This is a genomic window from Methylobacterium sp. GXS13 (assembly GCF_001455965.1).
Taxonomy (GTDB): Bacteria; Pseudomonadota; Alphaproteobacteria; order Rhizobiales; family Beijerinckiaceae; genus Methylobacterium.
This window is the reverse complement of record NZ_LKKO01000048.1, coordinates 1-44,708: the sequence shown is the minus strand read 5'-3', so window position 1 is coordinate 44,708 and position 44,708 is coordinate 1. Positions and strand designations below refer to the sequence as shown.

Here is a 44,708-nt window from a genome sequence, read left to right as displayed (position 1 = left end):
CGCCTCTGCCCCGCGCTCCTCCCGCGCCGCGCGGCACTCGCCGCGCCGCGCGTGGAGCGCCGCGCTGGCGGGGCCAATCGGCGCGCCGCCAGCGCCCGGCCCCGCCTCCGACAATTGCAGGGAGGCCTCGATCGTCTCCGGCACCGCGTCGTCGACGCCGAGTTCGTACAGGGCCGAGGCGTGGCGGGCGTCGCGGGCGCGGGCGACGATCGTCAGGTCCGGCCGCTCGGCCCGGGCCGCCGCCACCGCCTGCTCGACCGCCCGCGGATTGTCGAGGGTGACCACCAGGGCGCGGGCCGTGGCGATGTCGCAGCGGCGCAGGATCTCGGTGTTGCCGGAATCCCCGAAATAGACCGGTGCCCCGGCCCGGCGCTGCTCGGCCACCCGGGCCGCGTCGGAGTCGAGGGCGAGGTAGGGGATCCCGTGCCGGTCCAGCATCTCGCCGACCTGGCGTCCCACGCGGCCGAAGCCGGCGATGATCACCCGGTTCTCGATCTTGTCCGGCAGCGGCTCCGACTTCATGGCGGCGAGGCCGGCGCTCGTCGCGCGACGGCTCAGCCGGCGGCCCAAGGCCGCGAGCGCCGGAATCATGATCATCGTGACCGTGGTCACGATCAGCGCGGCCGCGCCGACATCCTCCGGCACCAGCCCGGTGGCGACCGCGCCCCCGATCAGCACGAACGCGAATTCCCCGCCCGGCCCGAGCAGCAGGGCCGCCTCCAGGGCTACGGGCCGGGAGATCTTGAGGGCGGGCGCCGCCATCATCACCACGGCGGCCTTGATCAGGACGAGGGCCAGCGACAGGCCGATGATCGCCCCGGGCGCCGCCATGAGCTGGGCCGGGTCGAGGTTCATGCCGACCGAGACGAAGAACACCCCGAGCAGCAGGCCCTTGAACGGGTCGATCGTCGCCTCGATCGCCCGGCGGTACTCGGTCTCGGCCAGCAGCAGCCCGGCCACGAAGGCGCCTAGCGTCATCGACAATCCGCTCGCCGCCGCCGTCAGCGCGGTCCCGACGATGACCAGCAGGCAGGCCGCCATGAACAGCTCGGTGGAGCGCGTCCGCGCCACGAGCTGAAACAGCGGGCGCAGGGCGAGGCGTCCGGCGACCACGATCAGAACCAGCGCGATGGCGGCCTGGCCCAGCGCCATGGCCAGCGCCCAGCCCTTGTCGCCCTCGTCGCTGCGGCCCAGCACCGCGATGGCGAACAGGACCGGGGCGACCGCGAGATCCTGGAACAGCAGGACGGCGAAGCTCGCGCGGCCGGAGGGCGCGTTCAGCCGCTTCTGTTCGGCCAGGACCGGCAGCACCACCGCGGTCGACGACAGGGCAAGGCCGATGCCGACGATCGCCGCGCCGGCGAGCGGCACCTGCAGCCCGTAGAGGATCGCCCCGAGGATCAGCGCCGAGCAGCCGACCTGCAGCGAGCCGAGGCCGAAGACGAGCCGACGCAGGGTCCGCAGTCGCTCCCACGACAGCTCGACCCCGATCATGAACATCAGGAAGATCACCCCGAACTCGGCCAGATGCGAGATCTCGGTGCGGTTGCCGATGGTGAAGAGGTGGACGTAGGGATGGGTATCGGCGAGCCGCCCGAGGCCGAAGGGTCCGAGGAGGGCGCCCGCGCCGATGAAGCCCAGCACCGGGGAAATCCGCAGGCGGTGGAACAACGGCACCACAATACCCGCGGTGACGAGGAACAGGATCGCTTCCTTGTATGAACCGGCGTGGACCTCTGGCATCGGCGGCGGATCGAACCTCGTGTTTCCGACCGGGGCGGAATCCGATCACGGTCGCGCGATCATGGGTCGGCGTCCGGCCCTGGGCAACCGGTTTCGGCTGATGCAAGGGTGGCGAGGTGCGCTCTGACACAAGCCGGATACACGAGGCGGGTGAGACATTTCAGCCACCCGGGCGGCGCTTGCCGGTGATCCACCGGGGAATGGGTGCGGGGCGGCCCAAATTCGGCACAATGCCCGCATACACGCTGGCGTTAACCGGGGGTTACGTTCGGCCAGGGCCGCGCTTGCATTTGAGCATCGTCCCGAAAGGTGGTTTCCAGCTTTCGGAAAAAAGATGATGCGGAAGGGCAGGGACGCGCGCGCCCGCGACAGGACCCGATGGATGTGACGAGGCCGATGATCTCCATCAAGTCGATATTCTCCGGTCCCGCGGCGCCACCGAGTCGCGACCTCGCCCGCGAGCGCCGCCAATGGAAGCTCGAATCGGATCGGTGGCAGCACCAGCGTCACGTCGACCGCGGCTACCGCATCAAGTGGGGCTACGTCGCGATCGCCTACCTGGTCGAGTTCATGGTGATCGGCGCCTCGCTCTGGGGCGCCTGGCTGTTCGCCGGCGTCTACAGCGATGGCGACTGGCACGCCTTCTATTTCATGCTGTTGGCGCCTCTGGTCTACGCCGCCGTCGAGCTGTGCCGGGTGCCGCTCGGCATCCTCGCCCGCACCCAGCGCTCGCATTTCGTCCGCGGCCTGGCGGTGCTCGGCATCATCTTCGCGGCCGGGGTGACCACCAAGTCGGTGTCGCAGCTCGGCGAGATGATGTTCCATCCCCGCCTGATGGAAGCGGCCAAGACCAAGACCGCCCTGAAGGATGCCCAGGCCGACCGCGCCACGATCGGCGACCGCATCAAGGCCGCGGACGAGCGCGTGGCGCAGTACACGGCCGAGCTCGACCAGATCGAGAAGCGGTCCACCGACAACGCCCAGCAGCTCGCCGCCCTGCCGGCCCAGCGCTGTGAGCGGGTGTTCGGCACGAACAGCAAGGGCCGCAAGTATCAGAACCTGAAATGCGTGGCCGATCCGCGCGTGGCCGCCCTGTCCGCGGGCGTCACGAAGGCGTCGGCCGACCGTGCAGTGCTGGTGAAGAGTCTCGAGGAGGCCCGCAAGGCGCGCGCCGCGCTCGATCCCGGCGCCGCCGACCGGCGCGTGGCCGATGCCGAGCAGGGCTACCGGAACGCGGTCAACCGCTCGCAGCTGCACTCCTTCACCGCGATGGTCTACGGCGTCGACCCGATCGACGTGACCGAGCAACAGGTCCACGCCTTCCTGCGGATCTTCGTGTTCCTGCCGGCCCTGTGCGCCGCCTTCGCGTCGACCATCCTGGCGCTCTGTGCGGTCTCGACCCGCCGGACCTTCATGGATGAGGACGATCTCGGCGCCGCAGTGAACCCGGAGGCCGCGCCTTTCATGCTGGACGCGATCGCCGACGCGCTGCGCTCGAACCCCGAGCCGATCCTGCCCCGGGCGGCCAACGCCACGGGCGCGGTGATCCCGATGAACCGGCCGGCCCAGGGCCAGCAGAGCCTGCCCGGCCAGAGCCATCCGGGCCAGCAGACCCTACCTGCCGCGGGAGCCGGCGCATGAACTACGTCGCCGGTGGAACCCCTGAGAACGTCGCCCTCGCCCAGCAGGTGAATTCGCGCCTGCGGGCGGATTCGAGCTACGTCGCGGCCCGAGCCTTCCTGTTCCGGGCGCTGGGCTTCGGCGCCTTCGCGTGCCTGGCCGGCATCGGCGTTGGGGCGGCGGCCTATGGCTGGGCGACCCTCAACCAGTTCGACACGGCCGCCGAGAAGATCGCCGCCGCCATGCAGGCCGCGCTCTCCGACGTGACCCTGAAGACCAAGGGCGAGGTCACGCTGACCGACAACACCCTCAAGCTCGAGGGCCTGCCCAAGCTTGGCGGCGGCACGCCGACACCGACCAAGGCGCAGCTCGGCAGCGACGCAGCGCCAGCTTCGAAAGCGGCGGTGAACACCACCTTCACGGTGTTCAAGCAGGTGCCCTATCTCGACGGCCAGATCGTCACCGGCTGGAACTTCAAGGACAACGCCGACCAGCCCTACCAGCAGTATTGCTACTTTTCGCGCCGCTCCAACGAGTCGAAGGGGCAGGTCGAGATCAAGATCGACCTCGCCATGGACACCAAGACCCTGCCGCAGCCGCAGAAATCCGACGTGAACCTGGAGATCCTGGCCCGGAACTGCGTCTGGCACGAGAAGGGTTAGCCGGTCTCGCTTGCGGGGCGGCTCCGGCACGCGCTACCGGTGGCATTCAGGCCAGCTTCTCCGAGAGCGCGATGCGATTTTCTGGAACCGAGTCCTACGTCGCGACCCCCGACCTGACCGCCGCGGTCAACGCCGCCGTGGTCCTGGAGCGCCCGCTCTTTGTCAAGGGCGAGCCCGGCACCGGCAAGACCGTGCTGGCCGAGGAGATCGCCAAGGGGTTGGGCGCGCCGCTCATCGTCTGGAACATCAAGTCGACCACCAAGGCCCAACAGGGCCTCTACGAATACGATGCGGTCTCGCGGCTGCGCGACTCGCAACTCGGCGACCCGCGGGTCTCGGATATCGGCAACTACATCCGGCGGGGCAAGCTCTGGGAGGCGTTCACCGCCCCCGAGCGCCCGGTGCTGCTGATCGACGAGATCGACAAGGCCGATATCGAGTTCCCCAACGACCTCCTCACCGAGCTCGATCGGATGGAGTTCCACGTCTACGAGACCGGCGAGACCGTGAGGGCCGCGCGCCGGCCGATCATGATCATCACCTCGAACAACGAGAAGGAGTTGCCGGACGCGTTCCTGCGCCGCTGCTTCTTCCACTACATCAAGTTCCCGGACGCCGAGACGCTGATGCGCATCGTCGACGTCCATTATCCGGGCATCAAGCACCGCCTGGTCGAGGAGGCCCTGAGGGTCTTTCTCGAGACCCGCGAGGTGCCGGGCCTCAAGAAGAAGCCCTCGACCTCCGAGCTGCTGGACTGGCTCAAGCTCCTCGTCTCCGAGGATATTTCCCCCGAGACCCTGCGCGAGCGCGACGGCCGCAAGCTGATCCCGCCGCTGCACGGCGCGCTCCTGAAGAACGAGCAGGATGTCAGCCTGTTCGAGAAGCTCGCCTTCATGATGCGCCGGGAGCAGCGGGGCGGCTGAGACCCGGCCCGCCGCGGTTCCCGCGCGCCGCGCTTTGGGCTAACCGAAGCCGCGGCGAAGGTCGGGCGCCCGTCGATCATTCCCGCCGAGAAGGGCACGCTCCATGCGCAGGCTGATCCTGTTGCGGCACGCCAAGTCGGACCGTCCGGCGGGCGTCGGCGACCACGAACGGCCGCTCAACGACCGCGGCCGCCGGGCCGCCCCGGCCGTGGGCGCCCACCTCGCCGAGGCCGGCCTCCGGCCCGAACTGGCCCTCGTCTCCACGGCCACCCGGACCCGCGAGACCTGGGAGGCGATCTCCGCCGCCCTCGGCGCCCCCGAGGCGCAGTATCACCGCGAGATCTACGAAGCGCCGTCGACGCGGGTCCTCGACGTGATCCGGGGCGCGCCGGACGCCGTGGAAACCGTGATCGTGATCGGCCACAATCCGGGGCTGGGCGACTTGGCGGCGGCCCTGGCCGGGGAGGGGCCGCGCAAGGAGCGGGCGCGCCTCGCCACGGAGTTTCCGACCGCCGCCTACGCGGTGATCGATTTCGACGCCGCGACCTGGTCGGCGGTCAGCCCAGGGCAGGGACGGCTGGAGCGGTACGTGCGCCCGCGGGATATCGATCCCGAGCTGGGTGGCTGAACCCTCGAACGACGCGCCGCAACAGTCTCGGTTTCAAAAGGCCGTCGGCCTTTTGCGGGTGAAGGGCGGAGCCCTTCTTTCTGGCTTCGCCCGATACATCGGGGCCCTGCCCCGATACCCCGCCAAAGGGCTGAGCCCTTTGGGAGCCCATTATAACGAGGGCGCGGCGACAGGTCAGGCCACCGGCACGGCTTGGTGCGCCTCCACCTCATTGTGCGAGGGCAGGGGGGTGCCCGGCACGAAGGCGTCGAAGGCGGCCCAGAAATCCTGCCGGATGGCATCGCGCTCGCTCAGGATCTCGTGCCGGGAATCCGGCAGCACCAGGATGTGCCCGGCCTTCATCCGGGCTGCGAACCGCTCGGTGTCCAGGGTGCCGCAGACCGGGTCGGCGCCGGCCGCGACGATCAGGGTCGGCAGGGTGATGCGCGGGGCGACGCGTGGGTCGCACAGGCGCGCCATCGCCCGGAACGCCTCGGCGAGCCACGCGATGGTCGGGTCTCCGACCGCCCCCACGCCGACCTGCCGGGCCGCGGCCGCGTTGCGGGCGTAACGCACCGGATCGCGCGACAGGCGGTTGCCGTCATAGGGCTTGGTGGCGATCGAGACCGGCTTGCCCATCGGAATATAGCGGTCGCCCAATCCGATCCGGTGTAGCGCCTGCGACAGGAACGCCGCCCCGGCGGGCCAGCGCACCATCCGGATCGACAGCATCGGCGCCACCGTCACCAGGCGCCGGAACGGCAGCCAGCCATCGAGGGCGCCGATCAGGGCGACGCAGCCACCCATCGAGTGTGCCAGGCCGATATGCGGCTCGGGCATCAGCGGCACCAGCACCGTCTCCGCCACGGCCCGCAGGTCGAGGCGGTAATCATCGAAGCGCGCGACGTGGCCCTTGTGCGGATCGTCCACGCGCCGGTCCGACTCGCCCTGGCCGCGCCAGTCGAACGCCACCACGGCGAAGCCGCGCGTCCGGAGGTCCTGGATGGTCTCGTAGTACTTCTCGATGAACTCGGCCCGCCCCTGGAGCAGGCAGACCGTACCCCGGCAGGTCCGCGCCGTGGTCTGCCAATAGGCCGCCCGCAGGGTGCAGTCGTCGCGGGTTCCGACCGCGATCAGCGTGCCGCCGGGCGGCACCGGATTGTCGGGCGTGCCACGCAGGGTCAGGAGCGGATCCCGCCCGATATCGCCGTCGAACCGCCTCACGGGCCCACCTCACTGCGTCCGCGCGCCGGCGTGACCGTAGCCGAAAAAATCTCGGATTCGGCCCTTGCCGCGGGTCTTGAAGGCGGTTTTTCCACCCCCGATATTCCGTCTGTGCCGGCCGTCAGGCGGCACGAAAGACGGGTCCGGCCCATTGGGCGGACCAATCCTGCATGTTGCTCGTACGAGGATATGTCATGCGTCAGTTCGATCTCGCCCCCCTGTATCGTTCCACCGTCGGTTTCGATCGTCTGTTCTCCGCTCTCGACCAGTTCGCCACCGCCGAGGCGGCGCCGACCTACCCGCCCTACAATATCGAGCGGACCGGCGAGAACGCCTACCGCATCACCGTCGCGGTCGCGGGCTTCACCGAGTCCGACCTGTCGATCGAGGTCCGGGAGAATGCGCTTACCCTCAAGGGCGAGCGCAAGGCCGAGGCCAAGGCGGAGTTCCTGCATCAGGGCATCGCGGCCCGCGCCTTCGAGCGCCGGTTCCAGCTCGCCGACCACGTCCAGGTGACCGGTGCGGCCCTGGAGAACGGCCTCCTCCACATCGACCTCGTCCGCGAGGTGCCGGAGGCGAAGAAGCCGCGTCGCATCCAGATCGCCACGGCCGGCACCCCGTCCGCGCCGGTGATCGAGGGTGACGTGCGGAAAGACGCGGTCCAGCAGGCGGCTTGATCCGGCCTCCTGCCTGAAAACCTGCTAGCGTGATGGAACGCCCCGGCCCAGGCCGGGGCGTTTTCGTGTCGCGACTGTCATAATGACGTGTGGGCTTCATGCTCTTTAGTTGGTCCGGACGGTGCACGGTCGTGCGCCCGGAGTGAACCCGACCATGGTCGCCAATCTCGCCCGCGGAGCCTACAGCGCGCTCGGAGCCGGCTGGCACAAGGGCGTGCAAGGCGTCCAATGGGGCGTCGGCGCGCCGATCGCGAAGCTGCGCCGCCGGCACGCGCTCATTCAGTCCGAGCCGGCGGGCATCACCGACATCCTGTCGGCCGAGCAGGCGATCCGCCTGCCGGAGCCGTTCGAGGGGCGCAGCCTCGGCCGGATCGGCAATCTCGAGGTGCGTCTCGCGGCGAAGAAATCCGAAATCCGGCGCGCGCAGCGCCTGCGCTTCAAGGTTTTCTACGAAGAGATGGCGGCGATCCCCACAGGTCTCGCCGCATTATCGCGACGCGATGCCGACGCCTACGACGCGCTCTGCGACCATCTCCTCGTCCTCGACCATGCCGCGCCGCGGCGGAAGAAGCCGTTCGTCGAGCACCGCCCCAAGGTGGTCGGCACCTACCGGCTGCTCCGGGGCGAGGTGGCCGAGCGCCATGCCGGCTTCTATTCCGAGGGCGAGTACGACCTGGAGCCGATCCTGGCGGCGCAGAAGCACCGGCGGCTGCTCGAGCTCGGCCGCTCCTGCGTGCTGAAGCCCTACCGGAGCAAGCGCACGGTCGAGCTGCTGTGGCAGGGGATCTACGCCTACGTGCTGCACCACCGGATCGACGCGCTGATCGGCTGCGCCAGCCTGGGGGGCACGGATCCGGATCGGTTGGCCCTGCCGCTGTCGTTCCTGCACCACCATGCCCGCGCCCCGGAGGAATGGCGGGCCCGGGCCCTGCCGGAGCGCGCGGTCTCCATGGACCGGCTGCCGCTTGAGGCGATCGACCCCAAGGCCGCGATGCGGGCGCTGCCGCCGCTGATCAAGGGCTATTTGCGGCTCGGCGCCACCTTCGGGGAGGGCGCGGTGATCGACCGCCAGTTCGGCACCACCGACGTGTTCGTGGCGCTCCCAGTCGAGGCGATCGGCGCGCGCTACCGGGGGCATTTCGCGCCGGGGAACTGAGCCCGTAAAAATCCCGGATTCAAAAGGTCCGTGACCTTTTGCGGGTGCAGGGCAGAGCCCTGCGAAAGCGCTTGAGAGACCTGTGAATTCGGGGCTGCGCGCCCCGAACCCCGCCAAAGGGCTGCAAGCCCTTTGGAATCTCATTCTTTCCTACAGATCCCCCAACGCCAGCTGGCCCTGGTTGCGTGCCTTGGCGGGAGCCTTGGCAGGGGCAGCCTTGCGCTCCTTCGAACGGGACGCGGCCAGGGGCGGCTTCTTCGGTTTGGGATCGCCGCGCATGCGGGCGAGGGCCTTGTCCCGGGCCACCGCCTCGGGGGCCTGGGGATCGTCCGACAGCCACTTGCCGCGCTTGATCACCTCGTTGACCCGGCCCTGGTTGACCCCGACCTTGAAGGCGATCTCCTGCTGGGTCATGCCCGTGGAGGCGTGCAGGTCCAGGATCGCCCGGGCGAGCTCGGGGGTCATCTTCTGGCCGGTCAGCCGGCGGGCCGGCTTGACCGTGCGGGTGGCGCGGTCGCGCTCGCGCAAGCGCTCCAGCAGCGCCAGCGCCATGTTCATGCCGTGCTCGCGCAGGGCTTCCTCGAATTCCTTCAGGGTCGCCATCGGCGCCATCCTCCGCCGGGCTCGTTGGCCGGTACTCTGTGGAAGAACGTGCCGGGAACGCCGCAGTTGCGCAAGCGCTCCGGGCCGGTGTCGCAGGCGGTGCCGGTGGACGGACGATGTCATCCACCGGAAATGCGGCCCCTGGCCTCCCGGCAGCGGCTCGGCTACAGGATTGCGCCCCTCCGCCCAGGCAGGCCCGGCCCGCGCACGATGATCAGCCCGATCCGCACCGTCGCCCCCGGCGAATCCGCCGGCTCCCTGGCCCGGGAGCTGGAAGCCGGGGCGGTGCTGCTGTTCCCGGACCTGCCGTTCCCGTTCAGCGCCTTCGAGCGCCGCTTCACCGAGCGGCCCTTCGCGGACGGCAAGGCCAAGAACGTGAACATTCGCGGCGAGGCCGCAGCACTGCGCGGCGCCGCCGGCACCCCGGAGGAGCAGGAAGCCCTGCGCCAGCTCCTGATCCGTTACCGCGCCTTCGCCCGGGACCTGATCGGCACCTACCTGCCGGACTATGCCGACCGGGTGAGCCTGGCCGGCACCTCCTACCGCCCCTACGATGTGGACCAGCGCAAGCTCAGCTGGCGGCGCGACGACACCCGCATGCATGTCGACGCCTTCCCGTCGAACCCGATCGGCGAGAAGCGGATCCTGCGGGTGTTCCGCAACATCAACCCGTCGGGCGAGCCGCGGCGCTGGCGGGTCGGCGAGGATTTCGGCTCGATGGCCGAGAAATTCCTGCCGCGGGTCCCGCGCTACTCAGCCCTCTCGGCGCACGTGCTCGCGGCCCTGCGGATCACCAAGGCAAGGCGCTCCGAATACGACCACCTGATGCTGCACCTGCACGACGCCCTGAAGCAGGACGAGACCTATCAGGCGAGCGCTCCGCAGGCCGATGTCGCATTCCGGCCCGGCGCCACCTGGGTCACCTTCTCCGACCTCGTGATGCATGGGGCGATGGGCGGCCGCTACATGCTGGAGCAGACCGCCTACCTGCCGGTCGCCGCCCAGGCCGACCCCTCTTTAAGTCCACAGCGCATCCTGGCGGCCAAGCTCGGCCGCCCCCTCCATCCATAACCGACAAGGGCCCGACACGATGATCCTCGAAATCGCACAGATCGAGATCAAGCCCGGCCTAGAAACGGCGTTCGAGGCCGGCATCGCCGAGGCCTCGGCGATCTTCAAGGCCGCCAAGGGCTGCCGCGCCTTCGAGGTGCGCCGCTCGATCGAGCATCCCCAGCGCTACCGCCTGATGATTCACTGGGACACGCTGGAAGCCCACACCAAGGACTTCACCGGCTCGCAGCCCTGGCAGGATTACCGCGCCCTGGTCTCGCACTGCTTCGCCGGGCCGGTCTCGGTGGAGCACACCGAGCAGGTGCTCAAGGCGTTCTGATTCGGTTTTTTGGTTTCGGTTCGCGTCCGTCGTGATGGCGCGGCACGACCAATCGCGCCGTTCCCCGTGTGGGCCGAGGCCAGCCCCAAGCGCGGCTCCCTCCCCCTCTGCGGGGGAGGGTGGGCCTCGCGTCAGCGAGGGTCGGGAGAGGGGAACCCGGCTTCCGGAAAGGGCGCGACCGGCATGACGGGCAAAGCCCTCTTCTGCCCCGTCGCTCCCCTCTCCCGCCCCCCTTCGGGGGCCACCCTCCCCCGCAGAGGGGGGAGGGAGAGCCGTCGTGTCTCCCGTGTCTTCTACTTACCGTGATGTGTGAATTCACATGCCCGTACGGAAGCGGGTGCACATCGCGCCCCCGCAAAAGCCCTCGCGCCTCGTTCCTGCGTCGGCCGTAGCCTCTCCGAACGCCGCCGCGGAGCACCTCCGAACACGCACCCAAGCCGTTGCGGCCGGACCCGCAGGTGCTAGGCTCCCGGCCGGCCCATCCCTGGGCGAATCGTCCGGGATCCGGGGCCGACGAGGGCAGGCGCATGGCGTGGCGGAACCGGCTTGCGGGTGCTGTAGCGCTTCTGGCGGGCCTGGCCTGCGGGTCGGCCCTCGCCCAGACGGCGCCGAAGCCCCGGGCCGCGCCGCGGCAGGCGGCGGTTCAGGCCCCAGCCTTCGAGAAACGGTTCGTCCGGGACGATCTCGCCAGCGCCGCCGTGCGGCTCGAGGCGGCGCTCAAGGCCGAGGCCGGGGGGCCGCTCAAGCCCGACGGCCAGTCCCTCGCCGCCGGGCAGGCGCTGCTCGCCGCCGACAAGCCGGACGCGGCACTGGCCCCGCTCGCCACGGCCGTGGCGGCCGATCCGGCCAATATCCGCGCCTGGCAGGCCTATGCCCGAGCCGCCGCGGCGGCGGTCGAGACCCGCGAGGAGAACGACTATCAGGGCCGGGCCACCCTGCGGGACCGGGCCGCGACGGCGGCCTACCGCGCCTATGAGCGTGCCCGAACACCCGCGGATGCGGCGGAATCCCTGGCGCAGCTCGGCGCCCTGGAGGCCGGGCAATCCGCCTGGCGCCCGGCCCTGAACGCCTACGCGGCCAGCCTCGCCGTCGCGGACGACCCGGCGACCCGCCAGACCTACGAGACCCTGCGCACCGAGCACGGTTTCCGGGTGCTCGACTACAAGGTCGATTCGGACGCCGCCGCCCCGCGCCTGTGCTTCACCGTCTCGGAGCCGGTCCTGCCCAAGACCGACTACGCCCCCTACGTGGCGGTCTCGGGCAGCAGCAGCGCCGCCGTGACGGCGGAGGGCTCGCAGGTCTGCATCGACGGGCTGAAGCATGGCGGCCGCTACGCGGTGGTCCTGCGTCAGGGCCTGCCGTCGACGGTGGGCGAGAGCCTGCTCAAAGCCGCCGATTACGAGATCTACGTCCGTGACCGCGCCCCGCAGGTCCGGTTCACCGGGCGCAATTACGTCCTGCCGCGTACCGGCCAGGCGGGCGTGCCCGTGATCTCGGTGAACACCCCGAAGCTCGACATGGAGGTCCTGCGGATCGGCGACCGCGGCCTGCTGCCGACCCTGCGCACGGAGGATTTTTTAGGCCAGCTCAGCGGCGCGACCGCCCGGTCGATCGCGGCCGAGAAGGGCGTGCGCGTCTGGAAGGGCACCCTCGACACCGCCAAGGCCGAGCTGAACCAGGAGGCCGTGACCGCCTTCCCGGTCCTGCAGGCGTTGGGCAAGCTGGAGCCCGGCCTCTACGTGATGCTGGCCCGCCCCTCCGGCACGGCCGCGCCGGACGAGGACAGCTACGAGACCCAGGCGACCCAGTGGTTCGTGGTCTCGGATCTCGGGCTCACCGCCACCAAGGGGCGGGACGGGGTCCACGTGGTGCTGCGCTCCCTCGCCTCCGCGCAGGTGCTGCCGGGGGCCGCGATCCGGCTGATCGCCCGCAACAACGAGGTTCTGGGCACCGCCAAGACCGACGCGCAGGGGCATGCCGCCTTCGATCCGGGCCTCGCCCACGGGGAGGGCGGGACCGCGCCGAGCCTGGTGGTCGCCCAGGCGGGGGACGATTACGGCTTCCTCGACCTCAACCTCGGCGCCTTCGACCTGACCGACCGGGGCGTGAAGGGCCGCCCCGAGACCGGCGGGCTCGACGCCTACCTGTTCACCGAGCGCGGGGTCTACCGCTCGGGCGAGACGGTGCAGATCACCGCCCTGCTGCGCGATCCCCGCAACGCGGCGGTGCCGGACCTGCCCCTGACCCTGGTGGTGAAGCGCCCGGACGGGGTCGAGTATCGCCGGGTCTCGGTGCCGGACCAGGGGCTCGGCGGCCGGTCACTGCCCCTGCCGCTGCTGTCGGGGGCCATGCACGGCACCTGGCGGGTCTCGGCCTATACCGACCCGAAGGCCCCGGCGCTCGGCACGACCAGCTTCCTGGTGGAGGATTACGTCCCCGAGCGCCTGGAGGTTACCCTCAAGGCCGCCCAGGCCGCGCTGCGCCGGGGCGAGGCGGCGCAGGTCGATGTCGCCGCGCGCTACCTCTACGGCGCCCCGGGTGCGGGGCTCGACGTGTCGGGCAGCGTCGTCGTGCAGGCGGCCTCCGGCAGCGGCATCAAGGGCCTGGCAGGCTACACGACCGGCCTGGACGACGAGGCCGTGGAGCCGAGCGTGCAGGAGCTCGCGACCCACGCCACCACGGACGCGCAAGGCCACGCCACCGTCACCGTGCCCCTGCCGGAGGTGGCCGCGCCCCGGCCTTTGGAGGCCAAGATCACCCTCGCGGTGGGCGAGCCCGGCGGCCGGGCGCTGTCGCGCAGCCTGACCCTGCCGATCCTGCCGGCCGGGCCGGTGCTGGCCCTCCGCAAGACGTTCTCGGAGCTGAAGGAGGGCGACCGCGCCGCCTTCGACGCGGTCTTCGCCGCCCCGGACGGGACGCTGCTGGCCCGGCCCGGGGTGACCTGGACCCTGTCGCGGGTGGAGCGGACCTACCAATGGTATCGCGCGGACGGCCGCTGGTCGTTCGAGGCGGTCAAGACCAGCCGGCGGGTCGCCAGCGGCAGCCTCGACCTCACGGCCGGGGCCCCGGGCCGGATCGAGGCGCCGGTGGGCCAGGTCGGCCGCTACCGGCTGGAGCTCGCCACGGCGGGCGCCCCGCAGTCCACCGCGAGCCTCGGCTTCGAGGTCGGCTGGGGCGGCTCCGAGACCGCGGATGCGCCCGACCTGCTCGACCTGAGCCTCGACAAGGCCGCCTATGCAGCGGGCGACACGCTGCGGGCCACGCTCAGCCCGAAGTTCAAGGGCCAGGCCAGCCTCATGGTCGTCAGCGACCGGGTGCACGAGACCGTGGAGGTCAGCGTGCCGGCGGGCGGCACCACCGTGAGCCTGCCGGTCAAGGCCGCGTGGGGCGCGGGCGCCTATCTGGTCGCCACCGCCTACCGGCCCCTCGACCAGGCGGCCAAGCGCCTGCCGGGCCGGGCGCTGGGGCTCGCCTGGTTCTCGGTGGATCGCGCGCAGCGCAGCCTCGGCATCACCCTCCAGGCGCCGGAGCGGGCCCGCCCGCGCCAGGACCTGACCCTCCCGGTGCAGCTCACCGGTTTGAAGCCCGGCGAGGCGGCGCGGATCACCGTGGCGCTGGTCGATGTCGGCATCCTCAACCTGACCCGCTACGAGGCGCCGAACCCGACCCAGTACTTCCTCGGCCAGAGGGCCCTGGGGCCGGAATTCCGCGACCTCTACGGCTACCTGATCGACGGCATGCAGGGCTCGGCCGGGGCGATCCGCTCCGGCGGCGACGCGGGCGGCGGCGAGCTCGCCGACGCGCCGCCGACCCAGGCGCCGCTCGCCCTGTTCTCGGGCGTCGTGACCGTGGGGCCGGACGGCGCCGCCAGCGTCACCTTCCCGCTGCCGGCCTTCAACGGCACCGGCCGTGTGATGGTCACCGCCTGGAGCGGCGACCGGGTGGGCCAGGCGCAGGCGGACGTGATCATCCGCGACCCTGTTGTGCTCGCCGCGACCCTGCCGCGCTTCCTCGATACCGGCGACCGCTCACGCCTGTTCGTGGCCCTCGACAATGTCGAGGGCCGGGCCGGCGACTACACGGTGGATATCGCCCCCTCCGGCCCGATCCTGATCGGCGCCAGCGCGTTGCGGCAGACGATCCGGCTGGAGGCCGGGGGCCGGGTCCACCAGGCGATCCCGCTCACCGCCGCGGGCCCCGGCCCGGCGCGGCTCGACCTCGCCCTGTCGGGGCCGGGCCTCGACGGCACCCTGAGCCAGAGTTTTTCGCTCGGCGTGCTGCCGGGGACCGGGGCTCTGCTGCGCCGCTCGGTCCGAACGCTCGCCCCCGGGACCGGCCTGACCGTCAGTGCGGACCTGCTGGCCGACCTGCTGCCCGGGACCGGCAGCGTCTCGCTCTCGGCCTCGGCGCTGCCCGGCCTCGACGTGCCCGCCCTGCTCCAGGCCCTCGACCGCTATCCCTATGGCTGCTCGGAGCAGATCGTCAGCCGGGCGATGCCGCTGCTCTACGTCAACCGCCTGGCCGCCCTGGACAAGCTCGCCCTCGACGGCAGCGTCGACGACCGGGTGCGCGAGGCGATCGAGCGGCTGCTCGCCCGCCAGGATGCGAGCGGCGATTTCGGCCTGTGGTCGGCGCAGGGCTCGGGCGACCTCTGGCTCGATGCCTACGTGAGCGACTTCCTCACCCGCGCCCGGGAGCGCGGCTTCGCGGTGCCCCAGGGGGCCTTCGCCCAGGCCCTCGACCGCCTGCGCAACAGTGTCGCCAACGCCACGGAGGTGCGGGACGGCGGCGCCGACCTCGCCTACGCGGCCTACGCCCTGGCCCGCAACGGCCGGCCGGTGATGGGCGACCTACGCTACCTCGCCGACACCAAGCTCGACGCCTTCGCCACCGGGCTCGCCCGGGCGCAGCTCGCCGCCGCCCTGGCGCTGCTGGGCGACCGGGGCCGCGCCGTCACGGTGATGGACTCGGCGCTCGCCGCGCTGAAGTCCCGGCGGGATGCGGGCCTCTACCGGGCCGATTACGGCTCCCGCCTGCGCGACGGGGCCGGACTGATCGCTCTGGCGGCGGAGAGCGGGCTGACCCAGGCCGCCCTGGCCCCGGTGGCCGCCCTCATCGGCGAGGAGCGGCAGGACACCCGCGCGACCAGCACCCAGGAGAATGCCTGGCTGGTGCTCGCCGCCGAGAGCCTGTCCAAGGAGGCGGACGCGCTGTCCTTCAGCCTCGACGGTGCGGTGCGGACCGGGGCGCTCGCCCGGATCTACCGGGGCGCGGCGCTGAACGGCCGCAGCGTCGAACTCACCAATATCGGCCGGGCTCCGGTGCAGGTGGTGCTGGGGGTGACCGGCAGCCCGCTGATCCCTGAGCCCGCTGCCGCGCAGGGCTACACGATCGCGCGCACGTTCCACCGGCTGGACGGCAGCCTGATCGATCCGGCTCAGGGCCTGCACCAGAACGACCGGCTCGTGGTGGTGCTCAAGGTCACCGAGGACAAGGCGCAGGCCGCCCGGCTCCTGCTGGTCGATCCGCTGCCGGCGGGGCTGGAGATCGACAACCCGAAGCTGCTCGATGCCGACGCCCTCCAGGGCCTCGCCTTCGCCAAATCCGATGTGCAACCGGTCCACACCGAGTTCCGCGACGACCGGTTCGTAGCCGCCTACGACCGCGACCCGAGCCAGCCGGCGTTCTTCACCGTGGCCTACACGGTCCGGGCGGTCTCACCGGGCACCTACGTGCATCCGGGCGCCTCGGTGGAGGACATGTACCGCCCGGCGCGGTTCGGCCGGACCGGCGCCGGGAGCGTCGAGATCGGCGTGGCGCGGTAGCACGCAGGATTGCGTTCGCGCGTCACGGACAGGCGCGCGAATGCCCGAGCGGGCCGCCGAAACGCAACCGTGCGGCCGCGCCCTCACCAGGCTGCTGCGTTGCAGCGCCGGCATGGTGCGATGCGGAACCCTGACCGGCGCGACCCATTCCTCCAGGTCCCGTTCGGAACCCGTGGAGGTTATGCCCGATGCCGGACCTTGATGCCCTGGCAGGCCGTGCCGCCTCCGTGCTGGCCTATCTGCCGTGGTGGGCCGAAAGCCTGATCGTGATCGTCGCCTGCTGTGCCGTGGTGATGCCGCTGCACGGCGTCGCCTACCGGGCGCTGAAGCGGGCGGTGGCGGGCAAGAGCCTGTTCTGGCGCTCCCTCGTCTCCCGCACCCACGGTCCGAGCCGGCTCGGCCTGATCGTGGTGGCGATCAGCCTCGCCTCGACCACGGTGCACCTGTCCTGGGAGGTGCGGATCGCCCTCAACCAGATCCTGCTGGTCGCCTTCGTGACCCTGACCGGCTGGTGCTGCGCCACCGCGCTCCACATCGCCACGGTGATCTACCTGCGCCGGTTCAAGCTCGACGCCGAGGACAATCTGCTGGCACGCAAGCACTTCACCCAGATGCGCATCCTTGAGCGGGCCGCCGTGACCCTGGTCGGCCTCATCACCGTCTCGGTGGCGCTGATGACCTTCGAGCCGGTGCGCCAGTACGGGGTGAGCTTGCTGGCCTCGGCGGGCGCCGCCGGCGTGATCCTGGGCCTGGCCATGCAGCCGGTCCTGTCGAACCTCGTGGCCGGCATCCAGATCGCCATCACCCAGCCGATCCGGATCGAGGATGCGATCATCGTCGAGAACGAGTGGGGCTGGGTCGAGGAGATCACCTCCACCTATGTGGTGGTGCGCCTGTGGGATTGGCGCCGGCTGGTGCTGCCGCTGACCTACTTCATCCAGAAGCCGTTCCAGAACTGGACCCGCGATGGCGCCTCGCTGATCGGCAGCGTGTTCCTGTACGTCGACCACCGTGCCCCGGTGGCGCGGATGCGCGAGAAACTCTCCGAGATCGCCGCCGCCACGCCGCTCTGGGACGGCAAGGTGGTCAACCTCCAAGTCTCGGACGCCAAGGAATCGACCATCGAGATCCGGATGCTGGTAAGCGCCCGCAACGCGCCCCATGCCTGGGACCTGCGCTGCGTGATCCGCGAGGCGATGATCACCTGGCTGCAGGCCGAGCATCCGGAAGCCCTGCCGCGGCACCGCACGGAATGGGTCGGTGCCGAGGACGCGCCCCTGCGTCGGGCGGACGGGCAGCGGATCGCGGCGTGACCCCGGGATTCCAAAGGGCACTGCCCTTTGGCGGGTCGTCAGGGCGGAGCCCGACACCGGGCCAAGCCCGGCGGCAGGGCTTTGCCCTGCACCCACGAAAGGTCTCGGGCCTTTCGAAACCGTGACCGCCTCAGTCGTCGAGGCCCGCGTAGAATCCTTCTGCGCCGATGCCCTCTTCCTGCATCAGCCGGGCCCGGGCGCGCAGCTTCTCGGTCTCACTCTTGAGCTGGCCGCAGGCGGCCAGGATGTCCCGGCCGCGGGGCGTGCGCACCGGCGAGGCGTAGCCGGCGTTGAACACGATCTCGGAGAAGTGCTCGATTCGGTCCCAGTCCGAGCATTCGTAGCGGCTGCCGGGCCAGGGATTGAACGGGATCAGGTTGATCTTGGCCGGAATGCCCTTGAGCAGGCGGACCAGCTCGCGCGCATCCGCATCCGAATCGTTGACGCCCTTCAGCATCACGTACTCGAAGGTGATGCGGCGGGCGTTGCTCACGCCCGGATAGGTTCGGCAGGCCTCGAGCAGCTGGGCGATCGGATATTTCCGGTTGAGCGGCACCAGCTCGTTGCGCAGGTCGTCGCGCACGGCGTGGAGCGAGATCGCCAGCATGGCATTGGCCGCCTCGCCGAGCCGGGGGATCTGCGGCACCACCCCGGAGGTGGAGACCGTGATCCGCCTCCGGGAGAGGCCGAGCCCCTCCTGGTCCGACATCACGCCCACCGCGTCGATCACCGCGTCGAGATTGTACAGGGGCTCGCCCATGCCCATGAAGACGATGTTGGTCACGAGCCGCCCGGCCTCGCCGGCGCCGGAGGCGTCGCGGCTCGGCATCTGACCGGGCCAGTCGCCGAGCTCATCGCGGGCGGTGACGAGCTGCTGTACGATCTCGGCGGACGACAGGTTGCGCACGAGGCGCTGCGTGCCGGTGTGGCAGAACGAGCAGGTGAGGGTGCAGCCGACCTGGCTCGACACGCAGAGCGTGCCTCGGTCCGGCCCCGGGATGTAGACGCACTCGATCTCGGCGCCGCGATTGTGCTCCTGCGGGTTGGTCGGCGCCATGCGCAGCAGCCACTTGCGGGTGCCGTCGCGGGAGACCTGGCGGCTGGCGACCTCCGGCCGCTCCAGGGTGAAGTGCCGCGCGAGCTCGGCCTTCAGCCCCTTGCCGACATTGGTCATCTCGGCGAAGTCGGTCGCCCCGCGGAAATTGACCCAGTGCCAGATCTGGCCGGCCCGCATGCGGCTCTCGCGCTCGGGCACGCCCATGCCGATGAGCTGCGCCTTGAGCGCGTCGCGGGTGAGCCCGACCAGGGACGGGGGCCGCCCGGGGAGCAGCGCGGGCTGGAAATCGGGCGCCTTCTCGATCGCGGGTTCGGCCGCGCGGGCGCTGTCGAGCGACGGCGTCGCCATGATGATCGATCTATCCTCAGAGCGCTCTCCGCCGAAGTGGAAGCCGGTTCGGCGAAAGAGAGCGCGTCACGACAAAGGCCCAGACGCCGCCGGTCACACGGAGATCGACGGCGTCTGGGCATGGAACGGTTCTGATATAGGCGATCGCGCCGGCGAACGCGAATGCGCCCCGCCCACGGGTGACCCGACGCAGAGCGAGGGTGACCGGGCGCGAAAAAGGGCGCCCGGAGGCGCCCTCATCCGTCAAGCCGAGTCCCGAAAGATCAGGCGGCGGCGGTCTTTACGGGGACGCCCTTCTCGGCCAGGAAGGTCTGCAGCTCACCCGACTGGAACATCTCCCGGGTGATGTCGCAGCCACCCACGAACTCGCCCTTCACGTAGATCTGCGGGATGGTCGGCCAGTTCGAGAAGGCCTTGATGCCCTCGCGGATGCCCTGATCGGCCAGCACGTTCACGCCCTTGAACGGCACTTCGAGGTAATTGAGGATCTGCACCACCTGGCCCGAGAAGCCGCATTGCGGCATCTGCGGCGTGCCCTTCATGAACACCACCACGTCCTGGGAGGCGATCTCGTTCTGGATGGTCGCGTTGGCGTCGGTCATCACTCTATCCTCGGTTCTTCGGTCTCGTATGTGCGGTCTCGATCAGCGGCGTGCAACTGAGGCGGCGATCACACGAAGCGCCTGATCGATATCAAAGCGTTCGGTCAAAAGGTCCTCGGCCGCGATCGGGCACGCCTTCGGGAGGCCCGGAAGAATCTGGTTCCCAAAGGCGCCGAGACCAGCCTCCGCGGCCGTGACCGCGGATTTCCAGATCCTCGGCCAGTTCAACCTCTGCCTCATCGACGACTCGTACGCATTCCAAGCCGTGATCTGGAATGTCGCGATCTCCTCGCGCCAATGCAAGCTTGACGGGGCGAGGGGCGCGGAGGCACGCTTCAAGAGGTGGGCGAGCGTCTGGATCAGCAGGCCCTCGACCGCCCGCAAATGGGATCGCCCCACGCTCTCGATCTCCTCCGCGACGTTCGCCCAGTCGACCGCATTCGACAGGTCGCTGCGGGCTCCGAGCGCGCGCAGAGCCGCAGCCTGTTCCTCGGCCCAGGTGACGATGTCGTCGTCGTAGAGACTCGGTCGGTCCATCGGGACGACTCTCGCGAACGGGCGCTAATCCTGAGGGACGCCCGTGGTCAGCGCAAGGGCGTGCAGCACGCCGCCCATCCGGCCCTGGAGGGCGCCGTAGACCATCTGGTGCTGGGCCACCCGGGTCTTGCCCTTGAAGGCGGCGGACAGGACCGTGGCGGCGTAGTGGTCGCCGTCGCCGGCGAGGTCGCGGATCTCGACCTGCGCGTCGGGCAGCGCTTCGCGGATCATGCGCTCGATCTCGCCCGCATCCATCGGCATCGAAAAACTCCTGGGCGTAAGGGGTTCAGGCGGCCGGCGCGGCCGGCTGGCTCGCCATGTAGGCGGGCAGCCAGCGTTCATGGGCCGCACTCAGCTCGGACAGCGATATGGTCTCGCCACCCGGCAGGGTCAAACGGTCGGTTCCGGTGACCCCGACCACGGCCGCGTCGATGCCCTGGGCCGAGGCGCTGTAGAGCAGGTCGCTGGCCGCCTCCGGATCGACCGCCAGCAGGTAGCGGCCCTGGTCCTCGCCGAACAGGTAGGCGTGGGGGGGCAAGTCCACCGGCACATCCGGCAGGGCCGCGCCGATGCCGCCGGCCATCGCCATCTCGGCGAGCGCAACGGCAAGACCGCCGTCGGACAGGTCGTGGACGGTGTCGACCGTGCCGGAGAGAATCAGGGCGCGCACGAAGTCGCCGTTGCGGCGCTCGAGCGAGAGGTCGACGGGCGGCGGTGCGCCCTCTTCCCGGCCCTCGATCACCGCCAGATAGGCCGACTGGCCGAGCCAGCCCTCGCCAGAGCCGACCAGGACCAGCACGTCGCCCTCGCGCTTGAGGGCGATGGTGGCGTGGCGCTCGACGTCGTCGAGCACGCCGACGCCGCCGATGGTCGGGGTCGGCAGGATGCCGACGCCGTTGGTCTCGTTGTAAAGCGAGACGTTGCCCGACACGACCGGGAAGTCCAGCGCCCGGCAGGCCTCGCCGATGCCCTGGAGGCAGCCGACGAGCTGGCCCATCACCTCGGGCTTCTCCGGGTTGCCGAAGTTGAGGTTGTCGGTGATGGCGAGCGGACGGGCGCCCACCGCGGTGATGTTGCGCCACGCCTCGGCCACCGCCTGCCGGCCGCCCTCGACCGGGTCGGCCTCGCAGTAGCGCGGGGTGACGTCGCAGGTGAGCGCCAAGCCCTTCGGGCCGTCCTCGACCCGCACGATGGCGGCGTCGCCACCGGGCTTCTGCACGGTGTTGCCGAGGATGAAATGATCGTACTGCTCGTAGACCCAGCGCTTCGAGGCGAGGTCGGGCGAGCCGACGAGGCGCTTGAGCGCCTCGGTGAGGGAGGCCGGCGCCGGCACGCTGGATGCGGCGATCACCGGCAGGTGCGTGTTGGCGCGGTGCGGCCGGTCGTAGAGCGGCGCCTCGTCGCCGAGTTCCTTGATCGGGAGGTCGGCCACGGTCTCGCCGTGCCACTTGACCACGAACCGTAGCGTGTCGGTGGTCCGGCCGATCACCGCGAAGTCGAGGCCCCACTTCACGAAGATCGCCTCGGCTTCGGCCTCCATGCCGGGCTTGAGCACCATGAGCATGCGCTCCTGGCTCTCGGACAGCATCATCTCGTAGGGGGTCATGCCGGCCTCGCGGGCCGGCACCTTCTCGATGTCGAGCTCGACGCCGAGATCGCCCTTGGCGCCCATCTCGACGGCCGAGCAGGTCAGACCCGCCGCGCCCATGTCCTGGATGGCGATCACCGCGCCCGAGGCCATCAGCTCCAGGCAGGCCTCCAGCAGCAGCTTCTCGGCGAAGGGGTCGCCGACCTGCACGGTCGGGCGCTTCGACTCGGAGGCCTCGTCGAACTCCGCCGACGCCATGGTGGCGCCGTGGATGCCGTCGCGGCCGGTCTTCGAGCCGAGATAGACGATCGGGTTCCCGACCCCGGTGGCCGCCGCGTAGAAGATCGCGTCGGTGCGGGCGAGCCCCACGGCCATGGCGTTGACCAGGATGTTGCCGTCGTAGCGCCGGTGGAAGCCGGTCAGGCCGCCGACGGTCGGCACGCCGAAGGAATTGCCGTAGCCGCCGACCCCGGCCACCACGCCCGAAACCAGGCCGCGGGTGCGCGGGTGGTCGGGGGAGCCGAACCGGAGGGCGTTGAGCGCCGCGATCGGCCGCGCGCCCATGGTGAACACGTCCCGCAGGATGCCGCCGACGCCGGTCGCCGCGCCCTGATAGGGCTCGATGTAGCTCGGGTGGTTGTGGCTCTCCATCTTGAAGACGCAGGCCAGCCCGTCGCCGATGTCGATCACGCCGGCATTCTCGCCAGGACCCTGGATCACCCAGGGCGCCGAGGTCGGCAGCCCGCGCAGGTGCTTGCGCGAGGACTTGTACGAGCAGTGCTCATTCCACATCGCCGAGACGATGCCGAGCTCGGTCAGCGTCGGATCGCGCCCGATCAGGCCGCGGAAGCGCTCGTACTCCTCCGGCGTGAGGCCGTGCTGGGCCACGAGCTCGGGAGTGATCGGAACGTCGTTGCGGAACATGCGAAGGTCTCGGCAGAGAGCGGTCCGTCTTGAGAGACGCATACCGCGGCGAACCCGAACCGGGCTGAGATCTCAGGCTGCCCCGGCTCTAAAGCGGAAGCGCCTGCGCTGGCAACATCCGCCGGCGCGGGGCTGGGGATTGGGGGCCGGCCCGGACGGATCCGCACAGCCGGGCGGATGACGCGGTCGCCACGCTAGAGTCCGGGCGCGCCGTCCTCCCGGCAGCCGGCGACGAGCGCGTGCACCGGCTCCGGCCCGGTAACCACGTCGAGATAGTCGAAGCCGCTGTCGCGCTGGCTCGCCATCAGTAGCTGGAAATGCATCTGGAACAGGTTCCATTGCCGCCGGCCGACATCGGCGCTGGTGATCAGCTCGTGGATCGCCACCCAGCGCACGGACGGGCGGGCGGGATCGGGCGGGGCGAGGCCGCAGGCGGTGATCGGGTTGTTCTTGTGGATCGAGAGCCAATCCCAGGTGGCACGCACGTCGAGCCAGCCGATCTGCGTGGCCCGGCCGAAACGCAGGAGACTGTCGCGGAATCTTCGGGCGGCCGGGTCGAGGCCGAGCCAGGGGATGACGCTGCCGATGCTCACGAACGAGACCGGCGTGCCGCGGCATCCGAAGCCGGGGTCGCGGGCGAGCACCCGATCCAGCACCTCGATGCCGAGGAAGCTCGACGAGGAATGGCCGACCACCACCACCTCGTCGGCTTCGCCCTCCGCGGCGTGGATGCGCGTCGCGAAGGCGTCGAGCCGGGGGTCAATCTCGGGGGCCTCGCCCGCCGCGTAGGAATGCGTGAAGGCGGTGTCGTCCACGAGGTGGGGGACGTAGAGCGGCTTGCCACGGGTCACCCGGATCAGACCGGCCAGGACCGCGTAGGCGAGCGGCGGCACCGCCACCAGGGCCCAGGGCTGGGCCGCCGCCGGTGCCAGCGCGGCGAGCCCCGCCGCCGCGGCGAGGCTGAGAAGCGCCAGCGCGATGTAGATGTAGTGGACGCAGAAGATCACCGTGGAGAAGCGCCAGCCCTCCCGGCGCAGGCTCGCCATGTAGCCCGTCCGCCACAGCCGCCAGAGCAAAGCCGGCACACCCCGGAGCCGCGTCCAGTCGGATTGCGGGAAGCGGGCGCGGACGATGTCCTCCCAGCGCAGCAGGACGTAGCGGGTCGAGACCCCGCGCGAGTCCGCCGTCCACGCGAGTTCGACCCCGTCCGCCGAGCGGACCGGATCGCCGACCGTGATCGCGGCGCCCCGGCGCGCAGCGGTGAACCGGGCCTCGCGGCGGAACAGGCCCCAATAGGTCTCCGGATCGCGCGGATCGAAACCCGGCAGGTAGAACACGATGCGGGAGGTCAGCACCCGCGGCGCGTCGCCGTCCGGCTTTCCGGACATGTGCTGGGCCGGTGCGTCGGCGACGGGGATGCGTGTCGAAATGACGAGTCCGATCGATTCGAGGTGGCGGCTTGCCTACATGAAGCGGCCGGGCGCGCCGAGGGTGAAACTGCCTGGGGCTTGCGCCGGCCCATCGCTCACGCCGCCGGCGGCGTGGCCAGAAACTCGCCGATCGCGGCCACGAACTTCTCGCCATAGGCCTCGCGCTTGCGTTCGCCGACCCCGTGGACCGCCCGCAGCGCCCAGAGGTCGACAGGTTTCTGCCGAGCCATCTCGATCAGGGTCCGGTCCGGGAATACCATGAAGGCGGCGATGCCCTCGGCCCGGGCCAGGGTGGCGCGCAGGCCGCGCAGGTGCTGGAACAGGGCCTCGTCGGTCTCCGAGAGCGCGATCTCGCCCTCCTCGCGCGGCGCGGTGCGGCGGCGCTCACGCGATTCGGCCTTCGGCTCCGGATCGGGGCGCAGCTTGACCGGCTCACGGCCGAACAGGATCGCCTCGCCCTTCTCGGTCATGGACAGGCCGCCATAGCCGTCGGCGTTCTCGGCGATCGCCCCGGCGGCGAAGAGCTGGCGCAGGATCGCCCGCCAGGCGGCCACCGGCTTGTCCGCCCCGACCCCGAAGGTCTTGAGGCTTGTGTGGCCGTTGCGGCGGACCTGCTCGCTCTCCTTGCCGTGGACCACGTCGCAGATATAGGCCGCGCCGAAGCGCTGGCCGGTGCGCACGATCGCCGACAGGATCTTCTGCGCCGCCACGGTCCCGTCGACCAGGGTGACGCCGCCGCGGCAGAGGTCGCAGCGGCCGCAGGGCTCGCTCGCCTCGCCGAAATAGCCGAGCAGCGACTGGCGCCGGCAGGTGGCGCCCTCGCACAGGCTGATCATCGCCTCGAGCTTGCGCCGCTCGACCCGGCGGCGCTCGTCGGAAATCTCCTTCTCGTCGATCTGGCGGCGGCGCAACGCCATGTCGTCGAGGCCGTAGAGGGTCAGCGTGTCGGCCGGCAGCCCGTCGCGGCCGGCGCGGCCGATCTCCTGGTAGTAGCCCTCCACGTTGTTGGGCATGTCGGCATGGCAGACGAAGCGCACGTCGGGCTTGTTGATGCCCATGCCGAAGGCGATCGTGGCGGTCATCACCACCCCGTCCTCCTGGAGGAACCGGTCCTGGTTGCGCATCCGCGTGCCCTGGTCGAGCCCGGCATGGTAGGGCAGGGCGTCGAACCCGTCCTTCTTGAGGGTCTCGGCCAGCTGCTCGACGCGCTTGCGCGAGGAGCAGTAGATGATCCCGCTCTCCGCCCGGCGGTGCTTCAGGAACCGCTCGATCTGCCGGGCCGGGTTGTCCTTGGGCTGGAACGTCAGCCGAATGTTCGGCCGGTCGAACGAGTGGACGAAGATCTTCGGGCCGCGCCCCTGCGGGAACAGCCGCTCGGCGATCTCCGCCCGGGTGGCGGCATCGGCGGTGGCGGTCAGCGCCAGGGTCTGGACGTTGCCGAGCGCCTGCCGGGCCCGGGCGATCTCCCGGTATTCGGGCCGGAAATCGTGCCCCCATTGCGAGACGCAATGGGCCTCGTCCACCGCAAGCCGCCGAACCCCGACGCCGCGCAGGGCCTCGATGCAGCCTTCCATCAGCAGGCGTTCGGGGGAGACGAACAGCAGGCGCAGCTCCCCGGAGCGCAGGCTGCGCCAGGTCTCGCGCGATTCGACCTCCGACACGGACGAATTGAGGGTGGCGGCCTCGACGCCGACGCTGCGCATCTGTTGCACCTGGTCGTGCATCAGCGCGATCAGGGGCGAGACCACCACGGTCAACCCGGCATCGATCAGCGCCGGCAGCTGGTAGGTCATCGACTTGCCCGAGCCCGTGGGCATCACGGCGAACACGTCGTCGCCGTCCAAAACCGCGCCGATCACCTCGTCCTGCCCGGGCCGGAAATCCTCGTACCCGAAGGTCTTCTTCAGCGCGGCGCGGGCCTCGTCGAGGCGGGTCATCGGGATCCTTGTACGGGGTGGTGGCGCGCTTGCGGCTCAGGTGTGTAGGCACTAGCCTCCCTACGTCTACACGGAGGCTGTCGTGCCGCTCAACATCCGCAGCGAAGAGGTCAACCAATTGGCCGAGACGCTGGCATCGCGGGCCGGCGTGAGCAAGACCGAAGCGGTGCGAATCGCGCTCAAAAACGAGATCGCGCGGCGCAGCCGACGCGTGCCGCTCGCGGAACGCCTGAAACCCTTGCTCGACAAGATGGATGCCGTACCGCGCACGGGCCTGGAGGCCGACAAGGCGTTCTACGACAGCCTGAACGACGAGTGATGTTCGTCGACGCCTCGGCTCTCGTGGCGATCCTGACGGCCGAGCCGGAGCGTTCCGTCCTGCTGGACTGCCTCGATGGCGCGATGACGCCGCTCACATCGGGCATCGCCGTCTTCGAGACGGTGGTCGCGGTGGCGCGCAAGAAGGCGATCTCCGTGGCAGACGCCGAGACGGAGGTCGACGCGTTCATCCGCATCGCTGGTCTGCGAATCGTGCCGATTTCGGCGGTGGAATCCGCCCTCGCCCTCACCGCCCATGCCCGTTTTGGCAAGGGCCGCCACCCCGCCCGCCTGAACCTCGGCGACTGCTTCGCCTATGCCTGCGCGCAGGTCCACGGCGTGCCGCTGCTCTATATCGGCGACGATTTCCCGCGGACCGACATCCGCTCCGCCCGCGGCTGAATCTCAGCCGCAGTGGAACTCCGCCACGTGCTGGGCAACGATCGCGTCGAAGGATTCGTCCGCCCGGAAGCCGAGCGCGAGCGCCGCCTCCGGCTCGAACGCCTCCGGCCAGGAGGAAACGATCCGGGCGATGGTCGCGTCCGGCTCGCGCCGGATCAGCGCCACGGCTTTGTCGCCGGCCACGCGTCGTAGGGCCTCGATCTCCTCGGCCACGGTGGCGGAGACGCCCGGCATGGTCAGGCTGATCCGCGGGCCGATCGCCGCGAGGTCGAGCCCGGCCGCGTGGATCAGGAAGCCCACCGCGGCGGCGGGGCTCGCGAACCAGTGGCGCACCGTCTCGGGCACCGGCAGCACGGCCTCCTGACCGGCCAGCGGCTCTCGGATGATCCCGGAGAAGAAACCCGAGGCCGCCTTGTTGGGCTTGCCCGGGCGCACGCAGATGGTCGGCAGCCGCAGGCCGATCCCGTCCAAAAAGCCGCGCCGCGCGTAGTCGGCGAGCATCAGCTCGCCCATGGCCTTCTGGACGCCATACGAGGAGGCCGGGCGCAGGATGAAGTCGTCCGGGATCACCTTGGGGAAGGGCGGTCCGAACACCGCCAGCGACGAGGTGAAGACCAGCTTCGGCCGGTAGCCGTCCGCGGCGTTGGCCCGGCGGATCGCATCAAGCAGCAGCCGCGTGCCGTCGAGGTTGACCCGGTAGCCCAGCTCCAGGTTGGCCTCGGCCTCGCCCGAGACCACCGCGGCGAGGTGGAAGATCACCTCCGGGCGCTCGGCGATGGCGGCCTCAGCGGCGCCGGGGGCGGTGAGATCCGCGGCCTCGGCCTTCACCGGGCCGGAGAAGCCCGCGGGTGCCGTGGGCGGCACCACGTCGAGCAGGGTGAGGGCGGTGAGCGGCGCGCCGCCAACCGTGCCGTCCGCAACCAGGGCATCGACAAGGCGTCGGCCGATCATGCCGGCGGCGCCGAGAATCAGAGCATGCATGGAAGACCTCTTCGTCCGATGGTTTGCCGCGTCAGGCCATCATGTCCAGGGCACGCCCGAAGAAGTCCGTGCCGCCGAAATTGCCGGATTTCAGGGCGAGCAGCATCGGCTCGGGCCGGCCGGCACTGCGCAGGATCGGCACGCCCGCGGCGATCTCGGGTCCGAGCAGGAACGCCCGGAGACCGAGCCGATCGACCACAGCGCCCGAGGTCTCGCCCCCGGCCACCACGAGCCGGCGCACGCCGCGGGCGACCAGCCCCTCGGCGATGGCGGCGAGCGCAGCCTCGATGGCGTGACCGACCGCGTCGACCCCGTGCTGAGCCTGAAGGGCCCGGACCGCCTCGGGGGTCGCCGAGGAGGCGATCAGCACCGGGCCGGCGGCCAGGCGTGCGTCGGCGACGGCCAGGGCCTCGGCCACAGCGTCGGCTCCGGCCAGCAGGGCCGCGGTGTCGAGGCGCAGCACCGGCATCTGGGCCTCCGCGGCGGCGATCTGCTGGAGGGTCGCCTGCGAGCAGCTGCCGGCGAGGCAGGCCGCGGCCCCACCCACCGGCTCGCCCATGGCGGCGCCGGCCGCATCCCGGGTGCCGCGACCGTCGGCGACGAGGGCGCGGGCAAGACCGAGCCCCAGCCCCGAGGCACCCACCGAGAATTTTCTCGCGATGATCGCCCGGCCGAGGATTTCGAGGTCGCTGTCGAAGATCGCGTCCGCGATCGCCGCCTGCTTGCCCTCTTCGGCCAGGGCTTCGAGCCGGGCCGCCACCGCCTCGGCGCCCCGTGCCACCGTGGCGGTGTCGATGAGCCCGACCGCGCCCGCGCTCTGGCGCGCCAGCACGCGCACCAGGTTGGCGTCGCGCATCGGATTGAGCGGGTGGTCCTTGAGCGGGCTCTCGTTCAGGGGCACCGAGCCGACGAACAGGTTGCCCTGGTAGACGCTGCGTCCCGTCTCCGGGAAGGCGGGGGTGACGAGCGCGATGCGCTCGCCGGCCGCGTCCCGCAGGGCGTCCATCACCGGGCCGATATTGCCGGCGTCCGTGGAATCGAAGGTCGAGCAGACCTTGAACATCACGTGGGCCGCGCCCCGGGCCCGCAGCCAGCGTTCCGCCTCGCGGGACCGCGCCACGGCCTCGTCGGCCGGGATCGAGCGGCTCTTGAGCGCCACCACCACCGCGTCGGCCTCCGGCAGGGCCCGGTCATCCTCCGGCAAGCCGATGGTCTGGATCGTGCGCAGGCCCGCCTTGGTCAGGGTGTTGGCGAGGTCCGAGGCGCCCGTGTAATCGTCGGCGACGCATCCCAGCGCGAGACTCATCGGACTCTCCCTCTGTAGGCGGCGAGCCAGCCGAGGCCGGCCACGGTGTCGGCGGCCGGGATGTACTCGCAGCCGACGAAGCCGGCGTAGCCGAGCCGGTCCAGCTCGTCGAACAGGAACGCGTCGTCCATCTCGCCGGTGCCGGGCTCGTGCCGCTCGGGCACGCTCGCGGTCTGGACATGGCCGACGATCGGCATCAGCGCGCGCAGCCGCATGGTCACGTCGCCGTGCAGGATCTGGCAATGGTAGAGGTCGAACTGCAGCTTCAGGTTCGGCAGCGCCAGCGCGCGGATGAGATCCGCGGCCCGGCCGAAATCGTTCAGGAAGTAGCCCGGCATGTTGCGGCTGTTGATCGGCTCAAGCACGAGGTCGAGGCCGGCCTCGCCCAGGCGCTCCGCCGTCCAGGCCACCGCCCGGCGATAGGCCTCGGCGGCTTTGGGGTCATCGTGCGGGGCGAGCCCCGCCATCAGGTGCAGCCGGGCGACGCCGGTCGCCTCGGCGTAGCGGAGCGCCGTATCGACGCCGGCCTTCAGCTCATCCAACCGTTCAGGCAATGCCGCCAAGCCGCGCTCGCCCTTGGCGAAATCCCCCGGCGGCAGGTTGAACAGGGCCTGGGTCAGGCCGTTTACCCGAAGCCGCTCGGCGATGGCCTCGGGCGGGTGCTCGTAGGGGAACAGGAACTCGACGGCGTCGAACCCGGCGCGCGCCGCCGCATCGTAGCGGTCGAGGAACGGCACCTCGTTGAACATCAGGCTGAGATTGGCGGCAAAGCGCGGCATTTTCTTCGGACTCCCTAAGCCTGACCGGGCAGCTTGGCGCCCGAGACCTGCGCGTAGAGCCGCGCCACGGAGGCATCGTCGTCCCGGCCCATGCCGGCGCCGGACGCCATCAGGAACATCTGGAGCGCCGCCGCGGCCACCGGGACCGGGTACTTCTCCGCCCGGGCCATGTCCTGCACGATGCCGAGATCCTTGACGAAGATGTCGACCGCGCTCTTCGGCGCGTAGTCCGCGTCGAGGATGTGGGGCACCCGGTTCTCGAACATCCAGGAATTGCCCGCCGACTTGGTGATCACCTCGTAGACGCGGGCCAGGTCGAGGCCCTGCTTGGCGGCAAAGCTCATCGCCTCGCAGGCGGCCGCGATATGGACCCCGGCCAGCAGCTGGTTGATCATCTTGAAGGCCGCGCCTTGGCCGGCTTCGTCGCCGAGCTCGTAGAGCGTGCCGGCCATGGCATCGAGGGCGGGCCGGGCCTTGGCGAAGGCAGCCGGCGAGCCCGAGGCCAGGAAGGTCAGCCCGCCATCGGCCGCGCGGGCGGCGCCGCCGCTCATCGGGGCGTCGAGATAGTGCCGGCCGGTGGCCTCCAGACGGGCCGCCAGCGTGCGGGCGACGGCAGGGTCCATGGTCGCCGACGAGACGAACACGGCGCCCTCGGGCATCGCCGCGGCGGCGCCGTTTTCGCCGAACAGCACCGCCTCGGTCTGAGCGGCGTTGACGACCACGCTCACCACCACGTCGGCGCCCTGCGCCGCCTCGGCCGGATTGGCCGCCGCAATCCCGCCCGCATCCCGGAAACGGGCGACGACCTCCGGGTTCACGTCGCAGGCAGCGACGGAGAAGCCGGCCCGCAGCAGCGAGCCCGCCATGCCGGAGCCCATGGAGCCGAGGCCGATCACCGCGGCGCGGCCTGTCTGCGGGGTGGTGACCATCGGGTTGGCTCCTGCTTTGAAGGTTACAGACTCGGCAGCACGTGTTTGAAACACCGCGTTTTCCTCTCCCCCTTGCGGGGAGGGGTCAGGGGTGGGGGTGGCTCAGAAGGGACCGCTGAGCCCTATCCGGCACCACCCCCACCTCCGGCTCCTCCCCGCAAGAGGGAGGAGAGGGCGTCGAGGCATACCCGCCTCAGCGGTTGACCATCTTGGCCGGGGTGACGAACACGCAGGCCGAGCCGACCACCAGCATGACCGCCAGCGCGTACATGCCGGCCGCGGTGCTGCCGGTGGCGTCGCGCAAAGCCCCGATCACGTAGGGGCTGACGAAGCCCGCGAGGTTGCCCACCGAGTTGATCAGCGCGATGCCGGCCGCCGCCCCCGCGCCGCTCAGGAAGGCGGTGGGCAGGGACCAGAACAGGGGCGAGCAGGTCAGCACGCCGGCCGCCGCCACCGAGAGCGCCGCCACGGCGATCGTGGTCGAGCCCGCGCTCGCCGAGACGACGAAGCCGACGGCGCCGACGAGCGCCGGGATGATCAGGTGCCAGCGGCGCTCGCGCATCCGGTCGGCGGAGAGGCCCAGCAGGATCATCACGACGGCCGCGCACAGGAACGGGATCGCGCTGATCAAGCCGATATTGAGGTTGCCCTGCACGCCGGACGCCTTGACGATCGTCGGCAGCCAGAAGGTCAGGCCGTACTGACCGGTGACGAAGGCGAAGTAGATCAGGCTCATGAACCACACGCGGCCGTTGCGGAACACGGTGGCGATGGAGTGCGGGCTGGATTCCTTGCCGTGGTTGTCGGCGGCGATGTCGCGCTCGAGGACCTGCTTCTCCGCGTCGGTCAGCCACTTGGCCTCGGAGGGGCGGTTGTCGAGATAGAGGAACACCGCGACGCCGATCAGCACCGCCGGCACGGCCTCGATCAGGAACATCCACTGCCAGCCGGACAGGCCCTGGGCGCCGTTGAACGCGTCCATGATCCAGCCGGAGAGCGGGTTGCCGAAGATGCCGGAGATCGGAATCGCGGCCATGAACACCGCGATCACCTTGGCCCGGCGATGGGCCGGGAACCACTGCGTCGTGTACAGGATCACGCCCGGGTAGAAGCCCGCCTCGGCCAGGCCGAGCAGGAAGCGCATCCCGTAGAAGCTCCATTCCGAGTTCACGAATAGGAACGCCCCGGAGATCAGCCCCCAGGTGATCATGATCCGGGCGATCCAGACCCGGGCGCCGACCCGGTGCAGGATCACGTTCGACGGTACCTCGAACAGGAAGTAGCCCAGAAAGAAAATGCCCGCGCCGAGGCCGTAGACCGTCTCGGAGAACTTGAGCTCCTGGGACATCTGCAACTTGGCGAAGCCGACATTCACCCGGTCGAGATACGCCACCACGTAGCAGAGCATCAGGAACGGCACGAGGCGCCAGAACACCTTGCCGTAGGTCCGGTCGACGAAGGTCTTTTCGTCCGCGAGGGCCGCGCCCCGCAGCGGGGCGGCTTGAACCGACATCGGCGTTCTCCCTGGTCCGCGCCGCGTCGAAAGGCGGGCGAGGAATGGTCTTCACCGCTCGTTCCGGCGGCGCTGGCGGGGGCTGTAGCGACTTTTGGCAGCGCTGCCAATCCGGTTGTGCGGTATAATGCAGGACGCTATGGCGAGCTGTAAGGCGCTGCCATGCGCGAGACCGGCCTCTTATCCACCCCCCTCATCTTGAGGCGCGGCGAAGCCGCCTCGTGATGAGGGCGTGGGTGGGAGGAGCGGGAGAGGCACGAAAAGGCCGGGAGATGGACGAATTCCAGCCGCCGGGGCGGCTCGTGACGCTCACCGACGTCGCCCGCGAGGCGGGGGTCGGTGAGAGCACGGTCTCGCGGGTCCTGCGCAACCACGGCTCCTCTTCGAAGCGCGCCCGGGAACGGGTGGCGGAGGCCGTGGCCCGGCTCGGCTACGTGCCGAACCGTCTCGCCGGGAGCCTCGCGGGACCGGGGGCGAGTGCGCAGCTCGCCGGGGTGATCGTGCCGTCGCTCGCCAACGTCGTCTTCCCCGACTTGCTGCGCGGGTTGACCGGCGCCCTGGATGCCGTGGGTATCCGCTGCGTGATCGGGGTGAGCGACTACGATCCCGACCGGGAGGAGGCGCTGGCCGCCGCGCTCTTGTCCTGGCGCCCGGCCGCGCTGCTGCTCACCGGGCTGGAGCACAATCCCGCGACGGTGGCCCTGGCAAGGGCCGGGGGCGTGCGCGTTGTCGAGATGATCGACACGGACGGCGCGGGGATCGATGCCGTGGTCGGTTTCTCCAACCGGGCGGTGGGGGCGGCGAGCGCCCGGCACCTGGTGGCACGCGGATACCGGCGCATCGCCTATCTCGGCCACGACCTGCAGGTGGACCTGCGCGCCGGCAAGCGCCTCGCCGGGTTCGAGGCCGCCTTGGGCGAGGCCGGCTTGTCGCTCCACGGCAGAGAGATCCGGCCCGGGCCGTCTTCGCCCGGTTCCGGCCGGGCCGGGCTGGAGGTGCTGCTGGCGCGCCACCCGGACCTCGACGCCGTGTATTTCTCCAACGACGACATGGCGCTCGGCGGCTATTTCGCCTGCCTGTCGGCGGGCTTGAGCGTACCGGGGCGGATCGCGCTGTTCGGCTTCAACGGGCTCGACTTCGCGGCGGCGATGCCCCAGCCCCTGTCGACGGTGCGCACCCCGCGCCTGGAAATCGGCAGGCAGGCGGCCGCCTGCCTGCTGGGTGAAAGTCCCAAACGAATCGATCTCGGATTCGAGCTGATCGAGGGAGCGACCGCATGAGCGATGAGAGCCGGCTGCGTGAAGACATCTGCCGCTACGGCCGCTCGCTGTTCGAGCGCGGCCTGACCCCGGGCTCGTCGGGCAACATCTCGCTGCGCCTGCCCGACGGCGGCTGGCTGGTGACGCCGACCAACGCGTCGCTGGGCTTCCTCGACCCGGCCCGGATCTCGCGGCTGGACGCGGACGGCCGGCTGATCTCCGGCGACAAGCCGACGAAAGAGATCCCGCTGCATACGGCGCTCTACGAGAGCCGGGGCGGGGCCAAGGCGATCGTCCACCTGCACTCGACCCACGCGGTGGCGGTCTCGATGCTGCCGGAGATCGACCCGCGCCAGGTTCTGCCGCCGCTGACACCCTACTACCTGATGCGCACCGGCGGCACCGCGCTGGTGCCGTATTACCGCCCGGGCGATCCCGCGGTGGCGGACGCGATCCGGGGGCTCGCCGGCAAATACAGCTCGGTGCTGCTGGCCAATCACGGCCCGGTGGTCGCCGGCGACAGCCTGGAGGGTGCGGTCTTCGCCACCGAGGAGCTGGAGGAGACCGCCAAGCTTTACTTGCTCCTTCGCAACCTCAACCCGCGGCAGCTCAGCCCCGGGCAGGTGGCGGATCTCGTCAGCCATTTCGGGCTGACCCTGCCGGAGGTGGAGGATCATGCGGGGCATGATCACGGATGAGGGGTGAAGGAGCGGTGGCCGTGCATTCCCTCGCCCCGCCTGCGGGGAGAGGGCTCCGGCGACCTCGTCGTCGCCGGAGCGAGGCGGCAGCCGAGGGTGAGGGGGCGGTTCCGGAGAGGCCCTTCCTGAGCCGCCCCCTCACCGCCGCTCCGGCTGCGCCTGCGCTTCCCGCACGGACGACGAGGTCCGTGCGGGCCTCCTCCCGCGTGCGGGGAGAGGGGGGAGCTACCCCTCGATCTTCGAGAAATCCGCCACCGCGCGGGTCGCGGCGCGGAGCGCGTTGAGCAGCAGCAGGCGGTTCTCGCGCAGCTTCGGGGCGGGCGCGTTGACGGTCACGTCCTGGAAGAAGGCGTCGACCGGTACGCGCAGGGTCGAGAGCGCCCGCATCGCGCCGGCGAAGTCCTCGTTCGCGATGGCTCGCGATGCCGTCGCGGCGGCGCCCGCCAGGGCCTCGGCGAGCGCCCGCTCGGCCAGCTCGCCGGACGCCGCAAGCGCGGCATCGGGCGCGGCATCGTAGGCGCGGCCGTCCTTCTTCTCCTCGATCCGCAGGATGTTCGAGGCGCGCTTGTAGCCCGCGAGCAGGTTCCTGCCGTCCTCGGTCTCTAGGAACGCCTGCAAGGCCTCAACCCGACGCACCACCATCAGCAGGTCGTCCTGGCCGGGCAGCGCGAAGACCGCGTCGATCAGGTCGTACCGGGCGCCCTGGTCGCGCAGGTAGACTTTGAGGCGGTCGGCAAAAAAGGAGAGGAGATCGAGGCTCGATGATCGGACTTGGCGCCCATCCCAAGCAACCGATACAAATCCATGCCCAAACGATGCGACCCCGTCGCCAGCATTTGCGAGATGGGCTTTCTTTATTGAATCGCCGATGAGCTCGGCATGTGCGTCCAGGATTTTGACGAGGTTGGAACGTTTGCCGTTAAGCACGTACCGAATCACCCCCAAGGCCGCCCGCCGCAGCGCATACGGGTCCTTGCTCCCCGTCGGCTTCTCGTCGATCGCCCAAAAGCCCACCAGCGTGTCGAGCTTGTCGGCCAGTGCTACCGCGATCGAGACGGGATCGCTCGGCACCCGGTCGGAGGGGCCGACCGGCTTGTAATGCTCCTCGATGGCCGCGCAGACGCTTCCGTGCTCGCCCTGGAGCGCGGCATATTTCCGGCCCATCAGGCCCTGAAGCTCCGGGAATTCGCCGACCATTTCAGTGACGAGGTCCGCTTTGGCGAGGCGGGCGGCGCGCTCGGCCAAAGCCGGGTCGGCCCCAACCAGGGGCGCCAGCTCTTTCGCCAGGGCGGCGATGCGGGTGATCCGCTCGCCCTGGGTGCCGAGTTTTTCGTGAAAGACGATGCTGTCGAGCTTAGGCAGGCGGTCTTCCAGGCGGATCGCCTTGTCGGTTTCCCAGAAGAATTTCGCGTCCGAGAGGCGCGCCCGCACTACCCGCTCGTTGCCGGCCGTGATCGCCTGGCCGCCATCCGAGGCCAAAAGGTTCGAAACCAGGATGAAGGCGGGGGCCAGATCCTCCGAGCCGGATTTGCGCAGCACGAAGCACTTCTGGTTCGCCCGGATCGTCGCCCGGATCGCCTCGGCCGGGATGTCGAGGAAGGCCGCGTCGAAGGAGCCCATGAGCACCACCGGCCATTCGACCAGGCCGGCCACCTCCTCCAGCAGGCCCTCGTCCTCCACGAGGTCGAGGCCGCGCGCGAAGGCAAGGTCGCGGGCATCGTGCAGGATCACGTCCTTGCGCCGGTCGGCGTCGAGGATGACCTTCGCGCGCTCCAGGGCCTGGATGTAGTCGTCGAACCGGCGGACCTCGATCGGCCCCGGCGCCAGGAACCGGTGGCCGTAGGTTACTGTGCCGGCCGCGATGCCGCCGACCGCGAACGGCACGACTTCGGGGGTCTCGGTCTCCGGCCCGAAGGTCGCGACGATCGATAGCAGCGGGCGTACCCAGCGCAGGGCGCCGGGCTGGGCCGAGGCCGCGCCCCAGCGCATCGCCTTCGGCCAGGGGAAATTTTTGATGATGTCGGGCAGAAGCTCGGCAAGCACGTCCAGGGTCGCGCGGCCAGGCCGTTCGATCACCGCGAGGTAGAACTCGCCCTTCTTCGGGTCGGTGATTCTCTTGGCCTCATCCAGGCTCGTCAGGCCGGCGCCCTTCAGGAACCCCTGGATGGCGGCCTCGGGGGCGCCGACCCGCGGGCCCCGGCGCTCCTCGCGCACCGCCTCGCCCCGGGCGGGCAGGCCGGCGATGTGCAGCGCCAGCCGGCGCGGCGTCGAGAACGCCTTGGCGCCCTCGTACAGGAAGCCGCGCTCGACCAGCGCATCGGTGACGAGCTTCTTCAGATCCTCCGCCGCGCGCCGCTGCATGCGGGCGGGGATCTCTTCCGAGCGGAGTTCGAGCAGGAGGTCGGGCATGGCGCGGCCATATCGCCGCGCCGCAGGCCTGTCGAGGGTCGAACGGCCGGGGCCGGATTTATTGCGCCTCGCCCTTCAGGATGGTGGTGAGCTGCCACTTGCGATCGCCGATCGCGTGGGCGTCCGACACCCGCCAGGCCCCGTCCTCGCGCACGAGGTCGAAGACGATGGATTTCGAGCCGTCCCCGCCCTTCCGCTCCACCGTGACCTTCGCCTGGTCCTTGCCCTCGGTGGCCTCCTTGAAGGTCAGGGCCTTCACGGTGTCGGGCTTCAGGGGCTCGCCGTTGAGGCGGTAATCGAAATCGAGGCTGCCAGTGGCGCCGTTGGCCTGCTTGGCGTCGGCGTCGAACAGGCCCTGGAGCCGCTTGGTGTAGACGGCCGAGTGATTCGGGCGCGGCTCGGCGTAGAGCTTCTTGACCACGGCCTCAGGGCCGGGATCGGCCGCGAGCGCCGGGGCCAAGCCGAAGGCGAGGACGCCGAGGGCGAGGAGGGTCTGTTTCATCATGGGATTCCCGCGTCTGCGGACGCGCCGGAGCGCGCCGGTTGGCGGGGGTTGCAACGCGCGAAGGCTCAAGGGGCTCCGCCGACGACCCATGGAAGCATTTGCGCGTTTGCGAACCGCGCGCACATGATGCGGCATGTCGTTCGACACGCTGTATCAGTCCCGTGATCCCGTGATCCCGTGACGCCCCGTCCGGCCTTCGCCGAGCTGAGCGAGGTCGCAGTGCTGCGCGATATGCAGACCGACGACGGCTACCTGATCCCGGCCGGTATGGAAGGCACGATCGTCGGCATCTGGGCCGGCGGCGAAGCCTACGAGGTCGAGTTCGACGAACCGGTGGCGGACAACGCCACGGTTCGCGCGGGAGCCCTACGGGCAGCCTAAGGGCGGTGGCCGACGATCCCGACGACTGGACGCCCGATCTCGCAATCGCCGAATCCAAGATCCACGGCTATCTGCTGAACCCCGATCATCGTAAGGGCGGCGTCCTGCTGGCCTGCGGCTTCACGCAATCCGGCGGCGACGTGCTGGTCTTCGCCTTCTTCCGACATCCCCGCCCGAGCCAACTCGTCCGCGAGTTCGCGGACGTCTATGGCCACCAGTTCGACTACGAGAGACCTCTCGAGAGCCCGGATGGCCGCAACCCGCTGTTCCGGTCCGTGTGGCAATCGAAGCCCGGCGATCCGCGGCGCTTCTTCTGCACCGCCTATCCGCTTTGAGGCCTCACGCCCCGCCGGCCGCCGTCTTGAGCCACGCCGCGCCGCAAGCCTTGGCGAGTTCCCGCACCCGCAGGATGTAGCTCTGGCGCTCAGTGACCGAGATCACGCCGCGGGCGTCGAGCAGGTTGAAGACATGGCTCGCCTTGATGCACTGGTCGTAGGCCGGCTGCGCCATACGGTGGCGCTCGGTCTCGGCGGCGGGCGCGCCGGCGTCGAGATAGGACCGGCAGGCGGCCTCCGCGTCGGTGAACTGGCGGAACAGCATCGCCGTGTCGGCCGCTTCGAAATTGTGCCGGGAATATTCCTGCTCGGCCTGCAGGAACACGTCGCCGTAGGTGATCCGGTCGGCCCCCTCGGCGCCGTTGAAGTCGAGGTCGTAGACGTTCTCGACGCCCTGGACGTACATGGCGAGCCGCTCGAGCCCGTAGGTCAGCTCGCCGGCCACGGGGGCGCATTCGAAGCCGGCCACCTGCTGGAAGTAGGTGAACTGGCTGACCTCCATCCCGTCGCACCAGCATTCCCAGCCGAGGCCCCAGGCGCCGAGCGTCGGGCTCTCCCAATCGTCCTCGACGAAGCGGATGTCGTGGAGCTTCAGGTCGACCCCGATCGCGTCCAGCGAGGCGAGGTAGAGCTCCTGCAGGTTGGGCGGGTTCGGCTTCAGGATCACCTGGAACTGGTAATAGTGCTGGAGCCGGTTGGGGTTTTCGCCGTAGCGGCCGTCCTTGGGCCGGCGCGACGGCTGGACATAGGCCGCCTTCCAGGGCTTGGGGCCCAGCGCCCGCAGCGTCGTCGCCGGATGGAACGTGCCGGCGCCGACCTCCATGTCGTAGGGCTGGAGGATCACGCAGCCCTGCGCCGCCCAGAATTCCTGCAGCGTCAGGATCAGCCCCTGGAACGATTTCTTGTGGGACATGGGCGGCGAAGGCTCGGCGATGCGGGTCTGGGGGTCGGCGGGCCGGTTTAGGTGCGGGCGGCGGGGGGTGCAAGACGAGGGCGCCCCTTGCGCCCAGGCGGCGGACGATGGTCAGCTTGCCCCCACGCAGCGGGGGAGAGGCGGATCATGATCATCAGCCCGGACAGAATCGAGATCCGCCCGATCGGCGCGGGGGACCGGGCCGCGTGGCTGCCGCTGTGGGAAGGCTACCAGGCCTTCTACAAGGTCGACCTCGCCGAGGCGGTCACAGAGAGCACCTGGGGCCGCCTCAACGATCCGTCCGAGCCGGTGGACGGCGCCCTAGCCTGGCGGGACGGGGAGGCAGTCGGCCTCGTCCACCACATCCGCCATCGCTCGGCCTGGACGATCGGCGATTACTGCTACCTCCAGGATCTGTTCGTGGCGGATGTTGCCCGCGGCGCGGGAATCGGACGCCGGCTGATCACGCATGTCTATGACGTTGCGCAGGCCGCCGGGTGTTCGCGCGTCCACTGGCTCACCCACGAGACCAATACCGACGCGATGCTGCTCTACGACCGGATCGCCGAGCGGTCGGGCTTCGTCCAATACCGCAAGATCCTCTGACATCATCGCCGTGGGTGCGGGCCAGCACGCCAGCTCGACTGTTTTCGGGGCATAGCGGGAACCGTCAAGTTCGCGGCCAAGTTATCGCCGCAAACAGGGGATTTCGGCAGCGTCAGCGCGCCGAACAGGACGGACCACCGATCATGCAACAGGCTCGCAAGCTTAACGATTTCGGCCGCAAGAACCTCGCCGTCCTGGCCGCCATCGCCGTCTCCGCCATGGCCGCCACCCCGTTCGTGATGAGCGCCAGCCGCGCGCTGGCGACCCCGGAGGAGCCGACCATTACGGCGACCCTGCGAGTTGAGCCCGTGGAGGTCTCCCCCGTGGCGGCCCCCAAGGAGGCAGCGCCCTGCCTGCGCAAGGTTCGGGTCGTCTACAGCGGCTACAACACCCCGTCCGACGCCTGCATCACCCACTGAGGTCAGCAGCGTCAGGCGCGGCTCATCAGGCCGCGCCATGGGCCGCCGGCGCGCCAGCGAGGCGCTTCAGGTGGAGCTCCTCCAGGTCGATCTCCCCCTCCAGCGTCCGCAGCACCGAGCTATGGATGCGGTTCTCCTGGTGCAGCGCGATCAGCGCCGAGCGGCCGGATCGCACGGCCAGCAACGCGGCGGCGAAATGCTCGGTCTTCTCGGCGGCCAGCGCCCCACGCTCGTCGCGGTCCCGGGATACTGCCCGCACCCGCCGACGATATTCCTCCACCAAACGCGGATGCTGCAGCGCGCCGGATCCGGGTGCCACCAGCCGCTCCAGGGCGGCGAGCCCGGCCTCGCTCACCACCACCCGGGCCATCGCGGCGTCGAGATGGCCATCCGGCAGGCTCTGGTTCGGGTCGAGGCGCAGCGTCCGGATTAGCGGACCGAGCGTCGTACCCTGGATCAAAACGGTGAACAGGATCACAGCGAAGGCCGCCACCAGGATCGCGTCGCGACCCGGAAAATCCACCGGCAGCGCCAGAGCGGCGGCGAGCGTCACCGGCAGCCGCATGCCGGCCCAACCGATGATCAGCGGCACCCGCGGGTCCGGGCGGGGTTCCTGGGCGCGCACCCGGGCCGACAAGGTCCATCGCAGGTAGACGGCCGGGAAGACCCAGAGCAGCCGGGCGACCACGCAGGCCGCCGTGACGGTGACCGCCAGGGGCAGACCCGTGACGAGCGGCCCGAGATCGCCCCCGGTCCGGGCGAGCACGCCGCGCAGGGCCAGCCCGATCAGCACGAAGACCAGGGCTTCCAGCACGAAGACCACGAATTCCCACACCGCCACGGCGTGGCGCCGGACATGGGCGTCGAAGGTCTCGTGCTCTTGCCCACCCATCATCAGGCCGCAGGCGACCACGGCGAGCACCCCGGAGGCGTGGATTTCCTCGGCCGCGAGATAGGCCGTGTAGGAGGCAAGAAAGCTCAGCACCGTCACGGCGTTGGCGTCGTGCAGGCGCCGTACCAGCGCATTCACCGCGAGACCGCAGGCGAGCCCCACCGCGACGCCCGCCACCGCCAGCCAGGCGAAGCTGCCCGCCGCCGCCCATGCGCTGAAGCTGCCGGTCAGCGCCGCCGCCACGGCGAAGCGGTAGAGCACGAGGCCCGACGCGTCGTTGACGAGGCTCTCGCCCTCCAGGACCGTCACCATTTGGCGGGGCAGGGCGACCCGGGCCAACACCGCCTTGGCGGCGACGGCGTCCGGTGGCGACACGATGGCGCCGAGCGCGAAGCAGGCGGCCCAGGGCAGGGCCGACACCACCGCGTGGGCGACGAGCCCGACCACCAGGGTGGTGAACAGCACGGCGCCCAGCGACAGCGACAGGATCGGGCCGAGGCTCGCTCGGAAATCGCGCCAGACGGTGAAATAGGCGGATTCGAGCAGCAGCGGCGGCAGGAACAGGACCATGATCAGGTCCGGATCGAGATCGAAGGCCGGCAGGCCCGGCGCCACCGCCAGCGCCATGCCGCCGAGCACCAGGGCGGCGGCCGGGGGAAATCCGAGCCGCTTGGCCATCAAAGACAGCAACAGGGCCGCCCCGAGGAGCGTGAGGATCAATTCGAACAGGGCAACGGGCGTCATCACCCGGCCATAGCGCAGTCTTCACGAAAACGTCAGGGCTTCAAAAAGTCCGGGACTTTTGGCGGATGCAGGGCGGAGCCTTGCTGCATCGGGGCTTCGCCCCAGAACCCCGTCCAATGGCATAACCCCTTAGAATACCTTGTTAAAGCGCTCCTTCCCGCACCGCGCCGGGATCGGCCAGGGCGTGGAGGATGCGGGCGGCGCTGTGGGCGAAGCGGAGGGTGACGGCCTTGCGGCGGGGGCCGCTGAGCGGGTGCTCGGGGGCGTCCCGCAGGATGCCGGCGCCGTAGCCGTCGGCGACGATCAGGCCGCACTCCTCCGGGATCAGGGATTCGGGCACGTCCTCGGGAATCGCGAAGAAGAACCGGTCGCAGAAGTCCTTGTAATCAGGCCACTTTCGGTCCGCGCGGAAATCCGCGACGCTCGACTTGATCTCCACGATGGTGAGGCGTCCGGCGCCGCACAGAGCGATGACGTCGGCGCGGCGGCCGTTGACCAAGGAGAATTCCGGAAGGGAGACGCAGCCCATCTCGGAGAAGAGGCGGCGCACGCCGCGCTGGATCCGCAGGGCGGTGGGCGATTGCCGTCCATCGGGGGGCAGGATCAGGGTGCCCGCCGGGAGGGCGGGGAGGCCGAGGGAAGCGGACATGCGGTATCGGGATGTGCCTGTGTCGATTCGGGACATCCTGTCGAATCGCGCCGCTCCCGTCACCTGCGGCGCGGCATCACTCCCGGATCGTGCCGGAAAGAACTATCCTCGATCAAGGGCTTAGTCCCAAAAAAACCTGGATCGCGGCAAAGCCGTCGGCGAGCGCGGCCGGCCCCGGCTGGAGGATCAGCGGGGCTTTGATCTCGTGGATCCGGCCGTCTCGCACCGCCGGGATCGCGTCCCAGCCGGGGCGGGCGCGGATGCGATCGATGTTGACCTTCTTGCCGCACCAGGAGGCCAGGATCACGTCGGGGGCGGCGGCGATCACTTGGTCGGCGGTGACGATCCGGTCCTTCGCGGCAGGCTGCCGACTGAGCTCGGGGAAGACGTCCTGCCCCCCGGCATAGCCGATCAATTCGGAGACCCAACCGATTCCGGAGATCATCGGCGCGTCCCACTCTTCGAAGTACACGCGCAGGCGGGGCGTTCCCTTCGCGCGCTCGTCAGCCCTTTGTAGGGACTCGGCGAAGGATTGGGCGAGCGCCGCGGCCCGCTCCGGAACCCCGACCAGGGCCCCCAGGGTGCGAATCATCGCCAGGCAGCCCGCAACATCCCTCTGGTTGAACAGGTGGACGGCGATACCCGCGCGGGCCAGGTCGGCGACGATGTCGGCCTGGAGGTCGGAAAACGCCAGGACGAGGTCCGGCGCCAGCGCCAGGATCTTGGGGAGGTCGGCGCTGGTGAAGGCCGAAACCCGGGGCTTCTCCCGGCGGACCCGGGGCGGGCGCACCGCGTAGCCCGAGACGCCGACGATCCTTTCCTCCTCGCCCAGAAGGTACAGGGTCTCGACGGTCTCCTCGGTGAGGCAGACGATGCGCTCCGGGGGGAAGCGGCGCATCAGCGGGCCTTGCGGATCATCGGTCGAGCCAGGTGAGCAGCCCGGCCCCGGGGGCGAGCAGCACGAAGGCCCAGACCAGGGCCGAGGCGACGTTGGCCAGCTGGAACGGCAGCCGCGCCAGGCCGAGGGTGCCGGCGAGCAGCGGCACCAGGGCCCGGGCCGGCCCGAAGAAGCGCCCGAGCGCCACCGCGGCGATGCCCCAGCGGCCGATGAAGCGTTCCGCCTTGGCGACGAGGTCGGGATAGCGCCGCAGCGGCCACTTGGTGCGGGCGCCCGGCCCGACCCAGCGCCCGACCTCGTAGGAGAGCCAATCCCCCAGGGCGGCGCCGAGCGCGGCTGCGCCGATCACCGGCCAGAGCGGGATGTCGGCCCCCCCGACCAGGGCGCCGATGCCGATCAGGATCACGGTGGCCGGCACGAACAGCGACAGGATCGCGATCGACTCGCAGAAGGCGAGCCCCCCGGCGATCAGCGGGGTCCAGACCTTGTGCGCCTCGACGAAGGCGAGGGTCGAGCTGCGCAGGGCTTCGATGTCCATAGGCCTCGAGGGGGCGGCAGGGCGAACTGACCCATCTGAGGTGGGGGCAGGCTGGGGACAAGGGTTTTGAGTTCTGGGGTTTGGGTGGAGGTGCAGACAGTAGGCGCCGCCGGGGGCCGGTGGCCACAGATTTTGAACTCCGATCAACGTATTGATGATTACTATCATCTCAAGCGGCCGCAGACGCTCCCTTGATTGCATTACGCGCGTTGTGTGTAGGTCGCAGCTCTGAAATGCTAACCTCGCACACCCCATTTGATTTAGTCCGGTCGCTCCTCGGACCGTCACAACATCCTGCAAGCGTACGCTTCTGGTTGCGACCAGCCGTTCGCATAAGGGCACATCACGGAACGAGGCACACCATTATCGGCTGTGGACGGTAGCAAGCCGTTGTATGTTTTGGGAGTCTGCTTCCCCGTATCGACAAAAGCGTCCTAACACTGAGGAGCTGGATAGCCGCCAGCCAGCGTTGGGTCGGTCTTTATAAATCTAGTCTACCGCGTGCAGATCCTGGGCTACAACCCCGATCAGATCGGCTACGTGGTCATGTAATCCGGACTCCCACAAATCGTCCTATTTACGATGATACTCCTGCTGATGCCAATTATTGACGCGAGGCTACTCGTCGTCACGGGCACGCTGTCTTCATCACGAGCTGCTGGATCGAAGTCAGCTTGCCCTACGACGTCGGGGCCGATCAGCTGATCCTACCGCAGCTCCTGCGCGTCATCGGCCAGCCGTTGTTCACGATCACGCTTTCGCAGCACTCAACCGTCGGCCTGAGCCCGAAAAAGACCACCGACGCTTCAGGCCTGTCGAACACGATGCGAAACCGCGGCGGCTTGATTGGCATCGCGATGCTGTCGACGATGATCGACCGGAGCGAGCAAATGCACTTCTCGGTGCTGGCCGAGGCGATCACGGTGAACGTCACGCGCACCTAGAGGCTGTTATGGACCTGGGTCGGGCTGATGCTCAGATGAGCGGGGATGAGCGCGACCCGCAAGCTGTATCCGTCCGATGTTTCCGATGAGGAGTGGGCGCTGGTTGCGCCCTACCTGACGCTGC

Annotated in this window: 41 protein-coding genes; 19 read left to right on the top strand and 22 right to left on the bottom strand. The window is 70.0% G+C overall.

All coding sequences use genetic code 11. From position 1 onward, the window contains the following. Window positions 1–1,743, bottom strand: a 1,743-nt coding sequence (locus AO398_RS18270; RefSeq protein WP_058193539.1) for a cation:proton antiporter, incomplete at its 3' end; no start/stop codon positions are given. A gap of 378 nt (window positions 1,744–2,121) precedes the next feature. On the opposite strand from AO398_RS18270, the gene AO398_RS18265 reads away from it, so the two are divergent. From AO398_RS18265 to AO398_RS18250, 4 genes are all read left to right on the top strand, one after another. Next, entirely contained in the window at window positions 2,122–3,384 is a 1,263-nt protein-coding gene (locus AO398_RS18265) for a hypothetical protein (protein WP_058193538.1), read from the top strand. Continuing rightward, a complete protein-coding gene (locus tag AO398_RS18260) occupies window positions 3,381–4,025 on the top strand; it encodes a hypothetical protein (RefSeq protein ID WP_007568312.1) in 645 nt (214 codons plus the stop codon). Before AO398_RS18265 ends, AO398_RS18260 begins: the two co-directional genes overlap by 4 nt. A 71-nt stretch (window positions 4,026–4,096) precedes the next feature. Beyond that, a complete protein-coding gene (locus AO398_RS18255; protein ID WP_058193537.1) occupies window positions 4,097–4,948 on the top strand; it encodes a MoxR family ATPase in 852 nt (283 codons plus the stop codon). Window positions 4,949–5,051: 103 nt separating this feature from the next. Further along, entirely contained in the window at window positions 5,052–5,576 is a 525-nt protein-coding gene (locus AO398_RS18250; protein WP_058193536.1) for a histidine phosphatase family protein, read from the top strand. Between the two features lie 174 nt (window positions 5,577–5,750). Here the strand turns inward: AO398_RS18250 and AO398_RS18245 are convergent, their stop codons facing one another. Next, window positions 5,751–6,779, bottom strand: a complete 1,029-nt coding sequence (locus AO398_RS18245; protein WP_082643331.1) for an alpha/beta hydrolase — start codon at window positions 6,777–6,779, stop codon at window positions 5,751–5,753. A 194-nt stretch (window positions 6,780–6,973) separates the two neighbouring features. Between AO398_RS18245 and AO398_RS18240 the strand changes: the two genes are divergently transcribed. Both AO398_RS18240 and AO398_RS18235 read left to right on the top strand, forming a co-directional pair. Further along, window positions 6,974–7,456, top strand: a complete 483-nt coding sequence (locus tag AO398_RS18240) for an Hsp20 family protein (RefSeq protein ID WP_058193535.1) — start codon at window positions 6,974–6,976, stop codon at window positions 7,454–7,456. Between the two features lie 154 nt (window positions 7,457–7,610). Beyond that, window positions 7,611–8,612, top strand: coding sequence for a GNAT family N-acyltransferase (locus tag AO398_RS18235; protein WP_058193534.1), 1,002 nt, complete (start codon window positions 7,611–7,613; stop codon window positions 8,610–8,612). A gap of 150 nt (window positions 8,613–8,762) precedes the next feature. On the opposite strand, the gene AO398_RS18230 is transcribed toward AO398_RS18235, so the two are convergent. Beyond that, a complete protein-coding gene (locus AO398_RS18230; protein WP_058193533.1) occupies window positions 8,763–9,215 on the bottom strand; it encodes a hypothetical protein in 453 nt (150 codons plus the stop codon). 210 nt (window positions 9,216–9,425) lie between these two features. Here AO398_RS18230 and AO398_RS18225 point away from each other — a divergent pair, with 210 nt between their 5' ends. The 4 genes from AO398_RS18225 (at window position 9,426) to AO398_RS18210 (ending at window position 17,743) form a co-directional block, all read left to right on the top strand. After that, on the top strand, window positions 9,426–10,286 hold the full coding sequence (locus tag AO398_RS18225) for a Kdo hydroxylase family protein (protein WP_058193541.1): 861 nt from the start codon (window positions 9,426–9,428) through the stop codon (window positions 10,284–10,286). A gap of 19 nt (window positions 10,287–10,305) precedes the next feature. Further along, window positions 10,306–10,605: an antibiotic biosynthesis monooxygenase family protein gene (locus AO398_RS18220; RefSeq protein ID WP_058193532.1), complete on the top strand. Its 300-nt coding sequence runs from the start codon at window positions 10,306–10,308 to the stop codon at window positions 10,603–10,605. Window positions 10,606–11,132: 527 nt separating this feature from the next. Then, entirely contained in the window at window positions 11,133–16,430 is a 5,298-nt protein-coding gene (locus AO398_RS18215; protein ID WP_058193531.1) for an alpha-2-macroglobulin, read from the top strand. 188 nt (window positions 16,431–16,618) lie between these two features. Continuing rightward, window positions 16,619–17,743 carry a mechanosensitive ion channel family protein gene (locus tag AO398_RS18210; protein WP_058193530.1) on the top strand — a complete coding sequence of 375 codons (1,125 nt, stop codon included), beginning with the start codon at window positions 16,619–16,621 and terminating at the stop codon, window positions 17,741–17,743. 130 nt (window positions 17,744–17,873) lie between these two features. Here AO398_RS18210 and rlmN read toward each other — a convergent pair whose 3' ends face one another. The 7 genes from rlmN to recQ form a co-directional block, all read right to left on the bottom strand. Beyond that, a complete protein-coding gene (rlmN, locus tag AO398_RS18205; protein ID WP_058193529.1) occupies window positions 17,874–19,148 on the bottom strand; it encodes a 23S rRNA (adenine(2503)-C(2))-methyltransferase RlmN in 1,275 nt (424 codons plus the stop codon). Between the two features lie 263 nt (window positions 19,149–19,411). Continuing rightward, window positions 19,412–19,750, bottom strand: a complete 339-nt coding sequence (gene grxD / locus AO398_RS18200) for a Grx4 family monothiol glutaredoxin (RefSeq protein ID WP_058193528.1) — start codon at window positions 19,748–19,750, stop codon at window positions 19,412–19,414. A 42-nt stretch (window positions 19,751–19,792) separates the two neighbouring features. After that, on the bottom strand, window positions 19,793–20,287 hold the full coding sequence (locus AO398_RS18195) for a DUF29 domain-containing protein (RefSeq protein ID WP_058193527.1): 495 nt from the start codon (window positions 20,285–20,287) through the stop codon (window positions 19,793–19,795). Window positions 20,288–20,311: 24 nt separating this feature from the next. Further along, on the bottom strand, window positions 20,312–20,548 hold the full coding sequence (locus tag AO398_RS18190) for a BolA family transcriptional regulator (protein ID WP_007568343.1): 237 nt from the start codon (window positions 20,546–20,548) through the stop codon (window positions 20,312–20,314). A 25-nt stretch (window positions 20,549–20,573) separates the two neighbouring features. Next, window positions 20,574–22,799 carry a phosphoribosylformylglycinamidine synthase subunit PurL gene (purL, locus tag AO398_RS18185; RefSeq protein ID WP_058193526.1) on the bottom strand — a complete coding sequence of 742 codons (2,226 nt, stop codon included), beginning with the start codon at window positions 22,797–22,799 and terminating at the stop codon, window positions 20,574–20,576. Between the two features lie 194 nt (window positions 22,800–22,993). Further along, on the bottom strand, window positions 22,994–24,187 hold the full coding sequence (locus AO398_RS18180) for a hypothetical protein (RefSeq protein WP_058193525.1): 1,194 nt from the start codon (window positions 24,185–24,187) through the stop codon (window positions 22,994–22,996). 137 nt (window positions 24,188–24,324) lie between these two features. Further along, window positions 24,325–26,166, bottom strand: coding sequence for a DNA helicase RecQ (gene recQ / locus AO398_RS18175; RefSeq protein ID WP_058193524.1), 1,842 nt, complete (start codon window positions 26,164–26,166; stop codon window positions 24,325–24,327). Window positions 26,167–26,248: 82 nt separating this feature from the next. Here recQ and AO398_RS18170 point away from each other — a divergent pair, with 82 nt between their 5' ends. Next, window positions 26,249–26,485: a type II toxin-antitoxin system VapB family antitoxin gene (locus AO398_RS18170; RefSeq protein WP_058193523.1), complete on the top strand. Its 237-nt coding sequence runs from the start codon at window positions 26,249–26,251 to the stop codon at window positions 26,483–26,485. Continuing rightward, window positions 26,485–26,886 (top strand): type II toxin-antitoxin system VapC family toxin, encoded by a 402-nt coding sequence (locus AO398_RS18165; protein ID WP_058193522.1) that lies wholly within the window; start codon window positions 26,485–26,487, stop codon window positions 26,884–26,886. Before AO398_RS18170 ends, AO398_RS18165 begins: the two co-directional genes overlap by 1 nt. Window positions 26,887–26,889: 3 nt before the next feature. Here the strand turns inward: AO398_RS18165 and denD are convergent, their stop codons facing one another. The 5 genes from denD to AO398_RS18140 all read right to left on the bottom strand — a co-directional run bounded on the left by denD (window position 26,890) and on the right by AO398_RS18140 (window position 32,394). Next, window positions 26,890–27,867, bottom strand: coding sequence for a D-erythronate dehydrogenase (denD, locus tag AO398_RS18160; RefSeq protein ID WP_058193521.1), 978 nt, complete (start codon window positions 27,865–27,867; stop codon window positions 26,890–26,892). A 31-nt stretch (window positions 27,868–27,898) separates the two neighbouring features. Continuing rightward, on the bottom strand, window positions 27,899–29,173 hold the full coding sequence (otnK, locus tag AO398_RS18155) for a 3-oxo-tetronate kinase (protein ID WP_058193520.1): 1,275 nt from the start codon (window positions 29,171–29,173) through the stop codon (window positions 27,899–27,901). Beyond that, window positions 29,170–29,952, bottom strand: coding sequence for a 2-oxo-tetronate isomerase (gene otnI / locus AO398_RS18150; RefSeq protein WP_058193519.1), 783 nt, complete (start codon window positions 29,950–29,952; stop codon window positions 29,170–29,172). Before otnI ends, otnK begins: the two co-directional genes overlap by 4 nt. Before the next feature lie 14 nt (window positions 29,953–29,966). Continuing rightward, a complete protein-coding gene (ltnD, locus tag AO398_RS18145) occupies window positions 29,967–30,881 on the bottom strand; it encodes an L-threonate dehydrogenase (RefSeq protein ID WP_058193518.1) in 915 nt (304 codons plus the stop codon). A gap of 193 nt (window positions 30,882–31,074) precedes the next feature. After that, window positions 31,075–32,394, bottom strand: coding sequence for an MFS transporter (locus AO398_RS18140; protein ID WP_058193517.1), 1,320 nt, complete (start codon window positions 32,392–32,394; stop codon window positions 31,075–31,077). Between the two features lie 272 nt (window positions 32,395–32,666). On the opposite strand from AO398_RS18140, the gene AO398_RS18135 reads away from it, so the two are divergent. Both AO398_RS18135 and AO398_RS18130 read left to right on the top strand, forming a co-directional pair. Next, window positions 32,667–33,674, top strand: coding sequence for a LacI family DNA-binding transcriptional regulator (locus AO398_RS18135; RefSeq protein ID WP_058193516.1), 1,008 nt, complete (start codon window positions 32,667–32,669; stop codon window positions 33,672–33,674). After that, window positions 33,671–34,351, top strand: a complete 681-nt coding sequence (locus AO398_RS18130) for an aldolase (protein WP_058193515.1) — start codon at window positions 33,671–33,673, stop codon at window positions 34,349–34,351. The genes AO398_RS18135 and AO398_RS18130 overlap by 4 nt, the downstream gene beginning before the upstream one ends. Before the next feature lie 225 nt (window positions 34,352–34,576). On the opposite strand, the gene glyS is transcribed toward AO398_RS18130, so the two are convergent. Continuing rightward, complete coding sequence (gene glyS / locus AO398_RS18125; RefSeq protein ID WP_058193514.1) at window positions 34,577–36,760, bottom strand: glycine--tRNA ligase subunit beta; 2,184 nt, start codon at window positions 36,758–36,760, stop codon at window positions 34,577–34,579. 58 nt (window positions 36,761–36,818) lie between these two features. Continuing rightward, a complete protein-coding gene (locus AO398_RS18120) occupies window positions 36,819–37,262 on the bottom strand; it encodes a hypothetical protein (RefSeq protein WP_058193540.1) in 444 nt (147 codons plus the stop codon). 180 nt (window positions 37,263–37,442) lie between these two features. Between AO398_RS18120 and AO398_RS18115 the strand changes: the two genes are divergently transcribed. Together AO398_RS18115 and AO398_RS18110 are read left to right on the top strand one after the other, a co-directional pair. Then, window positions 37,443–37,646, top strand: coding sequence for a hypothetical protein (locus AO398_RS18115; RefSeq protein ID WP_058193513.1), 204 nt, complete (start codon window positions 37,443–37,445; stop codon window positions 37,644–37,646). Window positions 37,647–37,651: 5 nt separating this feature from the next. After that, window positions 37,652–37,981, top strand: a complete 330-nt coding sequence (locus AO398_RS18110) for a DUF6883 domain-containing protein (RefSeq protein ID WP_058193512.1) — start codon at window positions 37,652–37,654, stop codon at window positions 37,979–37,981. Window positions 37,982–37,985: 4 nt separating this feature from the next. Here AO398_RS18110 and AO398_RS18105 read toward each other — a convergent pair whose 3' ends face one another. Continuing rightward, window positions 37,986–38,894, bottom strand: a complete 909-nt coding sequence (locus AO398_RS18105; protein WP_058193511.1) for a glycine--tRNA ligase subunit alpha — start codon at window positions 38,892–38,894, stop codon at window positions 37,986–37,988. 147 nt (window positions 38,895–39,041) lie between these two features. Here AO398_RS18105 and AO398_RS18100 point away from each other — a divergent pair, with 147 nt between their 5' ends. Beyond that, window positions 39,042–39,500, top strand: a complete 459-nt coding sequence (locus tag AO398_RS18100) for a GNAT family N-acetyltransferase (RefSeq protein WP_058193510.1) — start codon at window positions 39,042–39,044, stop codon at window positions 39,498–39,500. 143 nt (window positions 39,501–39,643) lie between these two features. After that, window positions 39,644–39,919 (top strand): hypothetical protein, encoded by a 276-nt coding sequence (locus AO398_RS18095; RefSeq protein ID WP_058193509.1) that lies wholly within the window; start codon window positions 39,644–39,646, stop codon window positions 39,917–39,919. 25 nt (window positions 39,920–39,944) lie between these two features. On the opposite strand, the gene AO398_RS18090 is transcribed toward AO398_RS18095, so the two are convergent. The 4 genes from AO398_RS18090 to AO398_RS18075 all read right to left on the bottom strand — a co-directional run bounded on the left by AO398_RS18090 (window position 39,945) and on the right by AO398_RS18075 (window position 43,640). Continuing rightward, the gene (locus AO398_RS18090) at window positions 39,945–41,555 is read right to left on the bottom strand and encodes a Na+/H+ antiporter (RefSeq protein ID WP_058193508.1); all 1,611 of its coding nucleotides are present in this window, start codon (window positions 41,553–41,555) and stop codon (window positions 39,945–39,947) included. 142 nt (window positions 41,556–41,697) lie between these two features. Continuing rightward, window positions 41,698–42,204, bottom strand: coding sequence for an MmcB family DNA repair protein (locus tag AO398_RS18085; protein WP_058193507.1), 507 nt, complete (start codon window positions 42,202–42,204; stop codon window positions 41,698–41,700). A 112-nt stretch (window positions 42,205–42,316) separates the two neighbouring features. Then, window positions 42,317–43,102, bottom strand: coding sequence for a cobalamin-binding protein (locus AO398_RS18080; RefSeq protein ID WP_058193506.1), 786 nt, complete (start codon window positions 43,100–43,102; stop codon window positions 42,317–42,319). Between the two features lie 16 nt (window positions 43,103–43,118). After that, the gene (locus AO398_RS18075; protein ID WP_058193505.1) at window positions 43,119–43,640 is read right to left on the bottom strand and encodes a DedA family protein; all 522 of its coding nucleotides are present in this window, start codon (window positions 43,638–43,640) and stop codon (window positions 43,119–43,121) included. 674 nt (window positions 43,641–44,314) lie between these two features. On the opposite strand from AO398_RS18075, the gene AO398_RS29440 reads away from it, so the two are divergent. Then, window positions 44,315–44,584: a hypothetical protein gene (locus AO398_RS29440; protein WP_058193504.1), complete on the top strand. Its 270-nt coding sequence runs from the start codon at window positions 44,315–44,317 to the stop codon at window positions 44,582–44,584. Window positions 44,585–44,708: the final 124 nt, after the last annotated feature.

Excerpts from the sequence above, each read along its gene's own strand:
- AO398_RS18265 (WP_058193538.1), top strand. The coding sequence starts at position 2,122 with ATGGATGTGACGAGGCCGATGATCTCCATCAAGTCGATATTCTCCGGT.
- AO398_RS18260 (WP_007568312.1), top strand. The coding sequence starts at position 3,381 with ATGAACTACGTCGCCGGTGGAACCCCTGAGAACGTCGCCCTCGCCCAG.
- AO398_RS18255 (WP_058193537.1), top strand. The coding sequence starts at position 4,097 with ATGCGATTTTCTGGAACCGAGTCCTACGTCGCGACCCCCGACCTGACC.
- AO398_RS18250 (WP_058193536.1), top strand. The coding sequence starts at position 5,052 with ATGCGCAGGCTGATCCTGTTGCGGCACGCCAAGTCGGACCGTCCGGCG.
- AO398_RS18240 (WP_058193535.1), top strand. The coding sequence starts at position 6,974 with ATGCGTCAGTTCGATCTCGCCCCCCTGTATCGTTCCACCGTCGGTTTC.
- AO398_RS18235 (WP_058193534.1), top strand. The coding sequence starts at position 7,611 with ATGGTCGCCAATCTCGCCCGCGGAGCCTACAGCGCGCTCGGAGCCGGC.
- AO398_RS18230 (WP_058193533.1), bottom strand. The coding sequence starts at position 9,215 with ATGGCGACCCTGAAGGAATTCGAGGAAGCCCTGCGCGAGCACGGCATG.
- AO398_RS18225 (WP_058193541.1), top strand. The coding sequence starts at position 9,426 with ATGATCAGCCCGATCCGCACCGTCGCCCCCGGCGAATCCGCCGGCTCC.
- AO398_RS18220 (WP_058193532.1), top strand. The coding sequence starts at position 10,306 with ATGATCCTCGAAATCGCACAGATCGAGATCAAGCCCGGCCTAGAAACG.
- AO398_RS18215 (WP_058193531.1), top strand. The coding sequence starts at position 11,133 with ATGGCGTGGCGGAACCGGCTTGCGGGTGCTGTAGCGCTTCTGGCGGGC.
- AO398_RS18210 (WP_058193530.1), top strand. The coding sequence starts at position 16,619 with ATGCCGGACCTTGATGCCCTGGCAGGCCGTGCCGCCTCCGTGCTGGCC.
- rlmN (WP_058193529.1), bottom strand. The coding sequence starts at position 19,148 with ATGGCGACGCCGTCGCTCGACAGCGCCCGCGCGGCCGAACCCGCGATC.
- grxD (WP_058193528.1), bottom strand. The coding sequence starts at position 19,750 with ATGACCGACGCCAACGCGACCATCCAGAACGAGATCGCCTCCCAGGAC.
- AO398_RS18195 (WP_058193527.1), bottom strand. The coding sequence starts at position 20,287 with ATGGACCGACCGAGTCTCTACGACGACGACATCGTCACCTGGGCCGAG.
- AO398_RS18190 (WP_007568343.1), bottom strand. The coding sequence starts at position 20,548 with ATGCCGATGGATGCGGGCGAGATCGAGCGCATGATCCGCGAAGCGCTG.
- purL (WP_058193526.1), bottom strand. The coding sequence starts at position 22,799 with ATGTTCCGCAACGACGTTCCGATCACTCCCGAGCTCGTGGCCCAGCAC.
- AO398_RS18180 (WP_058193525.1), bottom strand. The coding sequence starts at position 24,187 with ATGTCCGGAAAGCCGGACGGCGACGCGCCGCGGGTGCTGACCTCCCGC.
- recQ (WP_058193524.1), bottom strand. The coding sequence starts at position 26,166 with ATGACCCGCCTCGACGAGGCCCGCGCCGCGCTGAAGAAGACCTTCGGG.
- AO398_RS18165 (WP_058193522.1), top strand. The coding sequence starts at position 26,485 with ATGTTCGTCGACGCCTCGGCTCTCGTGGCGATCCTGACGGCCGAGCCG.
- denD (WP_058193521.1), bottom strand. The coding sequence starts at position 27,867 with ATGCATGCTCTGATTCTCGGCGCCGCCGGCATGATCGGCCGACGCCTT.
- otnK (WP_058193520.1), bottom strand. The coding sequence starts at position 29,173 with ATGAGTCTCGCGCTGGGATGCGTCGCCGACGATTACACGGGCGCCTCG.
- otnI (WP_058193519.1), bottom strand. The coding sequence starts at position 29,952 with ATGCCGCGCTTTGCCGCCAATCTCAGCCTGATGTTCAACGAGGTGCCG.
- ltnD (WP_058193518.1), bottom strand. The coding sequence starts at position 30,881 with ATGGTCACCACCCCGCAGACAGGCCGCGCCGCGGTGATCGGCCTCGGC.
- AO398_RS18140 (WP_058193517.1), bottom strand. The coding sequence starts at position 32,394 with ATGTCGGTTCAAGCCGCCCCGCTGCGGGGCGCGGCCCTCGCGGACGAA.
- AO398_RS18135 (WP_058193516.1), top strand. The coding sequence starts at position 32,667 with ATGGACGAATTCCAGCCGCCGGGGCGGCTCGTGACGCTCACCGACGTC.
- AO398_RS18130 (WP_058193515.1), top strand. The coding sequence starts at position 33,671 with ATGAGCGATGAGAGCCGGCTGCGTGAAGACATCTGCCGCTACGGCCGC.
- glyS (WP_058193514.1), bottom strand. The coding sequence starts at position 36,760 with ATGCCCGACCTCCTGCTCGAACTCCGCTCGGAAGAGATCCCCGCCCGC.
- AO398_RS18120 (WP_058193540.1), bottom strand. The coding sequence starts at position 37,262 with ATGAAACAGACCCTCCTCGCCCTCGGCGTCCTCGCCTTCGGCTTGGCC.
- AO398_RS18105 (WP_058193511.1), bottom strand. The coding sequence starts at position 38,894 with ATGTCCCACAAGAAATCGTTCCAGGGGCTGATCCTGACGCTGCAGGAA.
- AO398_RS18100 (WP_058193510.1), top strand. The coding sequence starts at position 39,042 with ATGATCATCAGCCCGGACAGAATCGAGATCCGCCCGATCGGCGCGGGG.
- AO398_RS18095 (WP_058193509.1), top strand. The coding sequence starts at position 39,644 with ATGCAACAGGCTCGCAAGCTTAACGATTTCGGCCGCAAGAACCTCGCC.
- AO398_RS18090 (WP_058193508.1), bottom strand. The coding sequence starts at position 41,555 with ATGACGCCCGTTGCCCTGTTCGAATTGATCCTCACGCTCCTCGGGGCG.
- AO398_RS18085 (WP_058193507.1), bottom strand. The coding sequence starts at position 42,204 with ATGTCCGCTTCCCTCGGCCTCCCCGCCCTCCCGGCGGGCACCCTGATC.
- AO398_RS18080 (WP_058193506.1), bottom strand. The coding sequence starts at position 43,102 with ATGCGCCGCTTCCCCCCGGAGCGCATCGTCTGCCTCACCGAGGAGACC.
- AO398_RS18075 (WP_058193505.1), bottom strand. The coding sequence starts at position 43,640 with ATGGACATCGAAGCCCTGCGCAGCTCGACCCTCGCCTTCGTCGAGGCG.